Raw genomic sequence first — 56080 nt, forward strand, 5'->3', positions numbered from 1 at the left:
GACAGGCCGCCACGCATGGCCGCCCCAGACCGGGCCGCGCCGGGCCGGCCGCCGCGCCTGTCCTATGCCATCGGCCATGCCGAGGACGCGCTGGCCCGTCGGGCCTGGCTGCCCCACAAGGGCGGGGCCTTTGTCACCGCGCTGCCCGCGCTCGAAGCCTTCCCGATGGCCCATTGGTCGCGCATCTCGGCCCGGCTGATGCGCGGCGACCGGGGCATGATGATGGGCTATGGCGAGCCCAAGGGCTATGCGCCCCTGCGCCGGGCCATTGCTACCCACCTGGCCGCGCTGAAGGGCCTGCGCTGCGATCCCGGCCAGGTCTTTGTGACCTGCGGAGCCCAGCATGCCTTTTCGCTGATTGCCCAGCTGTTGCTGAACCCCGGCGACCGGGTCTGGATGGAAAACCCCGGGGCGTCGGGCGCGCGCAACGCGCTGCTGGCCGAAGGTGCCGAGCTTGTGCCGGTTTCCGTGGATGATGAAGGGCTTGTGGTCCGCGATGGGCTGGACCGGGCGCCCCATTTCCGGCTGGCCTTTGTCACGCCCTCGCACCAGCAGCCGCTGGGCCACGTGCTGTCGCTGGGCCGGCGGTTTGAATTGCTCAAGGCCGCCGAGGATGCCCAGGCCGTGGTGGTCGAGGATGATTACGACAGCGAGTTCTACTTTGGCAACGCGCCCCAGCCGGCACTGTCGTCGATCGACGAGAACCAGCGGGTGATCTACGTCGGGACCTTTTCCAAGTCGCTCTTTCCGGCGCTGCGGCTGGGCTACATCGTCGTGCCGCCGCGCATGGTGGGGGCCTTTGACCGGATGTTCATGTCCTGGGTCAGCGGCCCGCCGACCCTGACCCAGGCGATCACCGCCGATTTCATGGACGAAGGCCATTTCGCCACCCACATTCGCCTGATGCGCCGGCTCTACAAGGCGCGTCACGATACGCTGGTCGCGGCCGCCCGCGACCTGGCCGGCGCGCTGGACGTGCAGCCGACGACGGGCGGCTTTCACACCCCGGCCTTCCTGGGCGCAGGCCTGTCCGAGGACCGGATCGTCGACCAGGCTGCCCAACGGGGCATCACCCTGGCGCCGCTGGGCCGATATTGCCTGTCTCCGCTGGACCGGCAGGGGCTTGTGCTTGGCTTCGGCTGCAGCTTGCCCGAAGATATCCGCCAGGGAGTGGCCGCCTTGCGTGCGCTGCCGGACATCGCGCGCAAATTGGCCTGACCGAATTGTCATATTGGATATCACGCCCCGACCAATCCTTGCCTAGGCTGACCTCGGGGAATTCCGCGCCGGGCCCGATCCATGCCCGCGCCGGGCTGCGAAAGGGCATCGATGGGGCCGTCTCCTGATACGAAGATACATCACCGATCCTACTGGCTGGACGGGGTGCGAGACGTCCCGGCGACGGGCGGCGAGCTGCCCCGGCGCACCGACGTGCTGGTCATCGGCTCGGGCTATACCGGGCTGAACGCCGCGCGCGTCACCGCCGCCGGCGGGCGCGACACGCTGGTGCTGGATGCCGGCGATCCCGGTTTCGGCTGTTCCACCCGCAACGGCGGCCAGGTCAGCACCAGCATCAAGCCCTCGCTGGCCCGGCTGACCGCCCGCCACGGCGCCGAAACCGCCCGGGCCATCCGCCAGACCGGGGTCGATGCGCTGGACTGGCTGGGCGATCTTGTCGAAAGCGCTGGGCTGGACTGCGATTTCCGGCGCTGCGGCCGGTTTCACGCCGCCCATACCCCGGCCCATTACGACGCGCTGACCCGCGACGCCGAGACCATGCGCCGCGAGGAGGGGATCGAGAGCTTTGCCGTGCCCCGGGCCGAACAATGGTCCGAGCTGGGCACCGACACCTATTTCGGCGGAGTGGTCTATCCGCGCCATTGCTCGGTCGATCCGGCCCGGCTGCACCTGGAGCTTCTGCGCCTGACGCTGGACGCCGGCGCGCGGGTCATCGGCCAGACCCGGGTCACGGCCATCGAACGGGGCGCGGACGGGTTCACCGTGACCACCGCCCGGGGCAAGGTGCGGGCGCGTGACGTGGTGGTGGCGACCAATGGCTATACCGATGGGCTGGTGCCCTGGATGCAGCGCCGGGTCATCCCGATCGGCAGCTACATCATCGTCACCGAAGAGCTGCCAGCCGAACTGGTCGACCGCCTGTTCCCGACCGACCGGGTGGCATCGGATACCTGCAAGGTGATCTATTACTACCGCGCCACGCCCGACCGCCGGCGCATCCTGTTCGGGGGCCGCGTGACGACGGGCGAAACCGACACCGGGGTCAGCGCGCCACGGCTCTACGAGGCCATGTGCCGCATCTTTCCCGACCTGCGCGGCTACGGCATCAGCCACAGCTGGAGCGGCACGGTGGCCTATACATTCGACGAGCTGGCCCATGCCGGGGTCCATGACGGCATCCATTATGCCATGGGCTATTGCGGCTCGGGGGTGTCGATGGCCGGCTACCTGGGCATGCGCACCGGCCAGAAGGTGCTGGGCCTGGCCGAAGGCCGCACGGCGCTGGACGATCTGCCCAAACCGACACGTCCCTTTTACACGGGGCGGCCATGGTTCCTGCCGGCGGCGGTGGGCTATTACCGCTGGCTCGATGACCGGCAATGCCGGGCCGCCGCCGCGGCGGTCGCCACCGGCGCCTGACTGGCCGCGCCCGGACCGGCCCCCAGGTATAGGCGGGAACGGGGACATGGTGGGCCGGAGCAAGGCGGCAAGGTGACACCGGGCGCGACCTGCTCCGGGGGGCCGGCAACGACATGCTTCGCGGCACGAGGCCGGGCGCCAGCGAAGTGCAACCATATCGGCCGACCCGCGCCTGCGCGGGGTCCAACGGACAGGAGAGACAAAGATGACACGCAAGGCAAAACGACCCCCGGCGACACGCGCGCCGGCCATCGGCCTGCTGGCCACCAGCGCGGCCCTGGCCCTGACGGCGGGCCTGGCCCGGGCCGAGGGAGAGGTGACCATCGCCTCCTGGGGCGGCTCCTACCAGGAGGCCCAGAGCAAGGCGCTGTTCGAACCAGCCGCCGAGGCCACCGGCGTGACGGTCAAGCAGGAAACCTATGGCGGCATGTCCGACGTGCGGCTGCAGGTCTCGACCGGCCAGGTGACGCTGGACATCGTGGCCAGCGGCTCGGGCTCGGCGGCACGGGCCGGGGCCGAAGGGCTGCTGGAAGAACTGGATTACGACGTGATCGACGTCACCAGTTTCTACCCGACGCTAAAATCCACCTATTGCGTGGGGGGTGACGTGTTCTCGACGGTCTATGCCTGGAACACCGACACCTATGGCGAGGACGGCCCGCAAAGCTGGGCCGATTTCTGGGATGTCGAGGCCTTCCCCGGCAGCCGGGCCTATCGCGGGTCCGTGGCCGGGGCGTTGGAACCGGCGCTGATGGCCGATGGCGTGCCGCCCGAAGAGATCTACGAGGTGCTGTCTTCTGAAGAAGGGATCGAGCGGGCCATCGACAAGATCCGCGAGCTGCGCCCCCATATCGACGTGTTCTGGACCTCGGGCGCCCAGCATGCCCAGCTGATGAAGGACGGCGAGGTCGACATGACCACCGGCTGGAACGGCCGGTTCGACAATGCGGCCAAGGACGGGGCCAAGGTGACCTATTCCTTCAACCAGGCGCTTCTGGATTACGATTGCTTTGCCATTCCCAAGGGAGCGCCCAACAAGGACGTGGCCATGGCCTTCCTGGCCGAGATCTCCAAGCCGGAATACCAGGACGATCTGCCTAAATACATCACCTATGGTCCGACCAACAAGGCGGCCTATGACACCGGCGAGATTTCCGCCGAGGTGGCGGCCACGCTGCCGTCCTCGCCCGAGAACGCCGCGCTGCAGCTGCCGGTCTCGCTGGAATGGTATGCCGAATGGGAAACCGTGGCCGCCGAGCTCTACCAGGAAATGCTGACCGAGTGAGCATGGCCCACAGATGACCAGGACCCGTCGGTCGGCAACCCGGCCGCCGGGCAGATGCCCTTTGCAAGACCCAGGATCCGGGAGCAGGATTTGACCGACCAGACCAAGGATGCGCTGCCGATCACCGTGCGCAACGTCACCAAGACATATGGCCCCGTCCATGCGCTGGACGATGTGTCCATCGACGTCGAGAGCGGCGAGTTCCTGACCCTCCTTGGCCCGTCGGGGTCGGGCAAGACAACGCTGCTGATGGTGCTGGCCGGGTTCACCCGACCCGATTGCGGCAGCCTGAAATTCGGCGATACCGAGGTCATCCGCACACCGCCGCACCTGCGCGACCTGGGCATGACCTTTCAGAGTTATGCGCTGTTCCCGCATATGACGGTGGCCGGCAACGTCGGCTATCCGCTGCGCTTGCGCAAACGCCCAAAGGGTGAGATCGCCGAGCGGGTGGCACGTGCGCTGGATACCGTCCAGCTGGGCGGCTTTGGCGACCGGCGGATCGACCAGCTGTCAGGCGGTCAGCGCCAGCGGGTGGCCGTGGCGCGCGCCATCGTGTTTGAACCCGGCATCCTGCTGATGGATGAACCACTTTCGGCGCTGGACAAGAAATTGCGCGACCAGATGCAGATCGAGCTGCGCCACCTGCATGAACAGCTGGGCATGACGACGGTCTATGTCACCCATGACCAGCGCGAGGCCCTGACCATGTCCGACCGCATCGCGGTGGTGAACCATGGGCGCATCATGCAGCTGGCCACCCCGCGCGACCTCTACGAACGGCCGGCCAACCGTTTCGTGGCCGATTTCATCGGGGAGTCGACCTTTCTGGATGTCACCCGCCAGGGGGATGGCGTGGCCTATGCCGGCCAGCCGCTCAGGCTGGGTGCTCCGCCCCCGGCTGCCCAGGCGTTGCAGCTGATGATCCGGCCCGAGCGCATCGTGCTGCTGGACGGTGACGGGACCGGAGAGCAGGGGCCGGGCAGGGACGGGATGAACCTCTTCGCCGCCACGGCCACCGACGTGGTCTACCAGGGTGACAGCTATCTGCTGCATGCCCGGCTGGCCGATGACACGCTGATCGCCCTGCGCGGGCCGATGCGCGGCACGGCAGACCTGCCGGCGGCCGGCCAGCCCGTCACCCTGGGCCTGGCCCCCGAGGACAGCGTGCTGATCGATGCGGGCGGGGCCTGAGATGACCGCAACCTCGACCCATGGCCGTCAGACCGCCACAAAGGCCGCCCATGGCGACGGGCTGAACGCCCGCGGGCTGCGCCGCGACGACCGGCTGGAACGGCTGGCGCTCTTCGGGCTCAGCTCTCCGGCGCTGCTCCTGATCCTTGTCATCCTCGTGCTGCCCGTGGGCTGGCTGTTCTACGTGTCCTTCCTGGGCGCCGACGGCACGTTCTCGCTGGAGAATTACGAGAGGATGATCAGCCGCAAATCCTATGCCCGGATCTTCGTGACCACCTTCAAGGTCAGCCTGCTGACCACGGGTATCTGCATCCTGATCGGCTATCCGCTGGCCTATTTCCTGTCGCAGCTGCCTGACCGGCTGGCCAACCTGGGCCTGATCACCGTGCTGCTGCCGTTCTGGACCTCTCTGCTGGTGCGCACCTATGCCTGGCTGGTGCTCTTGCAGAAACAGGGGTTGGTCAACACCTGGGCCATATCGCTGGGCCTGTGGGACGAACCGCTGAAGATCGTGCACAACATGACCGGCACGCTGATCGGCATGGTCCATATCATGCTGCCCTTCCTGATCCTGCCTGTCTATGGCTCGATGCGCGCGATCAACCGTGACCTGATGAAGGCCGCGTCCAACCTGGGCGCCCATCCGCGCCGGGCCTTCTGGGATGTCTTCTTTCCGCTCACCATGCCCGGGCTCAGCGCCGGGGCGCTGATGGTCTTCATCCTGTGCCTGGGGTTCTTCGTCACCCCGGCGGTACTGGGCGGGGGCAAGGTCATCATGGTGTCGATGCAGATCGTGCGCAACATCGAGCTCTTCGTGAACTGGGGCGCGGCCTCGGCGCTGGGCGTGGTGCTGCTGGTGCTGACCATGGCCATCCTCTGGGTGGCCTCGCGCTTTCTCAAGCTGGAAACCATCGCGGGGGGCGGCCATTGATGTCCTGGTTCCGCCGCCCCGCCACCGAAACCCAGATCACCCATGGCCAGCGCCTGTGGCTCTACCTGCTGTCGGGGATCATCATGATCCTGCTGGTGCTGCCCACGCTGATCGTCATCCCGATGTCCTTCTCGGACAGCCAGTACCTGGAATTCCCGCCCGAGAGCTGGTCGACGCGCTGGTATGGCCATTACTTCGGCTCGCCCGAATGGATGCGGGCCACGGTCACCTCGCTCAAGGTTGCCTGTCTGACCATGCTTGTCGCCACGCCGGTCGGCGTGCTGGCGGCCTATGGGCTGCATGCGTCCAACGTGGCCTTTGTCCGCGCGGCCTTTGTCCTGATGCTGACGCCGATGATGGTGCCTCTGGTGCTGGTCGCCATCGGGGCCTTTTATGCCTATGTCCAGCTCAAGATCCTCTATACCGTGACCGGGCTGGTGCTGGCCCATACCGTGCTGGCCCTGCCCCTGGTCGTCATTGTCACGGGATCGGCCCTGAAAAGCTATGACATGGCCCAGGAAAACGCCGCCCGCTCTTTGGGTGCGCCGCGCTGGAAGGCCTTCATGACGGTCACCCTGCCGCAGATCCGCTTTGGCGTGATCACCGCCGCGCTGCTGGCCTTCCTGACGTCCTTCGACGAGGTCGTCGTGGCCATGTTCATCTCGGGCGGTGACAATCCGACACTGACGCGCAACATGTTCAATGCCTTGCGCGACCAGATCGATCCGACCATTGCCTCCATCTCGACGATCATGATCCTGGTCACCACCTTCATGATGGTCCTGGCCCAGACCCTGGGCCGCGACCGCAAACCCAAGTGAGCCAGAGCCCCATGATCGACCTGCAGACCTTTGCCAGCCTCGCCGACACCGAGCTGGGCGATTTCGCCCCCAAGCTCACCAGCCTGACCGACGGCCAGCAGGAAGCCGCGAAGACCTTGTGGCAAAGCCCCGACGGTCGCCTGAAGATCGGTGTCTGGGAATGCACGCCGGGCCATTTCACCGCCGATCGCACGGCGGCGGGCGAATATTGCCACATCCTGTCGGGCCGGGCCTCTGTCACCAATGCCGACGGCTTCGGCACCCGCGAGATCGGGCCGGGCGATTTGCTGGTGCTGCCCCAGGGCTGGACGGGCGAATGGGTGATCCACGAACAGATGCGCAAGCTCTTCGTCATCGACGCCGCGCCCGCCGCCTGATCTCCGCGGGTCAGAACCGGTCGGGCCGGTAGGGCGCCAGGTCGATGTTGGGCCGGCGTCCGGCGGCCAGGTCGGCCACCAGCCGGCCAAGCTTTGGCCCGATGGTCAGGCCCACATGCTGGCCCCCGTAGGCATGCAGCACCCCCGGCGCGGCCGTGGTTTCGCCCAGGGCCGGCAGGCTGTCGGGCGTTGTCGGCCGGCGGCCCATCCAGGTCGTGGCCGTCTCGAAGGCCAGGTCGGGATAGACCTGGCGCATGGCCCGGGCGATGAAGGCCGGCGGGGCGGGGTCTTCGGGCCCGTCCAACCCGGCAAATTCCACCACACCGGCCGCGCGCAGGGCGCCGTCCATCGGGGTCAGCACGAACTTGGAATCCGTCACCATGTAGGGATGCGGCGCGGTAAAGGACGGCGCCTGCATCATCACGTGATAGCCCCGTTCGGCCTCCAGCCGCATGCGCAGCCCCAGCCCGCCCGACAGCCGGGCCGACCAGGCCCCGGCGGCCAGCACCACCCGGGCCGCGCCGATCACCGCACCGCCCTCCAGCGTGACCTCGGGCGCCCGGCCCGGGCGGATCGCCACGACGCGGCCCTGGCGGTATCCGCCGCCCTGGCGCCGGTAATGGTCGAACAGCGCGGCGACATAACCACCGGGAGACCCCAGCCAGGTGAAATCGCGCATCAGCGTGCCGAAAGTGTAATGCGGGCCAAGATGGGGGTCGCGGGCGATCAGCTGGGCGCGGTCCAGCGGCTCGGGCTCCAGGTCGAAACGGCGGCGGATTTCGTGGCCCAGCGTGTCGGCCTCGTAATCGGCGCGCGTGGCAAAAAGGCTGACGTAATCGCCCCGGCAAAAGAACCGCTCGGCCCCGGTGCCCCGGGCCAGGGCCAGGTGCTGGTCGTTGGCGTCAAAGGTCAACTGCGACAGCGGGCCGGCGATGGCCCGGATGCGCGCGGGCGTGGCATTGCGCAGGAAGGGCGCCAGCCAGGGCAGCAGGCGGGGCAGGTAGCGCCAGCGCAGGTAGAGCGGCGAGGCCGGGTCCAGCACCATCATCGGCGCCTTGCGGGCCAGCGCCGGGGTGGCCACCGGCATGACCGAGGCCCGGGCGATCAGCCCGGCATTGCCAAAGGAGGTCTGGCCCGGATCGCCCGGCAGGATTGGATCGACGATCGTTGTCCTCCAGCCGTCGCGGCGCAGCCATTCGGCGGCCGACACCCCGGTGATGCCACCCCCCACGATGACGATGTGCCGGCCTTCGGGGTCCTGGCCCCCGGTGCCGCTGGGTCCGCCTGTCATTGCGCCCGGTCTCCTGCTGTCGTCCTGCCGCGAGGTTAGCTTTGATTTCAGGCCGATGGCAGGCCCAAAATCGCGTCCCGGCCATGTGCGCCCGGCGCTGCGGGGGCGGGGCCGGGCCGGTGGCGCCGCGCAGGCGGGCAGGGCGGGGGTGACCGTGTGCCGGGGCGGCCTGGGGGGAGGCAAATTGGTGTGGCAAGGATTTGGAAATGGACCTGACGGCCGGACCAATCCGGGCCTAGGTTACCTGCCACTGTGACGACCGGCGCCGGGCGCGCCGCAAGACGGGATACGGCCGGATGGCGGAATTTGATTACATCGTGGTCGGCGCCGGTTCGGCGGGATGCGTGCTGGCCAACCGGCTCAGCGCCAGCGGACGCCACAGCGTCCTGCTGCTGGAAGCCGGGGGCAGCGACCTGAACTTCTGGATCTGGATGCCCATCGGCTATGGCAAGACCTTCTACCGCCGGTCGGTCAACTGGATGTACCAGACCGAGCCCGACCCCGGGCTGAACGGCCGGGTGTCCTATTGGCCGCGGGGCAAGGTCATGGGCGGATCCAGCTCGATCAACGCCATGGTCTATATCCGCGGCCAGGCGCAGGATTTCGAGGATTGGAAGGCCATGGGCAATCCCGGCTGGGGCTGGGACGACGTGTTGCCCTATTTCAAGCGGGCCGAGACCAACGACCGGGGCGCGGATGCCTGGCGCGGCGGCGACGGGCCGCTGCACGTGGCCACGATGGACCGCGACCTGCATCCGCTCTGCGCCGATTTCCTCACGGCCGGGGAAGAGCTTCAATACCCGCGCAATCCCGATTTCAACGGCGCCACCCAGGAAGGCGTGGGCACCTATCAGAACACCGCCCGCGACGGGTTTCGCATGTCGACGGCCCGGGCCTATGTGCGCCCGGCGCGGGGGCGGGGCAACCTGTCCGTGGAAACCCGGGCCCATGCCACGGCGATCACCTTCGACGGCGACCGGGCCACGGGCGTGAGCTACAGCCAACGCGGGCAGGCGCACCATGCCACCGCCCGGGCCGAGGTCATCCTGGCCGCCGGGGCGATCAACTCGCCGCAATTGCTGCAGCTGTCGGGCATCGGGCCGGGGGAGCTGCTGGGCGGGATGGGCATTGGCCTGCGCCGCGATCTGCCGGGGGTGGGGCGCAATCTGCAGGATCACCTGGGCATCGACTATCTCTATCGGTCCAGGGTGCCGACGCTGAACGACCAGCTGCATCCGTGGTACGGCAAGGCCTGGCACGGGCTGCGCTACGTGCTGACCCGGCGCGGGCCGCTGTCGCTGGGGGTGAACCAGGCCGGGGGGTTCGTGCGGACAAGGCCGGGGCTGGAGCGACCCAACATGCAGCTGTTCTTCTCGCCGGTCAGCTATACCAAGGCCCCGCCGGGCAAGCGCCCGCTGATGAACCCCGATCCGTTTTCGGGCTTCCTGATCGGCGCCCAGCCCACGCGGCCGACCTCGCGCGGGCACCTGCAGATCCGGTCGGCCGATCCCTTCGAGCCGGTGGCCATCCATCCCAATTACCTGTCCACCGACCACGACCGGCAGGAGATGATCGAGGCCGCCCGGGTGTCGCGCCAGCTGGCCGAGGCGCCGGCGCTGGCCCGGCTGATCGTGGACGAGATCCTGCCCGGCCCGGCGGTCATGACCGATGACGAGATCCTCGCCGATTGCCGGGCGCGGGCCTCGACGGTGTTCCACCCGGTGGGCACCTGCCGGATGGGGCCGGATGCGCGGAGCGACGTGGTCGATGCCCGGCTGCGGGTGCACGGGCTGCGCGGGCTGCGGGTGGCCGATGCCTCGATCTTTCCCACCGTGACCTCGGGCAACACCAATGCTCCGGCGATCATGGTGGGTGAAAAGGCCGCCGACCTGATCCTGGCCGACGCGGGCTGACCCCGGGCCGCCGCGCAGGGGCGGCGTGGCGGTGGGGCCATCGGAATGGGGCCGGCCGGCGCGCGGCGCTGGAACCCGGAAAGGCGGCCGGGCGGGGAGCAAGCGGCGGGGCGTGCCAAAAGGGGCGGACAGGCGGTTCCGCGTGCCAAGGCGCCGGGGCAGTCAATCGCCTGCGTCACCCGCCGGCAGAGGGTCGGATTGAACGGCCCGGCGCGCCCGGGCCGGACGCGCCGACAGGGCCGCGCCGTCAAGAAAGCTTCACATGGGTTTTGGCCAGCCGTCACATAGCGCCACTAGGTACATCCCGACTGACACTGCAATTCGGATTGCAAGGGGTGAACCAAATGATTGCACAATTGCACAAGCTGACGGGGGCCGCTCTGGCCGTCTTCATGGGCACGACCAGCCTGGGCTCGGCCCAGACGGTCGAATTCTGGCACAGCTTCGGCGGTGCCTCGGGCGAGGCGCTGGACCAGATCATCGCCAATTTCGAAGAAGCCAACCCGGGCATCACCATCGAGGCCGAGAATATCGGCAATTACAACGACATCGTGGCCAAGCTGCAGGCGGCCATCCCGGCCCGCCGCGCGCCCGACGCGGTGATCATGGAAGTCACGCGCTACGGCCTCTTTGCCGACCGGGGCGTGCTGATCGACCTGACGCCCTATTTCGATGCCGACCCGCTGAAGGACGAGCTTTACGATTTCGCCCGCGAGGTCGGGGTCTTCGAGGACAAGACCTATATCGTGCCGTTCAACTCCTCGACGCCGGTTCTCTATTTCAACAAGGCCATCTTCGACCGGGCGGGCCTGCCCGAGGATACGCCTCTCAAGACCTATGACGACATCCTCGCCGCCTCGCAGCAGATCACCGAGGCGCTTGGCGACGACGGCATCACGGGCATCGCCGCGCCGGGCCAGTTCGCGCGCTGGGGCCTGATCATGGACAACGACAGCGACCTGATCGACAGCACCTCGGGCGAGATCCTGATCGACGCCGAGAACACGATCGAAGCCTATGAATTCATGGCCTCGCTGGTGCATGAACACAAGGTCGCCTCGCCCGACGGCGTGACCAAGGAAAACAACGGCCGCGATGCCTTCCTGGCCGGCAAGGTCGGGATGATGATCAATTCCACCGGCAATTACGGCCGGTCGAAAACCGCGCTTGGCGATGACCTGGTGGTCATGCCCATGCCCTGCAACAAGGTCTGTTCCGTGCCGATCGGCGGCGCCGGGATCGGCATCCTGTCGACCTCGGAGAAGGATGTGCAGGACGCGGCCTACAAGTTCGTCAGCTATGCCGCCTCGCCGGAATCGAATGCGATCTGGTTCTCGACGACGGGCTACATGCCGATCAACAAGTCGACCCCCGCCCAGCCGCTGGCCGCCGAGGCCCTGGCCGGCAAGCCGGGCATCGACGTGGCGATCAACCAGCTCGATTTCGCCCGTGGCCGTCCGCGTCCGCCGGTCGTGACCTGGATGCGCGCCACCGAATACGACATGTGGCAGGCCATGGCCCTGGGTCAGCGCGACGTGCGCGAGGTTCTGACGGAATTCGCCGACAAGACCCGCGCCGAAGCCGAACGCCTGGACAAGTGACTTGACCGCCGCAAGTGAAGCGAGGCCCGCCCGTCGGGCCTCGCGCGTTGTCCGAAAGAGCCGTGCCCTGCGCCGGCTGACGCCCTACCTTCTGGCGCTGCCGCTGCTCAGCTTCATCGCCATGTTCACCTATGTCCCGATCGTGACCAGCGTGAACCTGTCGTTCCGCGAATGGGATTTCCTGTCGCCGACCAAGCCCTGGGTCGGGTTGGACAATTACCGCCTGCTGCTGGACAGCCGCGAGTTCTGGAACGCGCTCAAGGTCACCGCCATCTTTGCCGTCATCTCGGTGCCGATCCGGCTGTCGCTGGCCTTGCTGATCGCCACCCGGCTGATGCGCGAAACCTTCGTGTCGCGGCTGATGCGCGGGGCGCTGTTCCTGCCGTCGGTGACCTCGACCGTGGCCATTGCCGTGGTCTTTTCCTGGGTGTTCTCGACCGATTACGGCGTGTTGAACGCGCTGCTCGGGGCGCTTGGCCTGTCCAAGGTCTATTGGATGCAGGATCCCCGGCTGGCCCTGGGCGTGCTGATCCTGGTCAATACCTGGAAGCAGCTGGGCTATGACATCATCATCTATCTCGCCGGGCTGCAGGCCATTCCGACCGAATTGTACGATGCCGCCGCCGTCGACGGCGGGCGCCGGTTCCATGTCTTCCGCCGGATCACCGTGCCGCTGGTCATGCCCACGACCTATTTCCTGCTGGTCATTTCGGTCATCGAGGCCTTCCAGGTCTTTACCATCGTCGATGTCATGACCCGGGGCGGGCCGGCCGGAGCGACCGACATGCTGGTCAACATGCTCTACCGCGTGGGTTTCACCCTGTTCGATATCGGGCTGGGGTCGGCGCTGGCCGTGCTGCTTTTCATCATCCTGATCGCGCTGGCCGTGTTCAAATCCCGCGTGCTGGGCCGGAAGGTGCATTATGAAGCCTGACAATCCCCTGCTGGCCCTTCTTGGCCTGGCCGCCGGCCTGCTGTTCCTGTCGCCGGTGCTCTATTCGATCTGGGCCTCGTTCCAGACCACCGATGCCTATTACACCGGCGAGGTCGAATTCACCTTGCGCAACTACCAGGTCGCGGTCGGCCAGTACAATTTCGCCCGCTACCTGCTGAACTCGGTGATCGTGTCGGGCGCGGTGACGCTGGTCGGGCTGGCCGTGGCGACCATGGCCGCCTTTGCCTTTGCCCGCTACGATTTCCCCGGTGGCAACCTGATGTTTGCCGCTGTGGTCGCCACGCTGATGATCCCCAGCCATATCACGCTGATCCCCAATTACCTGACCCTGGCCCGGGCCGGGCTGCTTGATACCTATTCCGGGCTGATCCTGCCGGCCATTTCGAACGGGTTCGCGGCGTTCTTCCTGCGCCAGTACATCCGGGGCATCCCGCGGTCGCTGGACGAGGCGGCCTACATGGACGGGGCCAATGCCTTGCAGGTGCTGTGGCGGGTGATCGTGCCGATTGCCAAGCCGGCGATCCTGTCGATGGGGCTCTATATCTTCATCGGCGAGTGGAACAATTACATCTGGCCGCTCGTCGCCATCGGCCAGGAGGACATGTACACGCTGCAGGTCGGGCTGGCGCGGCTTTACCGGATCAACCCGGGCGAGGACGTGATCGACTGGCCGCTGGTCATGGCCGCCTCGACGATCACCATCCTGCCGGTGCTTCTGGGCTTTCTGCTGGTGGAACGCCACCTGGTGCGCGGCATTATGATGGGCGCGGTGAAATGACCGGCCGGGACCGGCGCCCCGCGCCCCCGGTCGGCGGAGGTTCGCCGGCCAAGTCCCTGTCCCAACGTGACAATCCGGCCCGCCGCCTTAGGTCCCGACGGACGATGTCCGCGGGCCGGGCGTTCGGGGCCGGGCAGAACCCGCCCCGGCGTCCCTTGGCCCGGGGGCCGGGGACATGCCGGGCAAGCAAACCGCCCGCCGCCGGGCATGCCCCGTGAAAGGAAAAAGACAATGACACGTATCGCATCCCATCGCGGCGGCACCCTGGAATTCGGTGACAGCACGCCCACGGGGTTCCGCGCCACGTCGCGCCTGCCGCTGGACGAGGTGGAATTCGATGTCCACCCCACGGCCGACGGGGCGATCATGGTGCACCATGATCCGACGCTCGATCGCACGACCGACACCAAGGGCGAGATCCGCCAGCTGGCCGAAGCCGAGGTCCGCGCCGCGCGGATCGACTATTCCCGGGGCGAAAGCCCGATCTCGCTGGCCGAGCTCTGCGCGATCTATGCCACCAGCGACGTCGATTTCCGTTGCGAGATCAAGCCGGGCGTCGGCGGTCGCGCCTATGACGATTTCGTGCCCCGCGTGGTGGCCGAGCTGGACCGCCACGGCATGCTGGAGCGCACGGTGTTTTCGTCCTTCCTGATCCGCTCGATGGACGAGCTGGGCCGGGCCACGACCCGGCCGCGCCTGTGGCTGGTCAGCCCGCCGGTGCTGATCCAGCTTGGCATCCATGCGGTGGTCGAGCTGGCCCGGGCGCATGGCATTCCCGAGATCGGGGTGAACATTGATCATGCAGATCGCGCTCTGATGGAAATTGTGGCCGGCGCGGGGCTCGAATTCGGTTGCTGGGCGGCCCATGATTCGGCTCAGATAACCAAGGCGCTGACGTTGGGCGTAAAGGTCTTCACCACGGACCGGCCCAGCCTTGCCATTGATTTACGTAACGATTTTCATGGAGGGATGGCATGAGCGCGATCAGTCTGCGTGACATCCGCAAATCTTACGCACATGGGCCCCGGGTGTTGCATGGGGTGTCGATGGATATCTCCGACGGCGAATTCGTGGTCATCGTGGGGCCGTCGGGCTGTGGCAAGTCGACCCTGCTGCGGCTGATCGCCGGGCTCGAGGATTGCGACGAGGGCGAATTGATCATCGATGGCGCGCGGGCCAATGACCTGGCCCCGCAGGACCGCGACATCGCGATGATCTTCCAGAACTACGCGCTTTATCCGCACATGACGGTGCTGGAAAACATTGCCTTCGGGCTGGAACTGCGCCGGGTGCCCAAGCGCGAGCGGTTGGAACGGGCGCAGGCGGTGGCCCAGACGCTGCAGCTGACGCCCTATCTCGACCGCAAGCCCGGCGCGCTGTCGGGCGGCCAGCGCCAGAGGGTGGCCATGGGCCGGGCCATGGCGCGCGATTGCTCGACCTTCCTGATGGACGAACCGCTGTCCAACCTCGACAACGCCCTGCGCGTGGCCATGCGGACCGAGATCAAGGACCTGCACCGCCAGCTGGGCGCGACGATCATCTATGTCACCCACGACCAGACCGAGGCCCTGTCGCTGGCCGACCGGATCGCGGTGATGAAGGACGGCCACCTGCAGCAATTCGATACGCCGGACGCCATCTATGACCGGCCGGCCAACCGCTTTGTGGCCGGGTTCCTGGGCCAGCCGGCGATGAATTTCGTGGCCGCCGGCCGGCTGGACGGCTGGACCGGGCCGGGCGAGGTCGAGGTCGGGCTGCGGCCTGACATGCTCGATTTGTGCCGGACCCGGCCGCATGGCCCGGCGCTTGAGGCGCGGGTCAGCCTGGCCGAGATGACCGGGGCCACGGTGACACTCTATTGCGACAGTGCGGCGGGCCGGTTGTCGGCCGTGGTGCCCCGGGGCGGGGACCTGCCGCACGAGGGTGATACCGTCTGGCTGGCCTTCGACCCGGACAAGGCGCTGTTCTTCGACCCGGACAGCGGTCTGCGCCTGGACGATCGCCGGGCCGCGGCCTGATCCATGGCCACAGGCGAGGGCGAGGACATCGCCGCCCGGCTGGGCGACCTGATCAACCGGCATTCCGACCGGCTGACCGATGCCGACGGGCGGCTGCTGGACGTGGTCCAGCGCGATCCGCTGCGCGCGGCGATGGAAAACGGCAAGGAGGTCTCGCAGCGGGCGGGCGTGCATCCGGCCTCGGCCGTGCGGCTGGCCCGGCGGCTGGGGTTCAAGGGCTATCCTGAATTCCGCGGCTTCCTGCAGGCCAGCCTGGTCGAAGGGCAGGGCGAATATGAAAGCCCCTCGGCGCGGATCGCCGCGCGGCTGGAAAAGGCGGGCGAGGGCGGGCTGTTGCGGTCGATCCTCGACAGCGAGATCGCCGCGCTGGAGGCCCTGCGCGACGGGGTCGGTGACGCCGATATCCGGCGGTTTTCAGAGGTGCTGCGCGGGGCCGGGCGGATCTTTGTCGTGGGCGCCAGTCACGGGGCGGCGCTGGCCGGGCTGGTCGCCCTGCGCCTGCGCCGGTCGGGTTATGACGCGGTCGACCTGTCGCCGATGGGCCAGCAGCGGCTGGAATGGGTGCATGGCATGCGGGCCGGCGACGTGCTGTGGCTGATCAACTTCCGCAAGGCCAATCCCGATTTGCAGGCGCTGCGCGCGCTGGCCGCCGAGCGCGGGGCCTGTTGCCTGGCCCTGACCGATCCGCGCGGCGCCCGGTTCGACCCGGCGCCCGAGGCGCAGATCTCGGTGTCGCGCGGGGCGGCGGGGGAATCGCAATCGCTGGTCGTGCCGATGACCGTGGCCAACACGATCATCCTCGACCTGGCGGCCATCGACGACGGCCACACGATGCAATCGCTGGCCCGGTTCCGCGACCTGCGCGACCGCCAGGGCTGATCCGGATCACCTGTCGCCAAAGACCATCTCGACGGCAAGGAACGGCCAGCAGCCCCGGTTGACCTCGATGGCCCGGCCATGGGCATCGGGGTTGCGGCTGCGCGAACACCAGGGCCGAGCCGGATCAGTTGTCGCCAAAGACCATCTCGACAGCAAAGAGCGGCCAGCAGCCCCGGTTGACCTCGATGGCCCGTCCCCGGGCATCGCGGTTCCAGCTGCGCGAGCGCAGCACCGGCGCGCCGGGCGTGATGCGCAGCAATTCGGCCTCGGCGCCCTCGGCCATGTCGCCGGTCAGCCGGGTTTCGACCCGTGTATAGCTGTCGATCCCGTGGGCGGCATAGGCGCCCAGCACCGTGCCGGAGGCCGCATAGGCCGTTTCGAAATCGGGCAGGACCAGCGGCGGGAATTCCTTGATGGCCAGGTAGACCGGCGCCTGTCCGGCGCTTTGCACCTGGCGCAGCTCGATGGTCTCGTCCTGCGGGCCGAGGCCGAATGTCTCCTGCGCGGCGGCGCTGGCCGGGCGACGGCCGAGCGACAGGGTCTCGCTTTGCAGGGCGGTGCCGTCCAGCGGGTTGTTGTGGGCCGAATGGGGATGGACCTCGTAGCGCACGGCCAGCGCGCGCACGAAGACGCCCACGCCCTTGCGCGCCTGCAACCGGCCTTCGCGCTGGTGCCGGTCGAGCGCCCGGCGCAGGGTCAGCCGGGTCACGCCGAAGGCCTGGGCCAGGTCCTCTTCGCCGGGCAGCCGGTCGCCCTCGGCCAGCACGCCGCCCTGGATCGCCCGGGCCAGCCGGTCGTAGATCTGCAACCAGATCGGCCGGGCCCGCTTGTCGGTAAAGGCCTCGGCCGCGATCTGCGCCAGCGCGGTGCTCTTGTCCAAGGGTGGTCTCCTTCTCCGCTGTCCGACCAGTTGCCGCGATGCGGCGCGAAAGGCAACCGCCGTGGCGATTGTCACAGAGCTGCAGCCGGCCTGTCACGAATCCGTCGTGGCCCGGGACTAGAGCAGGGATGCAAGCTGCTGTGTATACAGCAAATGGATCCCGCACCGTCAAATGGAGTTCTTCCCATGACGTTCACCGCACTCACCCGCCGTCAGGCGCTGGCCGGCATGACCGGTCTGACCGCCGCCACCATCCTGCCGCGCCGCGCGCTGGCCGCCGATGTCACGGTCACCGTGTCCAGCCCCTGGGGTGCCGACCGGCCGTTCCAGCAGGTGGTCGATGCCTTCAACGCCAAGGGCACCGGCGTGCAGGTCGTCAACCGGATGGACGGCAATTACCAGGAAATGGCCACCAAGGCCCTGGCCTCGATCGCCTCGGGCCGGCCGCCGGAAATGATGATCACCGGCTGGAAATTCGGCTATTTCGCCGAGCGCACCCTGGGCGCGCGGGATTTCAACGAGATCGACGAGACCCGGGCCCGGTCGATCATCGGCCAGTTCAAGCCGCAGGTCCATGAGCTGGTGACCTTTGACGGCAAGCTGATTGGCCTGCCCTGGGCGATGTCGACGCCGGTGACCTGGATCAACATGGACCTGTGGCGCGAGGCCGGGCTGGACGAGGCCATCCCGATGGATGTCAGCCACGACTGGATCATGGAACAGGCCCGCGTCATCGAGGACAGGCTGGGCGGGGGCAACCACCCGACCTATCGCTCGGCCATGGACCTGTCGAACAACGAATGGACCAGCCAGGCCTATATCCAGAACGCCGGCGGCTACATCCTGCAGGGCGACCGGGTCACCTGTGACAGCCCCGAGGCCGCGGCCGGCATGGAAGCCTTTGCCGCCCCGGTGCAGGCCGGCCTGTGGAAGAACCTGGATTACCGGGCCCAGGCCCAGGCCCAGATCGGCGGCGCCATTGCCATCGTGACCACCTCGTCGGCCCGGTCGGAAGCTCTGGCCAATTCGGAATTCGAATTCAAGGACGTCATGTTCCCCTCGCTGAACGGCAACCGGAACATGAACTCGGGCGGCAACTTCCTGGCCATCTATGCCCGCGACCAGGAACTGGCCCAGGCCTCGATGGCCTTCCTGGAATTCTGCGCCTCGAAGGAAGGCCAGGAGATCTGGTCCAAGGTCGGCTATCTCAACACCTCGGTCCATGACATCGCCCCGCTGCCCCTGCAGGATGCGGCCTATGCCCAGCTGGCCCAGGGCCTGACGGCCGAAACGATCTGGCCGGGCGAACGCGGCCTGGAAGGCCAGGATGTCTGGCGCCAGTGGGTGGCCCGCATGGTCGAAGGCGAGACCTCGCCCGTGGTGGCCCTGTCGCGCGCCCAGGCCGAGCTGCAGCAGCTGATCGGCTGACCCGTTGTCGCGACGCATGATCATGGCGCTGGCCCCGTGGATCTTCACCGGGCCGGCGCTTCTCTTCGCGCTGGTCTTCCTGTACGCGCCGGTGGTCTTTTCGGTGGGCCTGTCGCTGTCGGACTGGAACTTCATCCGGCCGCAGGCGCAATTCGTCGGGCTGGACAATTACGCGCGCATCTTCCGCGATCCCAATTTCCGCGATGCGCTGAGCAATACCGGGCTGTACTGCCTGGTGCTGATCCCGGCCCAGATCCTGGTGCCCCTGGGCCTGGCCGCCGCGCTGATGCGCGTGCGCAATGTCCGGCTGGCCAGCGGCTACAAGATCGCCCTGTTCCTGCCGACGATCCTGGCCTATTCGACCGCCGGCATCGCCTGGCTGTGGCTGTTCGATCCGCTCAACGGGTTCCTCAACACCGTGCTTGGCTGGTTCGGCCTGCCGCCCGAACGCTGGCACACCGATCCCGACCTGGCCCTGTGGTGCGTGACGCTGGTGGCCTTCTGGAAGAACTTCGGGCTGAACATGCTGCTCTTCCTGGCCGCCCTGGTGTCGATCCCAAAGCCGGTGCTCGAAGCCGCCGCGCTGGATGCCGCGCGGCCGGGATGGCGGTTCCTGACGATCGACCTGCCGATGATCTCGCCGACCTTCTTCTTCGTGGCCGTGACCACGACCATCGGCGTGCTGGACGACATTGTCGGGGCCATCGACGTGCTGACCGAAGGCGGGCCCTACGGGCAATCGTCCAACATTCTCTACTACATGTACGAACGCGGGCTGAAGTTCTTCCAGTTCGGCCAGGCCAGCGCGGCCTCGGTGCTGATCATCCTGCTGATCCTGGCCGTGACCTGGGCCCAGTTCCGCATGTTCGAACACCGGGTGCATTATGAAAGCTGACCGCCACGACACGGCCCGCGCCGAAAGGGCCGCGCGATGAGAGCCGCCCCCCGGGCCTGGGCCGTGCATGGCCTGCTGATGCTGGCCGCCCTGCTGTCGATCTTTCCGCTGTTCTGGATGACCACGACGGCCTTCACGCCCAACGAGCTGGTCCTGCAAAAGGCCTTTCGCTTCTGGCCCGACGAGCCGTCGCTGGCCAATTTCAACCGGGCCTTCGCCGATTACCCGGTGGCCATGTGGCTGTGGAATTCCATCCTGATCGCCGGGCTGGTCACCCTGGGCAAGCTGGTCATCGCCGTGCCCGCGGGCTTTGCCTTTGCCCATCTGCGCTTTCGCGGGCGCGAGGCGGCATTCTGGGCCATCGTGGCCACGATGACCTTTCCCACGGTCATCGGTATCGTGCCGCTCTACGTCGGCATCTCCAAGATCGGCTGGTTCGACAGCCGGGCCGGGGTCATCGTGCCGTCGATCGCCTATATCGGCTTTTACGTCTTCTTCATGCGCCAGACCTTTCGCACCCTGCCGCCCGAGATGTTCGAAGCCGCGCGGATCGACAATGCCGGGCCGTTCCGCCAGCTGCTGCAGATCGGCCTGCCCAACGTGGTGCCGGCCGTGGCCTCGCTGTCGGTGATCAGCTTCATGGGCGCGTGGAACATCTATCTGTGGGCGTTGCTGGTGCTCGACAGCCCGGAAAAGCGCACCCTGGCCGTGGGGCTGAAGGCCTTTACCTCGATCGACGACCACGAACCGCTCTGGGGGCCGATGATGGCCGTGGCGCTGCTGTCGTGCCTGCCGGTCATGGTGATCTTTGCCTTTGCCCAGCGGTTTGTCATGGCCGCCTTCACCGGGAGGGTCGGGGAATGAAGGTCGCGATCCTGGGCAACATCAACCTCGACCTGGTGCTGCAGGTCGACCGGCTGCCCGAGGCCCACGAGAAGATGGGCGCGTCCTCGGTGGCCATCGGCGGTGGCGGGGCGCCGGCCAACGTGGCCTGGTGGCTGGCCCGGCTGGGGCACGAGGTGCATTACTTTGCGGCCATCGGCGACGACCCGCTGTGCGACATCGCGCTGGAAGGGCTGGAGGCGGTGGGCGTGCGGCTGGACGGGGTGCGCCGGCTGCCCGAGCTGGGCGTGACCCTGGCGGTGATGCTGGCCAATGGCCCCGACAAGCGCATGATCGGCGCGCGGTCGGGCGATCGCGACCGCGCCGCGCAGGCCTTTGCCGCGCTGGTGGCCGAGTGTGATTTCGGGCCCTTCGACCACCTGCACACCCTGGCCCAGGCCCATCCGCTGCTCTTTGCCCGGGGCCGGCGCCGCGACCTGGCCGGGCTGGCCGTGTCGGCCGATCTGAACGGAGCCTACACGGCGGCCATCGCCGCGGCCTATGACATCTGCTTTTCCAACCGCGACGAGCTCTGCCGCAAGACCGGGCGGGGCGATCCCGAGACCCTGTTCGCCGGCGACCTGGCCGGCTGTGGCCATCACCTTGTCATCACCAACGGCGCCCGCGATGTCACCGCCTACCGGCCGGCCGGCCCCGTGCGCGTGGTGCCGCCGCGCCAGCAGGTCGTCGACAGGACCGGGGCGGGGGATGCCTTTTGCGCGGGCTACCTGCATGCGACCTGGGATGGCGCCGCGCCGCGGGCCGCGATTTCGGCCGGGCTTGCCCTGGCCGGAGGAGCAATGTCGGGCCATGGCTGCCGGCCGCTGACCGCCGAAAGCCTGGCGGCCCTGTCCCAGCTGACTGCCGATTGCGTTCATTGACACAGATCCCGGCGGCCTTCGGCCCACCGCGCTGAAACTTTTCGCGGCAAATGTTCACAATTCGGGCGGGACCATACGGCAACCGTCGAAAAGGTTTGGGAATCGCACAACGCCCGGTGGAACCTGAAGTCCCGGAAAGGCGGCGCGCCCGGCGCGTGCCGGTCTTGCGGGCCACGAAAGGACAACAGGGAGATCCACAATGACGGTGACCAGAACACTGGCAGCGGCACTCATGACCACGGCTCTGACCGTGCCACTGGCGGCAAGCGCCGAAAACGTCCTGCGATGGACCAGCCAGGGCGACGCCCTGACGCTCGACCCGCATTCGCAGAACGAAGGCCCGACGAACTCGATGAACTCGCTGATCTATGAATCGCTGGTCAGCCGCAATTACGAACTGGTGCTGGAACCCGAACTGGCCGAAAGCTGGGAGGCCGCGCCCGATGGCTGGACCTTCAAGCTGCGCGAAGGCGTCAAGTTCCACGACGGATCGGATTTCACCGCCGAGGATGTCGTGTTCTCGTTTGAACGGGCCATGGCCGAAAGCTCGGATTTCAAGGAACAGGCCAAGGCCGTGACCGGGGTCGAGGTGATCGACGATTACACCGTCAAGCTGATCACCGACGGGCCGAACCCGATCCTGGCCAACCAGCTGACCGGCATCCTGATCATGGACAAGGGCTGGTCCGAGGCCAACAACGTGCTGGCCCCGCAGGATTATGCCGCCTCCGAGGAAACCTATGCCGTGCGCAATGCCAACGGCACCGGGCCCTTTGTCGTTGCCAGCCGCGCGCCCGAAGAGCTGACCGTGCTGACGGCCAATCCCGAATGGTGGGGCAAGGATCTGTATCCCGGCAATCTCGACAAGATCGAGTACAGGCCGATCTCCAACGCCGCCACGCGGGTGGCGGCGCTGCTCTCGGGCGAGGTGGACTTCGTGCTCGACCCGCCGCTGCAGGATCTCAAGCGGATCGAGGCGGCCGACGGGCTGGAGGTCAAGACCGCCGCACAGATCCGGTCGATCTTCTTCGGATTCGACGTGGCTTCGGACACGCTGCGCAGCTCGAACCTCGAGGAAAACCCGTTCAAGGACCAGCGCGTGCGCGAGGCCTTCAACCTGGCCATCGACAAGGATGCGATCCAGCGCGTGGTGATGGAGGGGCTGTCCTTCCCCACCGCGATGGTCACGCCGCCGGGCGTTCTGGGCAACACGCCCGAGCTGGACGAGCAATATGGTTTCGACCCCGAAAAGGCCAAGGCCCTGATGGAAGAGGCCGGGTATCCCGACGGGTTCACCGTGCAGCTCGACTGCCCGAACAACCGCTACAACAACGATGAAAAGATCTGCCAGGCGGCCGTGGCCATGCTGGCCAAGGTCGGCATCGACGTGAAGCTCGACGCGATCCCCAAGGCCCAGCATTTCCCCAAGATCCAGAACCGGACCACGGATTTCTACATGCTGGGCTGGGGCGTGCCGACGCTCGACAGCCATTACGTCTTTGCCTACCTGCTGGAAAAGGACGGGTCGTGGAATGCCGGCGGTTATGACAATGCCCGCGTGAACGAGATCACCCAGGCCATCACCACGGAAACCGACCTCGACAAGCGCACCGCGCTGATCGACGAGGCCTGGCAGATCATCAAGGACGAAAAGCCCTATCTGCCGCTCCATCACCAGGTCATCGCCTGGGCCATGTCGGATGATTTCGACATCCCGATCGCCTCGGACGACAGCCTGCGTCCGCGTTACGTCATCAAGAAGTGACGACCTTGTCCGGGCGGCCCTTGCGCCGCCCGGCACCTGGCCGACGCGAGCAGATACATGTTTCTTTTCATTCTCAAGCGGCTGGCGCAGTCGCTGCTGGTCATGGCCGTGGTGTCGGCCGTGTCCTTTTCGCTGTTCAATTTCGTGGGCGACCCGGTCAACAACATGGTCGGCCAGGATGCCACGCGCGAACAAAGGGTCGAGATCCGTGAAAAGCTGGGGCTGAACGATCCGATCCTGACCCAATACGCCCGGTTCATGGGCAACGCCGTGCGCGGCGATTTCGGCCTGTCCTATCGCATCCGCCGGCCGGTCGATCAGCTGATCATGGAACGCCTTCCGGCCACCCTGGAACTGGTCTTCGTCTCGGCCGTCATCGCGCTGGTCGTGGGCATCGGGCTGGGGGTCTACACCGGCATAAGGCGCAACACCTTCCTGTCGCGGGCGATCCTGTCGATCTCGCTGATCGGGGTCAGCCTGCCGACCTTCATCATCGGCATCTCGCTGATCTACCTCTTTGCCGTCACCCTGCGCTGGCTGCCCTCGTCGGGGCGCGGCGGCACGGTGGACCTGGGATGGTGGACGACCTCGTTGCTGACGCTGGACGGCTGGCGCTCGATCATCCTGCCGGCGATCACCCTGTCGCTGTTCCAGCTGACCCTGATCCTGCGCCTGGTGCGGGCCGAGATGCTCGAGGTCATGCGCACCGACTACATCAAGTTCGCCCGGGCCCGGGGCCTGGCCGACCGGTCGATCCATTTCGTCCATGCCCTGCGCAACACGCTGGTGCCGGTGATCACCATCATCGGGCTGAACATCGGCGGGCTGATCGCCTTTTCCGTCATCACCGAAACCGTGTTCCAATGGCCCGGCACGGGGCTGATGTTCATCCAGGCCGTCGATTTCGTCGATGTGCCGATCATGGCGGCCTACCTGTGTTTCGTCGCGCTGCTCTTCGTTCTGATCAACCTGATCGTCGACATCCTGTATTTCGTCGTCGATCCGCGCATCCGGCTGGGAGGCTGACGTGACCGATTTCTCTGACCCGCGCCCCACGCGCTGGCAACGGCTGACAGACAACGACATCTTCTGGTCGTTCATCCATTCGCCCGGGGCCATGATCGCCGCCGCCGTCACGCTCATCTGCATCCTGGCCTGTTTCGCCGCCCCCCTGATCGCGCCGTTCAACCCGTTCGATCCCGCGCAGATCTCGCTCTGGGACGGCAAGCTGCCCCCCGCCTGGGTGGACGGCGGCCAGCCGCAATACCTGCTGGGCACCGACAACCAGGGCCGCGACATGCTGTCGACCATCCTTTACGGCGGACGACTGTCGATCCTGGTGGGCCTGGCGGCGGTCTGCCTGGGCATGGTGCTGGGCGTCTCGCTGGGCGTGATCTCGGGCTATGTCGGGGGGGCGACGGATGCGATCATCATGCGCATCGCCGATGTGCAGCTGACCATTCCGGGCATCCTGCTGGCCATCCTGATCAACGGCATCGGCCGGGCGATCCTGCCGCTGGAGATGCGCGAGGATTTCGCGATCTACGTGGTGATCATCGCTATCGGCCTGACCGACTGGCCGCAATTCGCCCGCGTCGCCCGCGGCGCAACCCTGGTCGAGGCCAACAAGGAATACGTACAGGCCGCCCGGGTCATCGGCCTGCCGGGCTGGCTGATCATGGTCCGCCACATCTTCCCCAACACCCTGCGGCCCGTCCTTGTCATCGCCACCATCGGCCTGGCCCTGGCCATCATCGCCGAGGCCACGCTCAGCTTTCTGGGCCAGGGCATTCCGCCCACGACGCCCTCGCTCGGCACGCTGATCCGCGTGGGCAACGAATACCTCTTCTCGGGGCTCTGGTGGATCACCTTCTTCCCGGCGCTGACCCTTGTCGTGCTGGTCTTCTCCGTCAACCTGCTGGGCGATTGGATGCGCGACGCCCTCAACCCGAAGCTGCGATGACCGATCTTCTCACCATCACCGACCTCGACGTCGAATTCCCCACCCGCCGGGGCACCGTTCTGGCCGCCCGCAAGGTTTCGCTGTCTGTCGCGCCCGGCGAGGTGCTGGGCCTTGTCGGCGAAAGCGGGGCGGGGAAATCGACCATCGGCAATGCCATCATCAACCTGCTGGAACGGCCCGGCCGGGTGGCCGGCGGTCAGATCCTGTTCGAAGGCCAGGACCTGCGCGCCCTGGACGAGGACCAGATGCGCAAGGTGCGCGGGGCCAGGATCGGCATGATCTTCCAGGATCCCCAGACCTCGCTGAACCCGCTGCTGACCATCGGGGCGCAACTGGTCGAGACGATCCAGAAGGCCACCGATTTCAAGGGCAACGCGGCCACCGACCATGCCGTGGGCCTGCTGGAGGCCGTGGGCATCACCGAGGCCCGCGCCCGGCTGAAATCCTACCCCCACCAGTTTTCCGGGGGCATGCGCCAGCGCGTGGTCATCGCGCTGGCCCTGGCCGGTGACCCGGACCTGGTGATCGCCGATGAACCGACCACGGCGCTCGATGTCTCGATCCAGGCCCAGATCCTCGACCTGCTGAAAAAGCTCTGCCGGGAACGCGACCTGGGCGTGATCATCGTGACCCATGACATCGGGGTGATCGCCAATATCGCCGACCGGGTGGCGGTGATGTATCGCGGCGAGGTGGTGGAAACCGGGGCCGTGGCACAGGTGCTGGGCGCCCCGCGCCACGACTACACCAAGAGCCTGATCGCCGCCGTGCCCCGGGCCGACACGCGCCTGCACCGGTTCACCTCGGTGGATTACATCGAAGGCGGCGCGGCCCAGGCCAGCCGCATCGACATCAAGTCGCACTGGCTGGGGCAGGGGCGCAAGGCCGATCCCGACCGCTCGGCCATGATCGAGATCGACGGGCTGGACCTGTCCTTTGTCCTGCAGGGCGCGATCCTGCGCAGGAACCGCAAGATGGTCCACGCGGTCGACAATGTCAGCCTGACCGTCCAGAGGGGCGAAACCCTGGGGCTGGTGGGCGAAAGCGGGTCAGGCAAATCCACCGTGGCCCGGCTGATCGCGGGGCTCTTCACCCCCGATTCCGGCACTATCCGGGTCGCGGGGCAGGACGTGACCACCAGGCCCGACGCGCCCGAGGCCAAACGCGCCCGGCGCATGGTGCAGATGATCTTCCAGGATCCCTATTCCTCGCTCAATGCACGCATGTCGGTGCGCGACATCGTGGCCGAGCCGATCCGGTTCTACCGCACCAGCGGTTCGGAAAGCGAAACCCGCAGGATCGTCGGAGACCTGCTGGATCACGTGGGCCTGGGCGCGCGGGCGGCCGAGCGCTATCCGCATGAATTCTCGGGCGGGCAAAGGCAGCGGATCTCCATCGCCCGGGCGCTGGCCTCGCGGCCGGAAATCCTGATCTGCGATGAACCGACCTCGGCTCTGGACGTGTCGGTGCAGGCCACGATCCTGAACCTTCTCAAGGACTTGCAGGAAGAACTTGGCCTGACCATGCTGTTCATCACCCATGATTTGCCGGTGATCCGCCAAATGGCCGACCGCATCGCGGTGATGCGCCACGGGGCGATCTGCGAGGTGGCCGAGACCGACCGGCTGTTTGCCGATCCGCAGCATGATTACTCGAAACACCTGCTCGGCCTGATGCCCCGGATGGAGATGCTGACCCCGCTGCCCGCCGAACCCGGGCGCGAGACCGCGTAGGATGGGTTTTCCAAACCCATCGGTTGTGCCCCGCCCGGCGCGGGCATAGCCTGCGCCCGATCACCAACCGGGACGACCACCATGCCAGACCTTCCGCCCCAGCCGCTCGACGATGCCGGCTGGCCCGACGAGATCCGCGACCTGCGCGACGGCTTTGCCGGCCGGCTCAATGTCTACCGCGTCATGGCCCATCATCCCGAGTTGCTGCGCGCCTGGGCGCCCCTGCGGGCCCATGTGGTGACCGACAGCGCGCTTGGCGCGGACCGCAGCGAGGTTGTCATCCTGCGCACGGCCCACCGGTTCGGCTCGGCCTATGAATGGGCGCATCATGTCTCCCGCGCGCGCAAGCTGGGCTTTTCCGATGCCCGCATCGCGGCGCTCGGCCGCGATGATCCGGCCGGGGCGGATGCCGATGACGGGCTGATCGCCCGGGCCGTCGACGCGCTGATCGACGACCGCCGCCTGTCGCCCGACCTGGACCGCGCGCTGGTCGCCCTCATCGGCCGCAAGGGCGTGATGGACCTGATCGCCACGGTCGGGTTCTATTCCGTGCTGGGCTACATGCTGATGAGCTTCGACACGCCCATCGACGATGACATCGCCACGGAAATGGCCCGGGCGCCGCTGCATGGCTGAGCCGGGGGAGCCGCCTGTCGAGCGGCGCTATCGCGGCGGGCCGATCTTTGACGGCACCCGCCTGCACCGGGACGCCGTGCTCGACCTGGGCAGCGGCAAGGTCATCGCGCTGAGGCCCGACACGACCGATGGTGCAGGGCCGGGCCAGCCGGTGACCGAAGACCTGGCCGGCGATATCCTCTGTCCGGGCTACGTGGATCTTCAGGTCAACGGAGGCGGCGGGGTCATGCTGGGCGATGTCACCGGGCCCGACGACCTGCGGCGCATGGCCCGGGCCCATCGCGGGCTGGGCGCCACGACGATCCTGCCCACCCTGATCACCGACAGCCCGGACCGCACGGCGGCGGCCATCGCCCATGTCTGCGCGGCCATCGCATCGGGCCTGCCGGGCATCGGCGGGCTGCATCTCGAAGGTCCGCACCTGTCGCTGGCCCGCAAGGGCGCCCATGAGGCCGCGCTGATCCGCCCGATGCAGGCAGACGACCTGGCCATGCTCTGCGCGGCCGCCCGCGACCTGCCGGCGCTGGTTGTCACCCTGGCCCCCGAAAGCACGACCCCCGACCAGGTTGCGGCGCTGGCCCGGGCCGGGGCGCGGGTCTGCCTGGGCCATACGGATGCCGATTACGACACTTGCCTGGCCTTTGCCCGGGCCGGGGCGGTGGGCGTGACACATCTGTTCAACGCCATGAGCCAGCTGGGCAGCCGTGCGCCGGGGCTGGTCGGCGCGGCGCTGGATTGCGGCGGGCTGACCGCCGGGCTGATCGCCGACGGGGTCCATGTGCACCCGGCCACGATCCGCCGGGCGCTGGCCGCAAAGGCCGGGCCGGGCGCCGTGTTCCTGGTCAGCGATGCCATGGCCGTGGCCGGCACCGATCTCGACGGGTTTTCGCTGGGCGGCCGGCGGATCGACCGGGGAGACGGGCGGCTGGTGCTGCAGGATGGCACCTTGGCCGGGGCCGACCTGGACCTGACCACCGCCGTCAACTTGCTGACCGGATCCTGTGGCGTCGAGATGGCTACCGCGCTGGAAATGGCCACGCGCATTCCGGCCGATTTCGCCGGGCTGGCGGATGTCGGGCGGATCGCCCCGGGCACCACCGGCCCGCTGCTGCGCCTGCGCCCGGGGGCGCGGGGGCTGGCCTTGGTCGACATTATCGACCCTTAGGCCGAAAGGCAGCCCCGGGCGCCGGCCTGGCGCCCGGGACAAGGGTCAGCAGGCTTCCAGCGCGATGGCGATGCCCTGGCCCACGCCGATGCACATGGTCGACAGCGACCGCTTGCCGCCCGTCAGCTTGAGCTCAAGCGCCGCCGTGCCGGTGATCCGCGCGCCGGACATGCCCAGCGGATGACCCAGCGCGATGGCCCCGCCATTGGGGTTCACGCGCGGGTCGTCATCGGCGATCCCCAGGTCGCGCAGCGTGGCGATGCCCTGGCTGGCAAAGGCCTCGTTCAGCTCGATCACGTCGAAATCGGATTGCGACAGGCCGAGGCGGGCCATCAGTTTCTTCGAGGCCGGGGCCGGGCCAAAGCCCATGATCCGCGGCGGCACGCCCGCCGTGGCCCCGCCCATGACCCGGGCGATGGGCGTCAGCCCATGGGCCTTGACGGCCGCTTCGGATGCCACGATCAGCGCCGCCGCGCCATCGTTCACGCCCGAGGCATTGCCCGCCGTCACGCTGCCGCCCTCGCGGAAGGGCGTCGGCAATTTTGCCAGCTTTTCCAGGCTGGTTGCGCGGGGATGTTCATCCGCTTCGAACACGATCGGATCGCCCTTGCGCTGGGGGATCGTCACCGCGGTGATCTCTTTTGCCAGCCGGCCAGCGCCCTGGGCCCGGGCGGCCTTGTCCTGCGAGCGCAGGGCAAAGGCATCCTGGTCTTCGCGGCTGATGTCGAAATCCTCGGCCACGTTCTCGCCGGTCTCCGGCATCGAATCCGTGCCATAGGCCTTGTGCATGGCCTTGTTGATGAACCGCCAGCCGATCGTCGTGTCATAGATCTCGGCCTTGCGCGAAAACGCGGCATCGGCCTTGGGCATGACAAAGGGCGCCCGCGACATGGATTCCACGCCGCCGGCGATCATCAGATCGGCCTCGCCGGCAATGATCGAGCGGGCCGCGGTGATCACCGCATCCATGCCCGAACCGCAAAGCCGGTTCATCGTCGTGCCCGGCACACCGACGGGCAGGCCGGCCAGCAGTGCCGACATGCGCGCGACGTTGCGGTTGTCCTCGCCGGCCTGGTTGGCACAGCCATAGATCACGTCGTCGACGGCCTCCCAGTCGACGCCCGTGTTGCGCGCCATCAGCGCCGCAAGGGGCACCGCGCCGAGGTCGTCGGCGCGCACCGACGACAGGGTGCCGCCGAAACGGCCGATGGGCGTGCGGATATAGTCGCAGATATAGGCGTCAGCCATCACAGATCCTCCGGTACGATCAGGTCCTTCACGTCGCCGTCCAGGTGCAACTCGGCCCCGGTCACGGCCTGCAGCGCGTCCATCGACAGCGAGGGCAGTTTCTCGCGCAGCACGAAATGGCCGTCTTCGATGTCGACCACGGCCAGCGAGGTATAGACCCGCGTCACGCAACCCACGCCGGTCAGGGGAAAGGAGCAGGTCTCCACCAGCTTGGGCTCGCCCTTCTTGGTCACGTGGTCGGTGATCACGGCCACGCGGCCCGCGCCATGGACCAGGTCCATCGCCCCGCCGACGGCCGGCACGCCCTTGGACCCCACGCGCCAATTGGCAAGGTCGCCGTTCTGGGCGACCTGGTAGGCGCCCAGGATGGCCACGTCCAGGTGGCCGCCGCGCACCATGGCAAAGCTGTCGGCATGGTGGAAAAAGGCCGCGCCAGGGTTCAGGGTGATGGCCTTCTTGCCGGCGTTGATCAGGTCCCAGTCCTCGTCGCCCGGGGCGGGCGCCTGGCCAAAGCCCAGCACGCCGTTCTCGGTGTGATAGATCGGCGTCCGGCCCTCGGGGGCGAACTTGGCGACCATCTCGGGAAAGCCGATGCCAAGGTTCACATAGGCCCCGTCTTCGATATCCTGCGCCGCGCGCCAGGCGATCTGTTCGTTGGAAAGCTTGTCAGTCATCAGTAGTCGACCCCTTCGCGCACCAGCACTTCTTCCTGTTTGGCATCGGCCACCTCGACCACGCCATCGACGAAGATGCCGGGTGTGATCACGTTTTCCGGCTCGATGCCGCCCGGTTCGACCAGCTGGCGGACCTGGGCGATGGTCGTCTCGGCGGCCATGCACATCAGCGGGTTGAAGTTCCGCCCGGCCAGCCGGTAGGTCAGGTTGCCGAACGGGTCGCCTAGCTCGCCCTTGACCAGTGCGAAATCGGCCTTGAGCCAGCGTTCGCGCACGTAGTGGCGGCCGTCGAATTCCTCGACGGGCTTGCCCTCGGCCAGCTCGGTGCCATAGCTCGTGGGCGTGTAGAAGGCCGGGATGCCGGCGCCGGCGGCGCGGATGCGCTCGGCCAGGGTGCCCTGGGGCACCAGCTCCAGCTCGATCTCGCCGGCGAGATAGCGCGTGTTGAACGCCTCGGCATTGGACGACCGCGGGAACGAGCAGATCATCTTGCCGACCATGCCCGCCTTGATCATCGCCGCGATGCCGATCCCGCCGTTGCCGGCGTTGTTGTTGATCACGGTCAGGTTTTTCGGGCTGCCGGTGGCGCGGAACCGGTCGATCAGCGCGTGGATCAGCTCTACCGGCGCGCCGGAACCGCCAAAGCCCCCGATCATCACCGTTGCGCCGTCGGGAATACCGGCGACCGCTTCGGCCAGGGACGAAATCGTCTTGTCCATGTGGTCCTCCTTGAACTGGATGATCCCTAGCGCCGCGCCGGGGCGACCGACAGGGTTTTCGTGCGGATGTTGACATTTGTTCGGAATGCGCCGATTTCCGTGCGCATGGCGAACAAACCCACCGACATGATCTCGTCCCTGGCCAAGGGGCTGCGGGTGATCGAATGTTTCTCGGCCGATGCGCCGCGGCTGTCGATTTCGGACGTTGCGCGGCTGACCGGGCTGGACCGGGCCACCGCCCGGCGCTGCCTGCTGACCCTGCATGGCGCGGGATATGCCGATTACGACGGCAAGTTCTTTTCGCTGACCCCGCGCATCCTGCGGTTGGGGATGGGGGCGCTGGCCTCGTTGCCGCTGCCGCAGATCGTGCAGCCCTGGCTGGACCAGCTGGCCGACCAGATCGGCCAGAGCTGTTCGGTGTCGATCCTGGACGGGCTGGAAATCGTCTATGTCGCCCGGGCGGCGCAGCGGCGGGTGATGTCGATCGGGCTGATGCCCGGATCGCGGCTGCCGGCCCATTGCACGTCGATGGGCCGCATCCTGCTGGCGGCCCTGCCGGTCGACGAGGCCCGCGCGGTGATCGAGGCGTCGGACCTGACCCCGCGCACGCCGTTCAGCCTGACCGATCCCGAAGAGATCCTGGCGCGCATCATCCGCGCCGGGCAGGAAGGCCACGTGGTCATCGACCAGGAGGTCGAGATGGGCCTGCGCGCGCTGGCCGTGCCGGTGCTGGACGGGTCGGGGCGGGTGGTCGCCGCGCTGAACACGGGCATGGCGGCGATGCATGGCGATCCGGGTGAATTGGCCGCGCAATACCTGCCGCGGCTGCTCAAGGTTCAGGCCGGGCTGCGCCGGGTGCTGTAACTGCGCCCCGGGCGGGGGCAGTGGTGCGATGCTGGAGCGGGCCCGGCAGGGATCCCGGTGAGTTCTGGCGGGGGGCGTCGCGGGACGTGGGCCGGGCTGCTGGCGGTGCGTATCCGGGATTTCGGCGCGTCGCGGGCGGCACATCGGTGGGGTCGGGCGTCCGAGCGGTGCGTTTCAGGCATCGGCATGGCCAAAATTCAGCACACGACAGCAACACTGGCGCTTGCCACATTGGGCCCAGAACGCTGGCCGCCGCCCGAGTCGTCCTCTTCCTCTCGCGGGTCGGCCCGTTCCCTCGACAGAAGGCCCCGTGCGCGCCTTGTGCACGCGCGCGGGGCCCGCCTTGCCCGACAGGAGACAGACCTCATGACGCTCACCCGCCGCCACTTCACCCAGGGCCTCCTGGCCGGAACCGCCGCCGCCGGGCTTGCCGCGCCGGCCATCGGCCAGGGCAAGACCAAGCTGAAGCTGATCCTCAACTGGACCTACCAGGGCCCGCAGGCCTGGTTCTTCCTGGCCCAGGACAAGGGCTATTTCGACCAGGCCGGGATCGAGATCGAGATGGACCAGGGCAACGGGTCGGGCGCGGCCGTGGGCCAGGTGGCCTCGGGCGCCTATGACGTGGGCTTTGGCGACGTCAACGCGCTTATCCGGCTGGCCGCGACCAATCCCGAAGAGGCGCCGCTGTGTGTCTACCAGATGTACAACAAGCCGCCCTTCACCGTGGCCGTGCTGCAAAGTTCCGACATCATGACGGCCGAGGACCTGCAGGGTCGCAAGCTGGGCGGGGCGGCCAATGACGGCGCGCTCAAGCTGTTCCCGGCCTTTGCCTCGGTGGCCGGGCTCGATACCTCGGACATCGAGATCCTCAACTTCAAGTCGAACCTGCGCGAACAGATGCTGAAATCGGAACAGGTCGAAGGCGTCTTCGGCTATGTCAACACGATCCGCTTCTCGGCCAAGCTGTCGGGCATGGATCCCGATGCCGATATCCGCTTCATCAATTACGGCGATTACGGCATGGATCTGTATTCCAACGGCATCATCGTGCCCAAGGCCATGGCCGCCGATCAGCCCGAGCTGGTCAAGGGGCTGAACTGGGCGATCAACGAAGGCATCAAGGACACGCTGGCCGATCCCGACGCCGGGGTCGATGCTGTGGCCGCCCGCGAGCCGCTGATCAACAAGGCCGTCGAAAAGGAACGGCTGGTCGCCACGCTGGCCGACGAGATGAACCATCCCGAGCTGGCCGAATACGGCCTGGGCGATGTCGATCCCGAGCGGTTCAAGACGGCCATCGACATCGTCGTGGCGGCCGATGGCCTGCCGCGCACGCCCAGCCCGGACGAGATCTTTTCGGATGCCTTCCTGCCCGCGCCCGAAGACCGGATCTACAAGCTGGCCTGACCCGACACATGGAACTGGAACTGACAGGCAAGGTCGCCGTGATCACCGGCCCGGCCAAGGGCATGGGCGCGGCGGTCTCGCTGGGCTTCGCGCGCGAGGGGGCTTCCCTCGCGCTTCTCGGTCGCGATACCGCGGCCATCGAACCGGTGGCCGGCCAGGCCCGCGAGATCGGCGTCGCGGCCGGGGTCTTCGGCTGTGACGTCACCGACGAGGCGGCGGTCGGTGCGGCCGTCGCGGCGGTGCTGGAGCGGTTCGGCCGGATCGACATCCTGGTCAATGTCGCCGGGGGCACCGGGCCGATCGGCAAGACCGGGGTCGAAACGACAGCCGCCGAATTCGACGAGATCACCCATCTGAACATGCGCGGGCCGTTCAACATGATCCGCGCGGTGGCCCCGGCCATGGCCGCGCAGGGCGGCGGGCGCATCGTCAATGTCGGCGGCACCTTCGGCATGCGTGGCCGGGCCATGCGGCTGGCCTATTCCTCGTCCAAATGGGGCCTGCGCGGGATCACCAAGAGCTTTGCGCTGGAACTGGGCCCCGACAACATCAACGTCAACCTCGTCGCGCCGGGCATGGTCGACGGCCCGCGGTTCCGCGACAAGGTCGTGCCCCAGGTCGCCGCCCAATACGGGCTGAGCGAAGAGGAGGCGGCGGCGAAACATGCCTCGGATTACGCGCTTGGCCGGATCACCACCGATGCGGACGTGGCCGCCGCCGTGCTGTTCCTGGCCTCGGAACGCGCGCGCCAGATCACCGGGGTGGACCTGCCGGTCGATGGCGGCTGGGCGGCGCTATGAAACAGGACCGTTTCGTCGAATTCGATGCCGTGGGGGTGACCTATGGCAAGCAAGGCGCGCGGACCCAGGCCCTGATGCCGACATCGCTGCGCATTGCCCGGGGCGATTTCCTGGCCCTGGTCGGCCCGTCGGGCTGTGGCAAGTCGACCATCCTCAAGCTGGTGGCCGAGCTGCTGGAGCCGTCGGAAGGGCGCATCCTCTTTGCCGGGCGCGAGCTGGGCGCCGAGCCGGTGCGCGTGGGCATGGCCTTTCAGAGCGCGTCGCTGCTGCCCTGGATGACGATCCGTGAGAATGTCATGCTGCCGCTCAAGATCGTGCCGCCGTTCAAGGCCAGCTACCGGGCCCGGAAGGACGGCGAATACCGCGACCGGGCCGATGCGCTGCTGGAACGGGTCGGGCTGATCGATTTCGCCGACAAGAGTCCCTGGCAATTGTCGGGGGGCATGATGCAGCGGGCCAACCTGTGCCGGGCGCTGATCCACGATCCCGATCTGCTGCTGCTCGACGAGCCCTTCGGCGCGCTCGACCAGTTCACCCGCGAAGAGCTGTGGCAGACGGTCCAGGACCTCTGGCTGGACCGCGCGCCGACGGTGCTGCTGGTCACCCATGACCTGCGCGAGGCGGCCTACCTGGCCAGCCGCATCTGCGTGATGTCGCCGCGCCCGGGCCGCATCATCGAGGACCGGCCCGTCGATTTCGCCCGCCCGCGGCCCATCGACCTGACCTTCGACGCCGGGTTCTCGGCGTTGGTGCAGGAGCTGCGCGGGCTGATCGTGCATGCGCCGGTGACGGGGAGCGCGGCATGAAACCGATGCAACAGAAACTGGCCTCGGCCGCGCTGATCGTCGGGGTCTTTGTCTTCTGGGAGCTGTTCTGCCTGCTCTTCGGCATTTCCGAGCTGGTCCTGCCGCGGCCTTCGCGGATCATCGCGGCGTTCTTCGAATACCAGCACGCGATCTGGCCCCATGTCTGGCAGACCTTCTACACGACCATGGTGGGCTTTGCCTGCGGCGTGGTCATCGGCCTGGGCCTGGGCGTGCTGATCGGGTCGTCCAAGCTGGCCTATGACACGGCCTATCCGCTGCTGGTCGGCATCTCGTCGATCCCCAAGGTGGCCGTGGTGCCGATCTTCGTGCTGTGGTTCGGGGCCGGGACGATCCCGGCGATCCTGACGGCCATGATCATCTGCATCTTTCCCATCGTGGTGAATGTTTCGACGGGCATCGCGACGGTCGAGCCCGAGCTCGAGGATGTCATGCGCGCGCTCAAGGCCAACAAGCGCGAGATCCTGTGGAACGTCGGCCTGCCGCGGTCGATGCCCTATTTCTTTGCCTCGCTGAAGGTGGCCATCACGCTGAGCTTCGTGGGGTCGGTGATTGCCGAGACGGTGGCGGCGAACAAGGGGGTGGGGAACCTGATGCTGATCGCCTCGTCGTCGTTCAACGTGCCGCTGGTCTTTGCCGGGCTGATGGTGCTGGCGGTGATGGGCGTGTCGCTCTACGCGATCTTCTCGCTGGTCGAACGCCACGTGGCCTCCTGGGCGATGCGCAAGGATATCTGAACGGTGCCATGTGACAGCTGCGGCCGGCCCTTCGGGGTCGGCCGTTTGTCGTTGGGGGGCGGTGCAGGGCGATGCCGTCTCGCGGCCCGCTGAAGGTAACAATCTCACGCTCAGCCTGGGGTCTAAACCGCGCGCAGGTCCTGCCAGAGGGGCAATCCGGGCGCAGGTCCAGCCATAGGAGGAACCTGGGCGCAGGCCTACCACAGAGGGGACCGGCGGTCGCACAGCTGCATCCCTGGTGCCTGCGCGACCGCCTCTGTAGGGCGGATGTCCCGGGGTGGATCTGCGCTCTCAGCTCCGAACCGGTCTTGTTCCGCACTGTCGAGGCCAGGAGCCGCTCATCCCGGGCGGTCGCGACCTCGGTTCCGGGCCGTCCCTGGGGCCCGTATTCTATCGGCATGTCCTGTTTTCGTGGGGCCCGGCAACAGTTGCCGACCCGCATGGCGCAAGGCTCCGGCCATGGCGCTGGCGGCGCCAGTGGGTGATGAACGATCGTCCGTCGCGTTTCACGAAACGCGACATGGCTGCACGAACTGCGCAGGCAGCGTGGCGCGAAACCGCCTGCGAGGGCGGGAGAGCGGGGTGGCTAGAGGCCCAGCTGGGCGCGCACATCCTGCAGCCGGGCGCGGCTGACGGGCACTTCGGGCAGGTCGGGCAGGCGGTCGAAATGGCAGACGCCATTGTCCTTGCGCCGTTCGAAGCTGGTGACATGGGCATGGTTCACCAGAAAGCTGCGATGGGTCCGGGTGAACAGCGTGTCGGGCAGGCGTCGGGCGGCCTCGGTGATCGACCAGGGACAGAAATGCTTGGCCGTGCCGGCATAGAGCAGGGTGTAATGACCCTCGGCGCGGATGACCGACACTGCCTCGGCGGCGATGAAATGGGTGCGGTGATCGGCCTCGTAGGGAATGCGCAGCTCGGTCGGTGCGGAGGAGGGGCGGGCCGGGGCCGGGTTGGTGGGCTGGCGCGGCGCGGGGACGGCCGGTGGTGCGGCCGCGGGAGGCGTTGGGGATACGGCGGCCATGGGTGACGCCTGGGACACGGGCGCCATCGTGGCCATCGTGCTCATCGGGGCCGGCACGGCGCCCGGGGGCGCCGGCTCGGCCCGGCCCGGCAAGGCCGCCCCGGGCTCGCGGTCCGAAAGGCGGGCGGTAAAGCTGGCGCCGGTCAGCAGGAACAGGCCCGAGAGCACGAAGGCCGAGATCGTCACGCCGAAGGCCAGAACCTCGCGGCTCATCGGCAGGCCGGCGGGTTCGGGCGCGCCGGTCAGGGTAAAACCGGTCCCGGCCATGGCGATGAAATGCACGGCGCAGACCGTCATGCCGAACCCCAGCGTGCCCAGCAGGATGTTGCGCGGGCTGCGCGCGCCGTAGCTGATCTGGAACGACAGGACGCCAAGGCCCACCGAGGCCACCAGCGCACCGCCCACGCCCAGGGCGGAATAGACCGGCCGACAGATCTCCATGCCCGACATGCCGGTGAAATGCATCGCGGCAATGCCCAGGCCCAGGATCGCCCCGGCCAGCGAAATGCGCGTCCGGGTGCGCGGGCCGAAATGCACCAGCAGCAGGGCCATTTCCATGAACAGGATGACAATCAGGGCCGAGATCAGCGTGATCAGCGGATCAAAGAGAAAGACGACGGGCAGGTCGAGCCCCAGCATGGCCACGAAATGCATCGACCAGATGCCCCAGCCCAGCACGACCGAGGCCACGGCCACCACGCCCTGGCGGGCCACGAGGCCCAGCTGCGACGCGCCGCGCGTCAGCGACAGGCCCGAGAACCCGGCGATGAGCGCCACGGCCAGCGCGGCCAGGGCGAATAGCCCATCATGGCTGTAGTCGAGCATATGGCCTCCCGGTCCCCGTCGGGGGCGAGAGTAACCCGGCCGGGGCGATCTGGGTAGGGGGACGGAGGCGGGGGTGCCAGGCGTGCCCTGATCCGGCCGGGGAAGGAGTGATCGTGGTGCGGTGGTGTGATCTGGTCTGCGTCAGACTTTGGCCGGGCGGCGGGCCCCGTGCGCTCCGTGCCCGGGGGCGACCCATCGCGTCGATTTGGTCCGGCCTGCGCCGGTTCTATCACGGTCAAACTGTCGCCGGGCGCCGTGCCGGGGTGCGATTTACCGTGCCGTTATGGGGGCGACCAGGTCTTGCCAGTCCGGTCCGCCCCAAGTTCAGTACTGAACGTGTCGTGTCGCCATGGTCCGGCCCTGACCCGATCATGCCGAGCCGGGCCAGATGAGACAGGCCCGTTCCCGGTGTGGGCCAGATGCGCCCGCCCGGCCGCGGGCGTTCAGTGGGGCTCGCGGGTGCCGGCGGGCTCGACGGGCGGATCGCCGGCGGCCTCGGGCAGGGGCGGATCGTCGTAGATCGACCAACCGTACTCCCCATCCACCCCGGGCAGGTCGCCCTGTTCCAGGTTCCGCGCCATGAAGGCCTTGGCGATGAAATTGGCGATGATCGGGGCGGTCAGGAACAAGAAGAGCGTGATCAGCAGCTCGTGAAACGAGATCTTGCCCAGGGTGACCCAGAGATGGATCATCGAGGCGATCAGCACGCCGCCCACGCCCAGGGTCGTGGCCTTGGTGGGGGCGTGCAGGCGCTGCATGGCATCCTGCAGCTTGATCAGGCCGAAGGAGCCGACCAGGCCGAAGATGCCGCTGATGACAAGGCAGGCCGAGATGACGATGTCGGCCCAGGGTTCCAGCTCGCTGCCGGCGATTTCGATCCCGATCATTCGATGATGTCCCCGCGCAGGATGAAGCGGCAATAGGCCACCGTCGAGACAAAGCCGACCATGGCCGCCAGCATGGCCGCTTCGAAGTAGATCGTGGTGCCCCGCCAGATGCCATAGAGCACGAGCAGGGCGATGACGTTGATGACGATGGTGTCGAGCGCCAGGATGCGATCGGCGGAATCGGGACCGCGGGCAATGCGCCAGAGGTTGAACAGCAGGCCCAGCCCGTAACAGCCGAAGGCGAAGTAGAGCGCGTAGATGAGCATCAGAAGATCTCCTTCAGGCGGCGTTCGTAACGCTGTTTGATGGCATCGCGGGTGCCCTCGGGGTCGTCGGTATGCAGGCAATGCACCAGGATGCAGCTGGCATCGGCCGACAGCAGGGCCGCGACGGTGCCCGGGGTCATGGTGATCGTGCCGGCCAGAACGGTGATGGCCTCGGGCGAGGTCAGCTCCAGCGGGATGCTGATCCAGCACGACCGGATGTTGTCCCGGCGCTTGAACAGGATGATCGCGGCGACCTCGACATTGGCCACGATGATGTCCCAGAGCACGATGATCACGTAGACCAGCGCCCGGCCCGGGCTGCGCAACAGCGGCCGGTCGGGCCAGAAGGGCGCGGTGATCCAGGGGATGACAAGGCCCAGGATCGCCCCCAGCAGGACATTGCCCGGGGTGACCTTGTTGACCAGGGCCAGCCAGACGAAGAGCAGCATGAGGCTGAGCAGCGGATGCGGGAAGAGGCGGCGGATCATGGGTCAGTCCTCCACGTGTTCGGCATCGGCCTCGTGGGCCTCGGCATTGTCGGCGCGGTGCGGCTCGGCCGTGTCGGATGCATCGGGCGCCGGCGCGGTGCCATAGCCCGGGGCATCGGCCTTGTCGGCCTTGGCCGGGATCTTGCCGGTGTTGTCCTGCTCGAGCACGGCCGAGACATAGGCGCTGCGGTCAAGGAGCTCGGCCGTTGCCCCGTCGAGGTAGCGCGTGACCGGCCCGGCAAGGATGGCCAGCGCGCCCAGCAGGGCCAGGGCGGCGATGCTGGGGGCCAGTTCCATCGCCCCGGCGGGGCGGGTGCGGGGATCGTCGGGGTCCGGCGTGGGATCGGTCTCCTCGGGCGGCGGTGTCACGGCGGTGGATTTCCAGAACACCATGCTGCCGGCCCGGGCAAAGCCCAGGATGGTCAGCAACGACCCGGCCAGGATGGCCACCCAGGCGGCGGTCATCTCGCCCGGGGCGCGCAGGGCGTCCAGGATCATCAGCTTGCCCAGGAAGCCCGACAGGGGCGGCATGCCGGCCATGGCAATCGCCCCGCCGAAGAACAGCGCGGCAAAGAGGCCGTTCTGCACCACCGCCGGCTGGGCGGTCAGCCGGTCATCGGCCCGCCGGGCCAGCACCAGGTCGGCGACCAGGAACAGCACGGCGGCGGCAAAGGTCGAATGCACGAGGTAATAGAGCGCGGCGGTGACGGCCTCGGGGCGAAAGGCCGCGACGGCGGCCATCAGCGTGCCCATCGACCCCACGACCGAAAAGGCGATCAGGGGCATCAGCCGCCGGGCGCCCAGCACGCCGAAGGCACCGATGGCGATGGTCACGATGGCTCCGACAAAGAGCAGGTCGCCGGGCAGGCCGTTCATGGCCTCGACATGGGGGCCGAAGACCAGGGCATGGATGCGCAGGATCGAATAGGCCCCGACCTTGGTCATGATGGCAAAGAGCGCGGCCACCGGGGCGGGGGCATTGGCATAGGTGCCGGGCAGCCAGAACTGCACCGGGAAGACCGCGGCCTTGACGGCGAAGACGGTCATCAGCAGCACGGCGGCCACGCGCACCAGGGCGGCATCCTCGGCCGGGATCTGCTGCACGCGCTCGGCCAGGTCGGCGATGTTGAGCGTGCCGGTCGTGGCATAGAGCGTGCCCAGGGCAAAGAGAAACAGCGTCGAGCCGGCGAGGTTGATGATGACATATTGCAGCCCGGCCCGCATGCGCTGGACCCCGCCGGAATGGATCATCAGCCCGTAGGACGCGATCAGCAGGACTTCGAAGAAGACGAAGAGGTTGAAGATGTCGCCGGTCAGGAAGGCGCCGCAGATGCCCATCAGCTGGAACTGGAACAGGGCGTGGAAATGGCGGCCCCGGGCGTCCCAGCCGGTGGCCGCGGCATGGGTCAGGGTCAGCAGGCCCAGCAGGGCCGTCAGCAGCACCATCAGGGCCGACAGCCGGTCGAGCACCAGCACGATGCCGAAAGGCGCGGGCCAGTCGCCCAGCCGGTAGACATGGATGGAGCCGTCTGAGACCAGGGCGACCAGGCCGATGGCAACGCCCAGCAGGCCCAGCGACGAGACAAACGAGGCCACCCGCGCCAGGACGATGTCATAGCGCATGACAAAGGCGATCAGCGGCGCGATCAGGGCCGGCAGGATGACGGGGGCAATGATCCAGTGGTTCATCGGGTCCGGCCTCCTTCAGCGCCGGGCGCGGGGTCTGTCGCAGGCGCGGCCGCGGGCATTTCGGGGGCATCGCCGGGCCCGGTGTCGGGCGCGTCATCGGTGTCGACGGGCATGTCGACGGCATCGGTGTCGGCCTCGAGGAACGCGCCGAGGGCGACCATGACCAGCAGGGCGGTCATGCCGAACGAGATCACGATGGCCGTCAGCACCAGGGCCTGGGGCAGCGGATCGGTATAGGCCTGGTCGGGGGCGTACTTGTCGAGGATCGGGGGCAGGTTCACGGCCAGCCCGCCGCTGGAGAACAGGAAGACGTTCACCGCGTAGGACAGCAGCGACAGGCCGAGGATCACGGGGAAGGCGCGCAGCCGCAGGATCAGGTAGATCCCCCCGGCGGTCAGCACGCCCACGGTGCTGGCAACAAGCATTTCCATGTCAGCGCGCCTCCTTCTCGTCTGCGACCCTCTGGGCCGGGTCGTAATCCATCGGGTCGACATTGACCGTCTCGCCGGCATAACGCGCGATGCGCGACAGCGAATAGAGCATCAGCATCACCGCGCCGAGCACGCAGAGGAAGACACCCAGGTCAAAGGCAATGGCCGTGGCCCATTCGAATTCCTCGATCGGCGGGAATTCGAGATAGCCGTAGGCCGAGGTGAGGAAGGGCTTGCCGGCCAGCCAGGCGCCTGCCCCGGTCAGCCCGGCGATGACCACGCCCCAGCCGATCAGCGAATGGTACTCGATCTTCTGGCGGGCCTGGGTCCAGGCAAAGCCCGATGCCATATATTGCATCAGGAGGGCGATCGACACGACCAGCCCGGCGACAAAGCCGCCGCCCGGCATGTTGTGCCCGCGCAGGAACATGAACACCCCGACGACGAGGGCGATGGGCATCATCACGCGGGTGGCAATGACCATCATCAGCGGGTGCCGGTCGCGCGACCGGTCCTGGCTGTAGTCGGTGTTGCGCAGCCGGCGCGAGGCCGGGCCGTTCAGCAGGGCTTCCATCAGGGCGTAGATGGCCAGCCCGGCAATGCCCAGCACGATGATCTCGCCATAGGTGTCGTAGCCGCGGAAATCCACCAGGATGACGTTGACGACATTGGTGCCGCCGCCGCCCTTGTAGGAATTGGCCAGGTGGTAATCCGAGATGGTCGAGACATCGCGCAGCATGAAGGCATAGGCCAGGGCGGCCACGCCGATGCCGGCCACGCCGGCGATCACGCCGTCGCGCAGCCGGCGGGCCGTGGTGCTTTCGACGGGCGTGTCCTTGGGCAGGAAATGCAGGGCCAGCAGCAACAGCATGATGGTCACGGTCTCGACCGAGATCTGGGTCAGGGCCAGGTCGGGCGCCGAGAGATAGATGAAGCCCGACGAGATCATCATGCCGATGACGCCCATGACGACCAGCGCGCGGAAGCGGTGGCGGTGCAGGGCGACAACGGCCAGCGTGGCCACGACCAGCAACAGCCAGCCCACGGCCACGATCGGCGGGATCGGCAGGGGCGTGCGGTCGGGGGCCGACAGGCCGCCTCCGGCAAAGGCCAGGAAGCCGATCAGCACGGTGGCCACGGTAAAGACCGCCAGGTAGCGGCTGATCGCGCCGTTGTGCATGCCTTCGGTGATCGCCCGGCTCAGGCGCACGACGGCGGCGACGGCGGCATCGAAGATGGCCTTGGCATAGGGCACGCGCAGCGCAGTCCACAGCCGGTCGACGGGGGTGAAGGCCAGCAGGATCACCGCGCCGACGGCCAGGGCAATGCCCGACATGATCAGGGCCGGGGTGACGCCGTGCCAGATCTTGAGGTGGAAATCGGGCATCTCGCCGGCGGTGCCGATGACGGCCGCCCCGGCCACCCGGACCAGCGGTTCGACGATCGCCGGGTACAGCCCGATGACCATGACCAGCACGACCAGCAGGGCCGGCGCGGCCCACATGCCAAAGGGCGGATCATGGGGCTTGTGGGGGTAATCGTCGCGGACCGGGCCAAAGAACACATGGAAGATGAAGCGCAGCGAATAGGCCACCGAGAACACCGCCCCCAGCGTGGCCACCGCCGCGGCGAGCATGTGCTGGTCGAAGAGATGCACGTGAAAGGCCTCTTCCAGCATCAGTTCCTTGGACAGGAAGCCGTTGGTCAGGGGGATGCCGGCCATCGACAGCGCGGCGATGCCGCCGATCACGAAGGTGATGGGCATCAGGGTCATCAGCCCGCCCAGCCGGCGGATGTCGCGGGTATGGGCCTCGTGGTCGATGATGCCGGCAGTCATGAAGAGCGCGGCCTTGAAGGTCATGTGATTGATGATGTGGAACACCGCGGCAATGGCCGCCATCGGCGTGGCAAAGCCCAGCAGGGCGGTCAGAAGGCCCAGGTGGCTGACCGTCGAAAAGGCCAGCAGGCCCTTGAGGTCATCCTTGAACAGCGCGATCACCGCGCCGACGCACATGGTGATCAGCCCGACCGACGCCACGATGTAGAACCAGGCCTCGGTGCCGGCCAGGGCGGGCCACATGCGGGCCATCAGGAAGACCCCGGCCTTCACCATGGTCGAACTGTGCAGGTAGGCCGACACCGGCGTGGGCGCGGCCATGGCATGGGGCAACCAGAAATGGAACGGGAACTGGGCCGACTTGGTGAAGGCACCCAGCAGGATCAGGATCAGCGCCGGAATGTACCATTCCGATGCCTTGATCAGGTCACCGGCGGCCAGGATGTCGGTCAGGTTGTAGCTGCCGACGATGTTGCCCAGGATCAGCATGCCCCCGATCATCGCCAGCCCGCCCGCGCCGGTCACGGTCAGGGCCATGCGCGCGCCCTGGCGGCCTTCGGGCAGGTGTTTCCAATAGCCGATCAGCAGGAAGGACGACAGCGAGGTCAGCTCCCAGAAGATCAGCAGCAGCAGGATGTTGTCCGACAGGACAATGCCCAGCATCGCGCCCTGGAAGAGCAGCAGGAAGGTATAGAACTGGCCCATCGGATCGTCGCCCGACAGGTAGAACCGGCCGTAGAGGATGATCAGCAGGCCGACGCCGGTGATCATGCAGGCAAAGAGCAGGCCGAGCCCGTCGAGGAAGAAACTGGCCTGCAGGCCCAGCTGTGGCAGCCAGTCGAGCTGGAATTGCAGCACCTCGCCGCGGAACACGGCCGGTGACAGGATCAGCAGCATGATCAGCGCCAGCGCCGTGGGCACGGCGGTGAAGGCGGCGCAGGCATTGCGGCCGGCGCGGATCATGATGCCGGGCAACAGCGCTCCGACAAAGGGCAGAAGCGCGATGACAAGAAGAAGGGGGGTCTGATCGCTCATGGCGGCGGGTTACTCCCGGGGGCCGTCTGGGAAAGTCCTGGTCTCGGCGGGGTCTCGGCAAATCCGCCTGCGGGCCGGAACCGGCTCGCATTCGGAGGTATCATGCCGATGAACTTAAGCGACTGCGGTGATTTTTCGCAACGTGCGGGTTTGCACGGCTGCGCGCATGGGCCGGCGGCGGGCGCCGGCCGATCACCTGGCGGGCAGGCAGGGATCGCGCTGGGTCTGTTCACGGATCGCCCAGCGGACGCGCGCCCAGACCGACGGGGCGGAGGGGCGCAGGCGGACCGAGGCCACGGCATCGGTGCAGACACAGAAAAGCGCCGAGCCCGCGCGCCGGCCGAACAGCCGGGCGATGACCTGCGACATCGACAGCACCACGACACCCGGATCCTCCGGCGCGGCGGCCGGTGACAGCATCGGGTCTTGGCCCTGTGTGATATCCTGCGCCACGTGCGACACGCAGATCCTCCCTTGGGTCAGCCCGGGCAGACTGGCAGGAAAAATTCGGTCGGGCAAGGGCTTGTCAAAATGCGGAAGGCCCCGCTTTTGGGGCCTTCACGAAAAGTTTACCACATCTGGTATCCCATATACCAGCATTCCGCGGCCTGCCGTTGCGGCCCGGCCGCGAGGCCGGTGCCTAGCCCAGATCGGCGGGCAGGAGGGATTCGGGCAGGTTCTGGTAGCAGACCGGCCGCAGGAAGCGGCGGATGGCCATGGTGCCGACCGAGGTGGCGCCGAAATTGGTCGAGGCCGGGTAGGGCCCGCCATGCACCATCGCGTCGCAGACCTCGACCCCGGTGGGAAAGCCGTTGGCCAGGACCCGGCCGGCCTTGCGTTCCAGGATCGGCATCAGCTTGCGCGCGGCCTCGGTGTCGCCCTCGTCCATGTGCAGCGTGGCGGTCAGCTGACCTTCAAAGCCCTTGGCCAGGTCGAGCATCTCGTCTTCCGACGACACCCGCACCACGACACCCAGCGGGCCGAATACCTCTTCTTCCAGCGCGTGATCGGCCAGGAAGGCCGGGGCGTCGGTCTCGTAGAGGTTGGGCAGGGCATTGCGCCCGTCGCTGTCGGTGGTCACCAGCGGCTGGGCGGCGTTCGAGGCATCGAACTTGGCCTTGCCGGCGCGGTAGGCCTCGGCGATGCCGTCGGTCAGCATCGGCTGGGCGCCGACCTCGCCCAGGGCGGCCTTGGCGGCGGCGACAAAGGCATCACCCTCGGCGCCCTTGGCCACCACGGCAATGCCGGGGTTGGTGCAGAACTGGCCGGCGCCCATGGTCAGCGACCCGGCCCAGCCCTGGCCGATGGCCTCGCCGCGGGCGGCGGTGGCCGCGGGCAGGATGAACATCGGGTTGATCGAACCCAGCTCGCCGAAGAAGGGGATCGGTTCGGGACGGGCGGCGCAGAGATCGAACAGGGCCTTGCCCCCGCGCAGGCTGCCGGTAAAGCCCACGGCCTTGATCAGCGGGTGCTTGACCAGCGCGCCGCCGACCTCGTGACCGGCGCCATGGACCATCGAGAAGACGCCCGGGTGCATGCCGGTCTTGACGATCGCGGCATGGATGGCCTCGGTCACGATCTCGGCCGTGCCGGGATGGGCCGGGTGGCCCTTGACCACGACCGGGCAACCGGCGGCCAGGGCCGAGGCGGTGTCACCGCCGGCGGTCGAGAAGGCCAGCGGGAAGTTCGACGCGCCGAAGACGGCCACCGGGCCGATCGGCCGCTGGACCATGCGCAGGTCGGGCCGGGGCAGGGGCGCGCGATCGGGCAGGGCCGGATCGTGGCGCTTGTCGAGGTAATCGCCCTTCAGGATGTGGTCGGCGAACATGCGGATCTGGCCGGTGGTCCGGCCTCGTTCGCCCTGCAGGCGCCCCTCGGGCAGGCCGGTCTCCTGGCTGCCGATCTCGGTGATCGCCTCGGCCCGGGCCTCGATCTCGTCGGCGATGGCATTCAGGAAGGCCGCGCGTTCGGCCCGGGTGGAATAGCCATAGGACCAGAAGGCCTCTTCGGCGGCCTTGACCGCGGCATCGACCAGGGCGGGCGAGCCGTCGGTGAAGGTATGCGACGGGCCGGTGACGGGGGCCGAGGCAAAGGTGGCCTCGCCCGCGATCCATTCGCCGGCGATCAGGTTCTTGCCGTGCGGCGTGAAGTCGGACATGTCGGGTATCCTCTTATTTGCCCCATTTCAGCGCGATGACATCCAGGTCGGTGGCGAGCTGGACCAGTCGCGCGCGGGTGCGGTCGGACATGGGTTTCAGGGGGTGACGCACGTAATCGGATCCGATCACGCCGCCTTCCATCATGATGGTCTTTGCAGCACGCAGCCCGCACTGCCGGTTCTCGTGGTTGATCAGTGGCAGGCACAGGTTCCATTGCTGCAACGCGGCGTCAACCCGTCCGGCGCGATAATCCACGACGATAGGCCGGATCAGTTCCGGCTGCAGCGCCGAGGTCATGGTTCCGGTGCAGCCGGCGTCCAGGTCGGCCAGCAGGGTGACGGCCTCTTCGCCGTCGAACGGCCCGACGATATGCTCGCCCCCGGCCTCGATCAGCGCGGCCAGCTTGTCGGCGGCAAAGGGCGTCTCGATCTTGAAATAGGAGACCTGTTCGATCTCCTTCGCCATCTTCACCAGCAGCGGCACCGGCAGCGAGACGCCCGACAGGGGCGCGTCCTGGACCATGATCGGGATCGAGATGGCGTCGGACACGGCGGCGAATTGTTCATAGATCCCGGCCTCGGCCGGCACCAGGCCGACACCGTGGTAGGGCGGCATCATCATGACCATCGCCGCGCCCATGGCATCGGCGGCCCGGGCGCGGGCCACGACGACCTCGGTCGAGAAATGGCTGATCGTGACGATCACCGGCACCCGGCCGGCGACATGTTCCAGGCTGACCTTCATCATCAGGTCGCGCTCGGCGTCCGAGAGCACGAATTGTTCCGAGTAATTGGCCAGGATGCAGATCGCGTCGACGCCCTGGTCGATCATGCAGTCGAGCACGCGGCGCATGCCCTCTTCGTCGACTGCGCCATCGGCGTGGAACGGCGTGGGGGCCACCGGCAGGATGCCCGTCAGGGGAGTTTTCATGGCTTGGTCCTCATGGTCTGTCACATGTCCCCGGTCCGGGTGACGTGGAAGCGCGAGACCTGTTGCCAGGTTTCGTCGGCCGCCACGCGGATCGAGGGATAATCGGGGTGGTTGGGGCTGTCGGGCCAGTACTGGGGTTCGATGGCCAGCCCGGCATGGGGCCCATAGGTGCGCCCGTCATGGCCGGGGCCGGGATGCAGGCCCGTGGCATCAAAGATCTGCAGGCCCGGCGCATCGGTTGTGATCTCCAGCCGCAGCCCGTCGCCGCGCAGGGTCAGGGCCGGGCCATCGCCGGGATCGAGGCAGAAATTGTGGTCGATCATCGCCTCGCCCTCCCGGCGCACCGGGCGCGGGGCCAGGAAATCGAACCGCGTGCCGGCCACGGGGGCGGGGGCGCCCCGGGGGATCAGCTGGTCGTCGACGGGCAGGTACTGGCCGGCGGCGATGGTCATTTCGTGGTCGTCCAGCCCGTCGCGCCCGGTCAGGGACCAATAGGCATGGCTGGCCAGGTTGATCCAGCTGGGCGCATCGCTGCGGGCGGTCAGGGTGAGGACCAGCGCGCCGTCCCCGTCCAGCCGGTATTGCGCCGTTATCCGCCGGTTGCCCGGAAAGCCGCCCTCGCCATCGGCCAGGTCCAGCGACAGGGTGCAGGACGTGTCGTCATGGGCCTCGACGGTCCAGACCCGGGCATCGGTGCCCACATGGCCGCCGTGCAGGGTGGTGCGCCCGGCCTCGTTGCGCTCGAACGCGTAGGTCCGGCCATCCAGCATGGCCGTGCCCCCGGCAATGCGGTTGGCCACCGGCCCGACCACAGCCCCGAAATAGCGCATCGGCCCGTGGTAGGGCGTCAGCCCGGGCGCGCCCAGCACCAGCCCGCGGTCCAGCCCGTCCAGCCGCAGGTCCTGCAGCGTGGCCCCCCAGGTCAGGACCTGGGCCGTGGTGCCGCCATTGGACAGGCGCAACAGATCGACCGGCGCGCCTCCGGGGCCTTGAGCAAAGGGGATCGGCATGGGTTACTCCGTGAAGGGCGCGACCGTCACCCGGCGGCCCAGGGTAAAGGCATCGGCCACGTGGCGCATGGGCGACAGGTCGGTGTCCGATTGCCCGGCACGCACCAGGTCGGACATGCGCGCATAAAGCCGGGGATATTCGCCCGACAGCGCGGCCGAGGTCTCGGCCCCGGTTTCCACCCCGTCGACCAGCATCCGCGCGCCGCCGTCATGCAGGGCCAGGCTGCCCTGGTCGGTCTCGGCCTCGATCGACCAGGTCTGGTCGCCTTGCTGGCGCCAGTCGAACTCCATCGTCACCTCGGCCGTCGGGTGGTGAAACGCCATCTGCGCCGCGATCGGGGCCTGGCGGTTTTCCGGCACTTCCAGCACCGCCCGGGTCACGTGGATCGGCTCGGCCAGGATTTCCGTCACGATCGACAGCGCGTTGATGCCCGGGTCAAAGACCCCCATCCCGCCGGGCTCCCAGATCCAGTCCTGGCCGGGATGCCAGCGGCGCACGTCTTCCTTCCAGGTCACGGTGAACTTGCGCAGGGTCTTGCCGGCCAGCCAGTCCTTCGCCGCCTGCACCTTGTCGGCTGCCCGGGAATGCCAGCTGGCATAAAGCGACACCCGCTGGGCCTCGGCCATGGCGATCAGCGCATGGCATTCCGACAGGGTCGCGCCGGGCGGTTTTTCCAGCATGACATGGCGCGAGGCCCGGATTGCCCTGGCCGCATAGTCGAACCGGGGCACCGGCGGCATGCACAGCGAGACGACCCGGACCTCGGGACGGGCGGCGAGCATCTCGTCGAAATCGGTGAAGGCCTCGACGCCCTCGACCGACCCGCGCCGCGACACGGTGGCCGCCAGCTCCCAGTCGGGCGAGGCCGCGATGGACGGCACATGCTGGTCCAGGGCGATCTTGCCGATGCCCACGAGCGCGATCTGCATCAATGCGAATCCTTTCCGACCGCCGCACCGCGGCAGCCCTTCAGAAAATCGAGGTCCGCCCCGGTGTCCGCTCCGCCCACATGGGTCTGGTGCAGCCATTCATAGCCCGAGGTCGCCCTGTCATGGGTGGGTTCCCACCCGGCCAGCCGCGCGGCCAGGTCCTCTTCGGTCACGTCGAGATGGATGCGCCGGGCGGCCACGTCAACCTCGATCATGTCGCCCGTGCGGACCACCGCCAGCGGCCCGCCGACGGCGGCCTCGGGCGAGGTATGCAGGATGACCGTGCCATAGGCCGTGCCCGACATCCGTGCATCCGACAGGCGGATCATGTCGGTGATGCCCTTCTTCAGGACCTTGGGCGGCAGGCCCATGTTGCCGACCTCGGCCATGCCCGGATAGCCGCGCGGCCCGCAGTTCTTCAGCACCATGATGCAGGTCTCGTCGATGTCGAGCGCATCGTCGTTGATCTTGGCCTTGTAGTCGTCGATATCCTCGAAAACCACGGCCCGGCCGGTGTGCTTCATCAGGTGCGGAGACGCCGCCGAAGGCTTCAGGATCGCCCCGTTCGGCGCGATATTGCCCCGCAGCACCGCGATGCCACCCTTTTCGGTAAGGGGTTTGTCGGCCGGGCGGATGACCTCTTCGTTGTAGTTGATCGCGCCCTTGACCTCGTCCCAGATCTGCGCGCCCGACACGGTCAGCGCCTCGCGGTGCAGCTGGCCGGCCTCGCCCAGCCGTTTCAGCACCACGGGCAACCCGCCGGCATAGTAGAACTCTTCCATCAGGAAGCGCCCCGAGGGCTGCAGGTCGACAATGGTCGACACGTCGCGGCCCAGCCGGTCCCAGTCGTCCAGGGTGATGTCGATGCCCACGCGGCCCGCGATGGCCAGCAGGTGCACCACCGTGTTGGTCGACCCGCCCACGGCCCCGTTCACACGGATCGCGTTTTCGAATGCCTCGCGGGTCAGGATGTCGGACGGTTTCAGGTCGTCCTTGACCATCTGCACGATGCGCCGGCCGGTCAGCTGGGCCATGGTCCGCCGCCGCGCATCCACCGCCGGGATCGCCGCGTTGCCCGACAAGGCCATGCCCAACGCTTCGGCCATCGAGGCCATGGACGAGGCCGTGCCCATCGTGTTGCACGTCCCCGACGACCGGGTCACCGCGGATTCCGCATCCAGGAATTCCTGTTGCGTCATCTCGCCGGCCTTCACCGCTTCGGAGAACCGCCACAGGTGGGTACCCGCGCCGACCGCCTCGCCATGGAACCAGCCGTTCAGCATCGGCCCGCCGGTCACCACGATCGCCGGCATGTCGACCGAGGCCGCCGCCATCAGCAGCGACGGCGTGGTCTTGTCGCAGCCCACCAGCAGCACGGCCCCGTCGATGGGCTGGCCGCGCATCTGTTCCTCGATCGACAGGGCGGCGAGGTTGCGGAACATCATCGCCGTCGGGCGAAAGGTGTTTTCCGAGGCCGAGAAGACGGGGACCTCGACCGGAAATCCCCCGGCCTCCCAGATCCCGGCCTTCACCTTCTCGGCCAGCTCGCGCAGGTGGCCGTTGCAGGGCGTCAGGTCGGACCAGGTGTTCAGCACGCCGATGATCGGCCGGCCGTCGAAGAGGTCATCCGGGTAGCCCTGGTTCTTGAGCCAGCCGCGGTGGTAGATGGAGTCCTTGGTGGTGCCTCCGTACCATTCCTGGCTGCGCAACTTGCGGGGCCACGGGGCGGGGGTGAAGGACATGTATTACCCTTTACTCTTGTTGTAGACGTCGAAGAACACGGCGGCGAGCAGCACCAGGCCCTTGATGACCTGCTGGTAGTCGATGCCGATGCCCATGATCGACATGCCGTTGTTCAGCACGCCCATGATGAAGGCCCCGGTCACGGCGCCGACGATCTTGCCGACCCCGCCCGACATCGACGCGCCGCCGATGAAGACCGCCGCGATGACGTCGAGTTCGACGGCAAAGCCGGCCTTGGGCGTGGCCGTGTTCAGCCGGGCGGCAAAGATCAGCCCGGCCAGGGCGGCCAGCAGGCCCATGTTGACGAAGGCCAGGAAGGTCAGCCGTTCGGTCTTGATGCCCGACAGCTTGGCGGCCTTCTCGTTGCCCCCCAGCGCATAGATCCGCCGGCCCAGCGTCGTGTTCTCGGTGATGAAGGCATAGATCACCGTCAGCACCAGCATCGACACCAGCACGTTGGGCAGGCCGCGGAACTCGGCCAGCTTGTAGAAGATGAAGAGCAGGGCGCAGACGATGATGCCCGTGCGCACCAGGAAGAAGGGCAGGGGCTCGCCCTCGATGCCATAGCGCCGGTCACGGGCCCGGGCGCGCAGGCCCAGCCAGATGATCAGCATGGCCGCGATGACCCCGGCGGCCAGGGCCGTGCCGTTGGGCCGGCCGATGCCCAGGATGTCGGGGATGAACCCCGTCGACAGCAGCTGGAAGGATTTCGGGAAGGGCCCGACCGACTGGCCTTCGAGCAGCCACAACGACATGCCCCGGAAGACCAGCATGCCGGCCAGGGTCACGATGAAGGACGGGATCTTCCAATAGGCCACCCAGTAGCCCTGCCAGGCCCCGATCAGCGCGCCGACGACCAGGCAGACCGGCAGGGTCATGCCGACCGACCAGTCCCAGTTGACGATCATCACCGCGGCCAGCGCGCCGATGAAGCCCATGACAGACCCGACCGACAGGTCGATATGGCCGGCCACGATGACCACCAGCATGCCGAGGGCCATGATGATGATATAGCTGTTCTGCAGGAAGAGGTTGGTCAGGTTCACCGCGCGCAGCAGGGTGCCGTCGGTCATGACCTGGAAGAAGATCATGATCGCGATCAGGGCAAACAGCAGCCCGAATTCGCGCAGGTGGCCCAACAGGTAATGGGTGATGCTCGGCTGTTCGGCCGGCTTGTTCTGGTCCGCCAGGTCCATGGCTCTTTCCCCTCAGTCTTTCACGATGAGCGACATGATGCGCTCCTGGCTGGCTTCCTCGGCGGTGAGCTCGCCGACGAAATGCCCTTCGCCCATGACGTAGATCCTGTCGCACATGCCCAGCAGTTCGGGCATTTCCGACGAGATCATGATGACGCCCTTCCCATCGGCCGAAAGCCGGTTGATCAGGCCGTAGATTTCGAATTTCGCGCCGACGTCGATGCCGCGCGTGGGTTCATCGAGGATCAGCACCTCGGGCTCGGCAAAGAGCCATTTCGACAGCACGACCTTCTGCTGGTTGCCACCCGAAAGGTTGACCACCTTCTGGAAGACGCTCGGCGTGCGGATGTTCATCGCCTTGCGATAGCCTTCGGACACCTGGGTTTCGGCGGCTTCGGCGATCACGCCGTTGTTCGACACCGCGCCCAGGTTGGTCAGCGTGATGTTGCGCTGGATCGTCTCGTCCAGGATCAGGCCCAGCGACTTGCGGTCCTCGGTCACGTAGGCCAGCCCGGCGTCGATGGCCCGGGTCACGGTCGAGGTGTCGACCGGCCGGCCGTGCATCTCGACGGTGCCGGAAATGTTCTTGCCGTAGGACCGCCCGAAGATCGACATGGCCAGCTCGGTCCGGCCGGCGCCCATCAGCCCGGCGATGCCCACGACCTCGCCCGCGCGCACGGTGATGTTGGCGTCGCGGATCACCTGGCGGTCGGCATGTTCGGGGTGCCAGACGTTCCAGTCCTTGACCTCCATGAGCACCTCGCCGGCCCGCCGGGCCCGCTCGGGATAGCGGTGGGCCATGTCGCGGCCGACCATGTCGCGCACGATGCGGTCCTCGGTGATCTCGTCGGTGCGCGCGTCCATCGTCGACACGGTCGAGCCGTCGCGGATGACGGTCACGCTGTCGGCCACCCGGCGCACCTCGTTCAGCTTGTGGCTGATGATGATCGACGTCACGCCCCGGTCCTTGAGCTCGAGGATCAGGTCGAGCAAGGCCTGGCTGTCGCTTTCCGACAGGGCGGCGGTGGGCTCGTCGAGGATCAGCAGGCGCACTTCCTTGGACAGGGCCTTGGCGATCTCGACCAGCTGCTGCTTGCCCACGCCCAGCTTGTCGATCAGCGTGCCGGGCGCTTCGCGGAGGCCGACCTTGGTCAGGAGTTCCTCGGTGCGGCGGAAGGTCTCCTGCCACTGGATCACGCCACCCTCGGCGATCTCGTTGCCCAAAAACAGGTTCTCGGCGATCGACATCAGGGGCACCAGGGCCAGTTCCTGGTGGATGATGACGATGCCCTTGTCCTCGCTGTCGGTCAGCGAGCGGAACTGGGCGATCTCGCCGTCATAGACGATGTCGCCGTCATAGGTGCCGGCCGGGTAGACGCCGGACAGGACCTTCATCAGGGTCGACTTACCGGCGCCGTTCTCGCCCACGAGGGCGTGGATCTCGCCGCGCCGGACCGACAGGTTGACCTCGTCCAGCGCCTTGACCCCCGGAAAGGTCTTGGTGATGGCGCGCATTTCTAGCAATGGCGGGGATGCGGGCTGCATATGGGTTCTCGGGGCTCCTGGTCGTGAAGCGGTTGAGATTTTTCTGGAAAAATCTTGGCCCGGGTCCGGCGGGTCGTCGGCGGGGCCGGGGGGATCGCGGGGCAGGGCCGGGTGGTGCCGGTCGGATGCCTGGGTCAGGCCGGGCGCATGGCCGGCCATCGCCCGCTTGATGTGCCCTGCCCGGGCCGCGGGGCGCCGGGCAGGGGACGGTCAAGCGAGGGAGGACGTCACTTGACCTGGTCTTCGGTGTAATAGCCCGAGTCGATCAGCACGCCTTCCCAGTTCGACAGGTCCACGGCCACCGGTTCCAGCAGGTAGGACGGTACTATCTTCATGCCGTTGTCGTAGGTCTCGGTGTCGTTGATCTCGGGCTCGCCGCCTTCCAGCACGGCATCGACCATGCCCACGGTCACCCGGGCCAGTTCACGCGTGTCCTTGAAGATCGTCGAATATTGCTCGTCGGCCAGCATCGACTTGACCGACGGCACCTCGGCGTCCTGGCCGGTCACGATCGGCATCGCCAGATCGCCCGAGCCATACCCCACGCCCTTGAGCGAGGAAAGGATGCCGATCGACAGCCCGTCGTAGGGGGACAGCACGCCATGGACTTCCTTGTCGGTGTAATGGGCCGACAGCAGGTTATCCATCCGCGCCTGGGCCACCGCGCCGTCCCAGCGCAGGGTGCCCACGGTGTCCATGCCCTGCTGGCCCGACACGATGACCACGTCGCCGCTGTCGATCAGCGGCTGCAGCACCGACATGGCGCCGTTGTAGAAGAAATAGGCGTTGTTGTCGTCCGGGCTGCCGCCGAACAGCTCGACATTGTAGGGCCCGTCGCCAAACCGCGCCTTCAGCCCGTCGACCAGCGATGTCGCCTGCTGCACGCCGACCTGGAAATTGTCGAAGGTGGCATAATAATCGACATATTCGCTGTCGCGGATCAGCCGGTCATAGGCAATGACCTTGATCCCGGCGAAATGGGCGTTTTCCAGCGCGTTCGACAGGGTCGTGCCGTCGATGGCCGCGATGACCAGCACGTCGACGCCCTTGGTGATCATGTTCTCGATCTGGGCCAGCTGGTTGGGAATGTCGTCCTCGGCATATTGCAGGTCGGTCTCGTAGCCGGCTTCCTGGAATTGCGCGACCATCGACTCGCCGTCGGAAATCCAGCGCGCGGACGATTTCGTGGGCATCGCGATGCCCACCGTGCCGTCGGCCAGAACCCCGGTGGCAAGCGCCATCACCGCCGTGGCCGAAGCCAGGATCGTTTTCAGTTTCATGAATGCCTCCCTTGCGCGCCCCGTTCATGAATCCGGCGGTCACGCGGTTTTCGATTGTGCGGGTCCTCCGAAACCCGGCCATCGGGTAGCGCAGCTTTACATGCCGATCAAATTACATTAACGCGCATCGACATAACGAAAACGGTAATTGGCTCTCTCATGGACCTGGCCCGGCGTCTCAAGCCCCACCACCTGCGCCTGATCGTCAAGATCGCCGAAAGCGGCAAGTTGCAGATCGCGGCGGCAGCACTGGCCATGTCGCAGCCGGCCGCCTCGCGCGTGCTGGCCGAGCTGGAAACCGATATCGGGGCCCGGCTTTTCGAACGTCATGCCAAGGGCATGGTGCCCACGCGCATCGGCGCGGCCTTCCTGCAGCATGGCCGGGCGATCCTGGGCACGATGGACAGCCTGGCCACCGAGGTCGAAGAGCTGAAGGAAGGCCAGGCCGGCGAGGTCCGCGTGGGCTCGGTCACCGGGCCGGCCGTGCAATGCCTGGTGCCCGCCGTGCAGGCCGTGCGGGCCTCGACCCCCGGGGTCGAGGTGTCGATCGAGGTCGGGCCTTCGACCGAGCTGGTGCGCGGGCTGGAAGAGGGCCGGTTCGAA

Annotated in this window: 52 protein-coding genes (2 of these 52 running past the window's edge); 30 read left to right on the forward strand and 22 right to left on the reverse strand. The window is 67.4% G+C overall.

Going from position 1 to position 56080, the window contains the following annotated elements; translation table 11 throughout:
- The 7 genes from ACK3BB_RS11790 to ACK3BB_RS11820 form a co-directional block, all read left to right on the forward strand.
- Positions 1 to 1218: the 3' portion of a PLP-dependent aminotransferase family protein gene (locus tag ACK3BB_RS11790; protein WP_428924835.1), read on the forward strand. Its footprint begins 273 nt before the window's first position; only the last 1218 of its 1491 coding nucleotides appear in the window; its start codon lies off the left edge, out of view; the stop codon is at positions 1216 to 1218.
- 165 nt (positions 1219 to 1383) lie between these two features.
- Positions 1384 to 2658: an NAD(P)/FAD-dependent oxidoreductase gene (locus ACK3BB_RS11795; protein WP_428924836.1), complete on the forward strand. Its 1275-nt coding sequence runs from the start codon at positions 1384 to 1386 to the stop codon at positions 2656 to 2658.
- A 205-nt stretch (positions 2659 to 2863) separates the two neighbouring features.
- Positions 2864 to 3943 carry a polyamine ABC transporter substrate-binding protein gene (locus tag ACK3BB_RS11800; RefSeq protein WP_428924837.1) on the forward strand — a complete coding sequence of 360 codons (1080 nt, stop codon included), beginning with the start codon at positions 2864 to 2866 and terminating at the stop codon, positions 3941 to 3943.
- A 54-nt stretch (positions 3944 to 3997) separates the two neighbouring features.
- Entirely contained in the window at positions 3998 to 5137 is a 1140-nt protein-coding gene (locus ACK3BB_RS11805) for an ABC transporter ATP-binding protein (RefSeq protein WP_428924838.1), read from the forward strand.
- A gap of 1 nt (position 5138) precedes the next feature.
- Complete coding sequence (locus ACK3BB_RS11810; RefSeq protein ID WP_428924839.1) at positions 5139 to 6068, forward strand: ABC transporter permease; 930 nt, start codon at positions 5139 to 5141, stop codon at positions 6066 to 6068.
- Positions 6068 to 6889 (forward strand): ABC transporter permease, encoded by an 822-nt coding sequence (locus tag ACK3BB_RS11815; protein WP_428924840.1) that lies wholly within the window; start codon positions 6068 to 6070, stop codon positions 6887 to 6889. The genes ACK3BB_RS11810 and ACK3BB_RS11815 overlap by 1 nt, the downstream gene beginning before the upstream one ends.
- On the forward strand, positions 6886 to 7266 hold the full coding sequence (locus ACK3BB_RS11820) for a cupin domain-containing protein (protein ID WP_428924841.1): 381 nt from the start codon (positions 6886 to 6888) through the stop codon (positions 7264 to 7266). Before ACK3BB_RS11815 ends, ACK3BB_RS11820 begins: the two co-directional genes overlap by 4 nt.
- 10 nt (positions 7267 to 7276) lie before the next feature.
- Here the strand turns inward: ACK3BB_RS11820 and ACK3BB_RS11825 are convergent, their stop codons facing one another.
- Positions 7277 to 8557, reverse strand: coding sequence for an NAD(P)/FAD-dependent oxidoreductase (locus ACK3BB_RS11825; RefSeq protein ID WP_428924842.1), 1281 nt, complete (start codon positions 8555 to 8557; stop codon positions 7277 to 7279).
- A 296-nt stretch (positions 8558 to 8853) separates the two neighbouring features.
- Here ACK3BB_RS11825 and ACK3BB_RS11830 point away from each other — a divergent pair, with 296 nt between their 5' ends.
- From ACK3BB_RS11830 to ACK3BB_RS11860, 7 genes are all read left to right on the forward strand, one after another.
- A complete protein-coding gene (locus ACK3BB_RS11830) occupies positions 8854 to 10470 on the forward strand; it encodes a GMC family oxidoreductase (RefSeq protein ID WP_428924843.1) in 1617 nt (538 codons plus the stop codon).
- Between the two features lie 344 nt (positions 10471 to 10814).
- A complete protein-coding gene (locus ACK3BB_RS11835) occupies positions 10815 to 12071 on the forward strand; it encodes an ABC transporter substrate-binding protein (RefSeq protein ID WP_428924844.1) in 1257 nt (418 codons plus the stop codon).
- 1 nt (position 12072) lies between these two features.
- Complete coding sequence (locus ACK3BB_RS11840) at positions 12073 to 13005, forward strand: carbohydrate ABC transporter permease (RefSeq protein WP_428924845.1); 933 nt, start codon at positions 12073 to 12075, stop codon at positions 13003 to 13005.
- Positions 12995 to 13804 carry a carbohydrate ABC transporter permease gene (locus tag ACK3BB_RS11845; RefSeq protein ID WP_428924846.1) on the forward strand — a complete coding sequence of 270 codons (810 nt, stop codon included), beginning with the start codon at positions 12995 to 12997 and terminating at the stop codon, positions 13802 to 13804. Before ACK3BB_RS11840 ends, ACK3BB_RS11845 begins: the two co-directional genes overlap by 11 nt.
- A gap of 231 nt (positions 13805 to 14035) precedes the next feature.
- Positions 14036 to 14782, forward strand: a complete 747-nt coding sequence (locus ACK3BB_RS11850) for a glycerophosphodiester phosphodiesterase family protein (RefSeq protein ID WP_428924847.1) — start codon at positions 14036 to 14038, stop codon at positions 14780 to 14782.
- Positions 14779 to 15822, forward strand: coding sequence for an ABC transporter ATP-binding protein (locus ACK3BB_RS11855; protein ID WP_428924848.1), 1044 nt, complete (start codon positions 14779 to 14781; stop codon positions 15820 to 15822). Before ACK3BB_RS11850 ends, ACK3BB_RS11855 begins: the two co-directional genes overlap by 4 nt.
- 3 nt (positions 15823 to 15825) lie before the next feature.
- Positions 15826 to 16701, forward strand: a complete 876-nt coding sequence (locus ACK3BB_RS11860) for a MurR/RpiR family transcriptional regulator (protein ID WP_428924849.1) — start codon at positions 15826 to 15828, stop codon at positions 16699 to 16701.
- 6 nt (positions 16702 to 16707) lie between these two features.
- Here ACK3BB_RS11860 and ACK3BB_RS11865 read toward each other — a convergent pair whose 3' ends face one another.
- Both ACK3BB_RS11865 and ACK3BB_RS11870 read right to left on the reverse strand, forming a co-directional pair.
- The gene (locus ACK3BB_RS11865) at positions 16708 to 16839 is read right to left on the reverse strand and encodes a hypothetical protein (protein WP_428924850.1); all 132 of its coding nucleotides are present in this window, start codon (positions 16837 to 16839) and stop codon (positions 16708 to 16710) included.
- Positions 16826 to 17581 (reverse strand): GntR family transcriptional regulator, encoded by a 756-nt coding sequence (locus ACK3BB_RS11870; RefSeq protein WP_428924851.1) that lies wholly within the window; start codon positions 17579 to 17581, stop codon positions 16826 to 16828. The genes ACK3BB_RS11865 and ACK3BB_RS11870 overlap by 14 nt, the downstream gene beginning before the upstream one ends.
- Positions 17582 to 17767: 186 nt before the next feature.
- Here ACK3BB_RS11870 and ACK3BB_RS11875 point away from each other — a divergent pair, with 186 nt between their 5' ends.
- The 10 genes from ACK3BB_RS11875 to ACK3BB_RS11920 all read left to right on the forward strand — a co-directional run bounded on the left by ACK3BB_RS11875 (position 17768) and on the right by ACK3BB_RS11920 (position 28929).
- On the forward strand, positions 17768 to 19009 hold the full coding sequence (locus ACK3BB_RS11875; RefSeq protein ID WP_428924852.1) for an extracellular solute-binding protein: 1242 nt from the start codon (positions 17768 to 17770) through the stop codon (positions 19007 to 19009).
- A gap of 22 nt (positions 19010 to 19031) precedes the next feature.
- Entirely contained in the window at positions 19032 to 19904 is an 873-nt protein-coding gene (locus ACK3BB_RS11880) for a carbohydrate ABC transporter permease (protein ID WP_428924853.1), read from the forward strand.
- Positions 19905 to 19940: 36 nt separating this feature from the next.
- The gene (locus ACK3BB_RS11885; RefSeq protein WP_428924854.1) at positions 19941 to 20768 is read left to right on the forward strand and encodes a carbohydrate ABC transporter permease; all 828 of its coding nucleotides are present in this window, start codon (positions 19941 to 19943) and stop codon (positions 20766 to 20768) included.
- Entirely contained in the window at positions 20765 to 21667 is a 903-nt protein-coding gene (locus ACK3BB_RS11890; RefSeq protein ID WP_428924855.1) for a carbohydrate kinase family protein, read from the forward strand. Before ACK3BB_RS11885 ends, ACK3BB_RS11890 begins: the two co-directional genes overlap by 4 nt.
- A gap of 199 nt (positions 21668 to 21866) precedes the next feature.
- The gene (locus ACK3BB_RS11895) at positions 21867 to 23432 is read left to right on the forward strand and encodes an ABC transporter substrate-binding protein (protein ID WP_428924856.1); all 1566 of its coding nucleotides are present in this window, start codon (positions 21867 to 21869) and stop codon (positions 23430 to 23432) included.
- Positions 23433 to 23489: 57 nt separating this feature from the next.
- Positions 23490 to 24458, forward strand: coding sequence for an ABC transporter permease (locus ACK3BB_RS11900; protein WP_428924857.1), 969 nt, complete (start codon positions 23490 to 23492; stop codon positions 24456 to 24458).
- 1 nt (position 24459) lies between these two features.
- A complete protein-coding gene (locus ACK3BB_RS11905; RefSeq protein WP_428924858.1) occupies positions 24460 to 25395 on the forward strand; it encodes an ABC transporter permease in 936 nt (311 codons plus the stop codon).
- Entirely contained in the window at positions 25392 to 27128 is a 1737-nt protein-coding gene (locus ACK3BB_RS11910; RefSeq protein WP_428924859.1) for a dipeptide ABC transporter ATP-binding protein, read from the forward strand. The genes ACK3BB_RS11905 and ACK3BB_RS11910 overlap by 4 nt, the downstream gene beginning before the upstream one ends.
- 81 nt (positions 27129 to 27209) lie before the next feature.
- Positions 27210 to 27764, forward strand: coding sequence for a carboxymuconolactone decarboxylase family protein (locus ACK3BB_RS11915; protein WP_428924860.1), 555 nt, complete (start codon positions 27210 to 27212; stop codon positions 27762 to 27764).
- Entirely contained in the window at positions 27757 to 28929 is a 1173-nt protein-coding gene (locus ACK3BB_RS11920; protein ID WP_428924861.1) for an N-acetylglucosamine-6-phosphate deacetylase, read from the forward strand. The genes ACK3BB_RS11915 and ACK3BB_RS11920 overlap by 8 nt, the downstream gene beginning before the upstream one ends.
- Positions 28930 to 28974: 45 nt before the next feature.
- On the opposite strand, the gene pcaF is transcribed toward ACK3BB_RS11920, so the two are convergent.
- From pcaF to ACK3BB_RS11935, 3 genes are read right to left on the reverse strand one after another with little or no spacing between them, the layout of a single operon-like run.
- Positions 28975 to 30177 (reverse strand): 3-oxoadipyl-CoA thiolase, encoded by a 1203-nt coding sequence (gene pcaF, locus ACK3BB_RS11925; protein WP_428924862.1) that lies wholly within the window; start codon positions 30175 to 30177, stop codon positions 28975 to 28977.
- Positions 30177 to 30851, reverse strand: coding sequence for a 3-oxoacid CoA-transferase subunit B (locus ACK3BB_RS11930; RefSeq protein ID WP_428924863.1), 675 nt, complete (start codon positions 30849 to 30851; stop codon positions 30177 to 30179). Before ACK3BB_RS11930 ends, pcaF begins: the two co-directional genes overlap by 1 nt.
- Positions 30851 to 31570 carry a 3-oxoacid CoA-transferase subunit A gene (locus ACK3BB_RS11935; protein ID WP_428924864.1) on the reverse strand — a complete coding sequence of 240 codons (720 nt, stop codon included), beginning with the start codon at positions 31568 to 31570 and terminating at the stop codon, positions 30851 to 30853. Before ACK3BB_RS11935 ends, ACK3BB_RS11930 begins: the two co-directional genes overlap by 1 nt.
- A gap of 105 nt (positions 31571 to 31675) precedes the next feature.
- Between ACK3BB_RS11935 and ACK3BB_RS11940 the strand changes: the two genes are divergently transcribed.
- The 5 genes from ACK3BB_RS11940 to ACK3BB_RS11960 all read left to right on the forward strand — a co-directional run bounded on the left by ACK3BB_RS11940 (position 31676) and on the right by ACK3BB_RS11960 (position 36202).
- Positions 31676 to 32434, forward strand: a complete 759-nt coding sequence (locus ACK3BB_RS11940) for an IclR family transcriptional regulator domain-containing protein (protein WP_428924865.1) — start codon at positions 31676 to 31678, stop codon at positions 32432 to 32434.
- Between the two features lie 366 nt (positions 32435 to 32800).
- The gene (locus ACK3BB_RS11945) at positions 32801 to 33841 is read left to right on the forward strand and encodes an ABC transporter substrate-binding protein (RefSeq protein WP_428924866.1); all 1041 of its coding nucleotides are present in this window, start codon (positions 32801 to 32803) and stop codon (positions 33839 to 33841) included.
- Positions 33842 to 33849: 8 nt separating this feature from the next.
- Complete coding sequence (locus ACK3BB_RS11950; protein WP_428924867.1) at positions 33850 to 34641, forward strand: SDR family NAD(P)-dependent oxidoreductase; 792 nt, start codon at positions 33850 to 33852, stop codon at positions 34639 to 34641.
- Positions 34638 to 35447: an ABC transporter ATP-binding protein gene (locus ACK3BB_RS11955; RefSeq protein WP_428924868.1), complete on the forward strand. Its 810-nt coding sequence runs from the start codon at positions 34638 to 34640 to the stop codon at positions 35445 to 35447. The genes ACK3BB_RS11950 and ACK3BB_RS11955 overlap by 4 nt, the downstream gene beginning before the upstream one ends.
- Entirely contained in the window at positions 35444 to 36202 is a 759-nt protein-coding gene (locus tag ACK3BB_RS11960; protein ID WP_428924869.1) for an ABC transporter permease, read from the forward strand. Before ACK3BB_RS11955 ends, ACK3BB_RS11960 begins: the two co-directional genes overlap by 4 nt.
- A gap of 586 nt (positions 36203 to 36788) precedes the next feature.
- Here ACK3BB_RS11960 and ACK3BB_RS11965 read toward each other — a convergent pair.
- The 16 genes from ACK3BB_RS11965 to chvE all read right to left on the reverse strand — a co-directional run bounded on the left by ACK3BB_RS11965 (position 36789) and on the right by chvE (position 55477).
- Positions 36789 to 38051, reverse strand: a complete 1263-nt coding sequence (locus ACK3BB_RS11965) for an MHYT domain-containing protein (RefSeq protein WP_428924870.1) — start codon at positions 38049 to 38051, stop codon at positions 36789 to 36791.
- Positions 38052 to 38494: 443 nt separating this feature from the next.
- Positions 38495 to 38938 (reverse strand): Na+/H+ antiporter subunit G, encoded by a 444-nt coding sequence (locus ACK3BB_RS11970; protein WP_428924871.1) that lies wholly within the window; start codon positions 38936 to 38938, stop codon positions 38495 to 38497.
- Complete coding sequence (locus tag ACK3BB_RS11975) at positions 38935 to 39204, reverse strand: K+/H+ antiporter subunit F (protein ID WP_428924872.1); 270 nt, start codon at positions 39202 to 39204, stop codon at positions 38935 to 38937. The genes ACK3BB_RS11970 and ACK3BB_RS11975 overlap by 4 nt, the downstream gene beginning before the upstream one ends.
- Entirely contained in the window at positions 39204 to 39692 is a 489-nt protein-coding gene (locus tag ACK3BB_RS11980; protein WP_428924873.1) for a Na+/H+ antiporter subunit E, read from the reverse strand. Before ACK3BB_RS11980 ends, ACK3BB_RS11975 begins: the two co-directional genes overlap by 1 nt.
- 3 nt (positions 39693 to 39695) lie before the next feature.
- The gene (locus ACK3BB_RS11985; protein WP_428924874.1) at positions 39696 to 41381 is read right to left on the reverse strand and encodes a monovalent cation/H+ antiporter subunit D; all 1686 of its coding nucleotides are present in this window, start codon (positions 41379 to 41381) and stop codon (positions 39696 to 39698) included.
- Complete coding sequence (locus ACK3BB_RS11990) at positions 41378 to 41812, reverse strand: Na+/H+ antiporter subunit C (protein ID WP_428924875.1); 435 nt, start codon at positions 41810 to 41812, stop codon at positions 41378 to 41380. The genes ACK3BB_RS11985 and ACK3BB_RS11990 overlap by 4 nt, the downstream gene beginning before the upstream one ends.
- A 1-nt stretch (position 41813) precedes the next feature.
- On the reverse strand, positions 41814 to 44684 hold the full coding sequence (locus tag ACK3BB_RS11995; protein WP_428924876.1) for a monovalent cation/H+ antiporter subunit A: 2871 nt from the start codon (positions 44682 to 44684) through the stop codon (positions 41814 to 41816).
- A 192-nt stretch (positions 44685 to 44876) separates the two neighbouring features.
- Entirely contained in the window at positions 44877 to 45104 is a 228-nt protein-coding gene (locus tag ACK3BB_RS12000; RefSeq protein WP_428924877.1) for a hypothetical protein, read from the reverse strand.
- 220 nt (positions 45105 to 45324) lie between these two features.
- Entirely contained in the window at positions 45325 to 46842 is a 1518-nt protein-coding gene (locus ACK3BB_RS12005) for an aldehyde dehydrogenase (NADP(+)) (RefSeq protein ID WP_428924878.1), read from the reverse strand.
- Positions 46843 to 46855: 13 nt separating this feature from the next.
- A complete protein-coding gene (locus ACK3BB_RS12010; protein ID WP_428924879.1) occupies positions 46856 to 47773 on the reverse strand; it encodes a dihydrodipicolinate synthase family protein in 918 nt (305 codons plus the stop codon).
- 20 nt (positions 47774 to 47793) lie between these two features.
- The gene (locus ACK3BB_RS12015) at positions 47794 to 48783 is read right to left on the reverse strand and encodes an aldose epimerase family protein (RefSeq protein ID WP_428924880.1); all 990 of its coding nucleotides are present in this window, start codon (positions 48781 to 48783) and stop codon (positions 47794 to 47796) included.
- Positions 48784 to 48786: 3 nt separating this feature from the next.
- The gene (locus ACK3BB_RS12020; RefSeq protein WP_428924881.1) at positions 48787 to 49713 is read right to left on the reverse strand and encodes a Gfo/Idh/MocA family protein; all 927 of its coding nucleotides are present in this window, start codon (positions 49711 to 49713) and stop codon (positions 48787 to 48789) included.
- Positions 49713 to 51455 carry an L-arabinonate dehydratase gene (araD, locus tag ACK3BB_RS12025; protein WP_428924882.1) on the reverse strand — a complete coding sequence of 581 codons (1743 nt, stop codon included), beginning with the start codon at positions 51453 to 51455 and terminating at the stop codon, positions 49713 to 49715. The genes ACK3BB_RS12020 and araD overlap by 1 nt, the downstream gene beginning before the upstream one ends.
- Positions 51456 to 51458: 3 nt before the next feature.
- Positions 51459 to 52652, reverse strand: coding sequence for a multiple monosaccharide ABC transporter permease (gene mmsB / locus ACK3BB_RS12030; protein WP_428924883.1), 1194 nt, complete (start codon positions 52650 to 52652; stop codon positions 51459 to 51461).
- A 12-nt stretch (positions 52653 to 52664) separates the two neighbouring features.
- Positions 52665 to 54197 (reverse strand): multiple monosaccharide ABC transporter ATP-binding protein, encoded by a 1533-nt coding sequence (gene mmsA, locus ACK3BB_RS12035; RefSeq protein ID WP_428924884.1) that lies wholly within the window; start codon positions 54195 to 54197, stop codon positions 52665 to 52667.
- Between the two features lie 227 nt (positions 54198 to 54424).
- Positions 54425 to 55477, reverse strand: coding sequence for a multiple monosaccharide ABC transporter substrate-binding protein (chvE, locus tag ACK3BB_RS12040; protein ID WP_428924885.1), 1053 nt, complete (start codon positions 55475 to 55477; stop codon positions 54425 to 54427).
- 159 nt (positions 55478 to 55636) lie between these two features.
- Here chvE and ACK3BB_RS12045 point away from each other — a divergent pair, with 159 nt between their 5' ends.
- Positions 55637 to 56080, forward strand: partial view of a LysR family transcriptional regulator gene (locus ACK3BB_RS12045; RefSeq protein WP_428924886.1) — the 5' end (the start) only. Its footprint extends 474 nt past the window's final position; 444 of the gene's 918 nt are visible here — the first part of the coding sequence; the start codon lies at positions 55637 to 55639; its stop codon lies beyond the right edge, outside the window.

This window comes from Marinibacterium sp. SX1 (assembly GCF_050389775.1).
Taxonomy (GTDB): Bacteria; Pseudomonadota; Alphaproteobacteria; order Rhodobacterales; family Rhodobacteraceae; genus Marinibacterium.

What these genes read in the sequence shown, in the direction of transcription:
- ACK3BB_RS11800 (WP_428924837.1), top strand. Translation starts at nt 2,864, where the DNA reads ATGACACGCAAGGCAAAACGACCCCCGGCGACACGCGCGCCGGCCATC.
- ACK3BB_RS11805 (WP_428924838.1), top strand. Translation starts at nt 3,998, where the DNA reads ATGCCCTTTGCAAGACCCAGGATCCGGGAGCAGGATTTGACCGACCAG.
- ACK3BB_RS11810 (WP_428924839.1), top strand. Translation starts at nt 5,139, where the DNA reads ATGACCGCAACCTCGACCCATGGCCGTCAGACCGCCACAAAGGCCGCC.
- ACK3BB_RS11815 (WP_428924840.1), top strand. Translation starts at nt 6,068, where the DNA reads ATGTCCTGGTTCCGCCGCCCCGCCACCGAAACCCAGATCACCCATGGC.
- ACK3BB_RS11825 (WP_428924842.1), bottom strand. Translation starts at nt 8,557, where the DNA reads ATGACAGGCGGACCCAGCGGCACCGGGGGCCAGGACCCCGAAGGCCGG.
- ACK3BB_RS11830 (WP_428924843.1), top strand. Translation starts at nt 8,854, where the DNA reads ATGGCGGAATTTGATTACATCGTGGTCGGCGCCGGTTCGGCGGGATGC.
- ACK3BB_RS11835 (WP_428924844.1), top strand. Translation starts at nt 10,815, where the DNA reads ATGATTGCACAATTGCACAAGCTGACGGGGGCCGCTCTGGCCGTCTTC.
- ACK3BB_RS11845 (WP_428924846.1), top strand. Translation starts at nt 12,995, where the DNA reads ATGAAGCCTGACAATCCCCTGCTGGCCCTTCTTGGCCTGGCCGCCGGC.
- ACK3BB_RS11850 (WP_428924847.1), top strand. Translation starts at nt 14,036, where the DNA reads ATGACACGTATCGCATCCCATCGCGGCGGCACCCTGGAATTCGGTGAC.
- ACK3BB_RS11855 (WP_428924848.1), top strand. Translation starts at nt 14,779, where the DNA reads ATGAGCGCGATCAGTCTGCGTGACATCCGCAAATCTTACGCACATGGG.
- ACK3BB_RS11860 (WP_428924849.1), top strand. Translation starts at nt 15,826, where the DNA reads ATGGCCACAGGCGAGGGCGAGGACATCGCCGCCCGGCTGGGCGACCTG.
- ACK3BB_RS11875 (WP_428924852.1), top strand. Translation starts at nt 17,768, where the DNA reads ATGACGTTCACCGCACTCACCCGCCGTCAGGCGCTGGCCGGCATGACC.
- ACK3BB_RS11880 (WP_428924853.1), top strand. Translation starts at nt 19,032, where the DNA reads ATGGCGCTGGCCCCGTGGATCTTCACCGGGCCGGCGCTTCTCTTCGCG.
- ACK3BB_RS11885 (WP_428924854.1), top strand. Translation starts at nt 19,941, where the DNA reads ATGAGAGCCGCCCCCCGGGCCTGGGCCGTGCATGGCCTGCTGATGCTG.
- ACK3BB_RS11890 (WP_428924855.1), top strand. Translation starts at nt 20,765, where the DNA reads ATGAAGGTCGCGATCCTGGGCAACATCAACCTCGACCTGGTGCTGCAG.
- ACK3BB_RS11895 (WP_428924856.1), top strand. Translation starts at nt 21,867, where the DNA reads ATGACGGTGACCAGAACACTGGCAGCGGCACTCATGACCACGGCTCTG.
- ACK3BB_RS11900 (WP_428924857.1), top strand. Translation starts at nt 23,490, where the DNA reads ATGTTTCTTTTCATTCTCAAGCGGCTGGCGCAGTCGCTGCTGGTCATG.
- ACK3BB_RS11910 (WP_428924859.1), top strand. Translation starts at nt 25,392, where the DNA reads ATGACCGATCTTCTCACCATCACCGACCTCGACGTCGAATTCCCCACC.
- ACK3BB_RS11915 (WP_428924860.1), top strand. Translation starts at nt 27,210, where the DNA reads ATGCCAGACCTTCCGCCCCAGCCGCTCGACGATGCCGGCTGGCCCGAC.
- ACK3BB_RS11920 (WP_428924861.1), top strand. Translation starts at nt 27,757, where the DNA reads ATGGCTGAGCCGGGGGAGCCGCCTGTCGAGCGGCGCTATCGCGGCGGG.
- pcaF (WP_428924862.1), bottom strand. Translation starts at nt 30,177, where the DNA reads ATGGCTGACGCCTATATCTGCGACTATATCCGCACGCCCATCGGCCGT.
- ACK3BB_RS11930 (WP_428924863.1), bottom strand. Translation starts at nt 30,851, where the DNA reads ATGACTGACAAGCTTTCCAACGAACAGATCGCCTGGCGCGCGGCGCAG.
- ACK3BB_RS11935 (WP_428924864.1), bottom strand. Translation starts at nt 31,570, where the DNA reads ATGGACAAGACGATTTCGTCCCTGGCCGAAGCGGTCGCCGGTATTCCC.
- ACK3BB_RS11940 (WP_428924865.1), top strand. Translation starts at nt 31,676, where the DNA reads ATGGCGAACAAACCCACCGACATGATCTCGTCCCTGGCCAAGGGGCTG.
- ACK3BB_RS11945 (WP_428924866.1), top strand. Translation starts at nt 32,801, where the DNA reads ATGACGCTCACCCGCCGCCACTTCACCCAGGGCCTCCTGGCCGGAACC.
- ACK3BB_RS11950 (WP_428924867.1), top strand. Translation starts at nt 33,850, where the DNA reads ATGGAACTGGAACTGACAGGCAAGGTCGCCGTGATCACCGGCCCGGCC.
- ACK3BB_RS11955 (WP_428924868.1), top strand. Translation starts at nt 34,638, where the DNA reads ATGAAACAGGACCGTTTCGTCGAATTCGATGCCGTGGGGGTGACCTAT.
- ACK3BB_RS11960 (WP_428924869.1), top strand. Translation starts at nt 35,444, where the DNA reads ATGAAACCGATGCAACAGAAACTGGCCTCGGCCGCGCTGATCGTCGGG.
- ACK3BB_RS11965 (WP_428924870.1), bottom strand. Translation starts at nt 38,051, where the DNA reads ATGCTCGACTACAGCCATGATGGGCTATTCGCCCTGGCCGCGCTGGCC.
- ACK3BB_RS11970 (WP_428924871.1), bottom strand. Translation starts at nt 38,938, where the DNA reads ATGATCGGGATCGAAATCGCCGGCAGCGAGCTGGAACCCTGGGCCGAC.
- ACK3BB_RS11975 (WP_428924872.1), bottom strand. Translation starts at nt 39,204, where the DNA reads ATGCTCATCTACGCGCTCTACTTCGCCTTCGGCTGTTACGGGCTGGGC.
- ACK3BB_RS11980 (WP_428924873.1), bottom strand. Translation starts at nt 39,692, where the DNA reads ATGATCCGCCGCCTCTTCCCGCATCCGCTGCTCAGCCTCATGCTGCTC.
- ACK3BB_RS11985 (WP_428924874.1), bottom strand. Translation starts at nt 41,381, where the DNA reads ATGAACCACTGGATCATTGCCCCCGTCATCCTGCCGGCCCTGATCGCG.
- ACK3BB_RS11990 (WP_428924875.1), bottom strand. Translation starts at nt 41,812, where the DNA reads ATGGAAATGCTTGTTGCCAGCACCGTGGGCGTGCTGACCGCCGGGGGG.
- ACK3BB_RS11995 (WP_428924876.1), bottom strand. Translation starts at nt 44,684, where the DNA reads ATGAGCGATCAGACCCCCCTTCTTCTTGTCATCGCGCTTCTGCCCTTT.
- ACK3BB_RS12000 (WP_428924877.1), bottom strand. Translation starts at nt 45,104, where the DNA reads ATGCTGTCACCGGCCGCCGCGCCGGAGGATCCGGGTGTCGTGGTGCTG.
- ACK3BB_RS12005 (WP_428924878.1), bottom strand. Translation starts at nt 46,842, where the DNA reads ATGTCCGACTTCACGCCGCACGGCAAGAACCTGATCGCCGGCGAATGG.
- ACK3BB_RS12010 (WP_428924879.1), bottom strand. Translation starts at nt 47,773, where the DNA reads ATGAAAACTCCCCTGACGGGCATCCTGCCGGTGGCCCCCACGCCGTTC.
- ACK3BB_RS12015 (WP_428924880.1), bottom strand. Translation starts at nt 48,783, where the DNA reads ATGCCGATCCCCTTTGCTCAAGGCCCCGGAGGCGCGCCGGTCGATCTG.
- ACK3BB_RS12020 (WP_428924881.1), bottom strand. Translation starts at nt 49,713, where the DNA reads ATGCAGATCGCGCTCGTGGGCATCGGCAAGATCGCCCTGGACCAGCAT.
- araD (WP_428924882.1), bottom strand. Translation starts at nt 51,455, where the DNA reads ATGTCCTTCACCCCCGCCCCGTGGCCCCGCAAGTTGCGCAGCCAGGAA.
- mmsB (WP_428924883.1), bottom strand. Translation starts at nt 52,652, where the DNA reads ATGGACCTGGCGGACCAGAACAAGCCGGCCGAACAGCCGAGCATCACC.
- mmsA (WP_428924884.1), bottom strand. Translation starts at nt 54,197, where the DNA reads ATGCAGCCCGCATCCCCGCCATTGCTAGAAATGCGCGCCATCACCAAG.
- chvE (WP_428924885.1), bottom strand. Translation starts at nt 55,477, where the DNA reads ATGAAACTGAAAACGATCCTGGCTTCGGCCACGGCGGTGATGGCGCTT.